The 56,598-nt window shown below is 70.0% G+C and carries 48 protein-coding genes, 1 tRNA gene, 3 rRNA genes and 1 pseudogene (1 of these 53 cut by a window edge); 23 read left to right on the top strand and 30 right to left on the bottom strand.

The window, feature by feature from the left end:
- The 6 genes from JOF43_RS05760 to JOF43_RS05735 form a co-directional block, all read right to left on the bottom strand.
- Positions 1-389, bottom strand: partial view of a nucleotidyltransferase family protein gene (locus JOF43_RS05760; RefSeq protein WP_342592092.1) — the start only. The gene continues 457 nt to the left of window position 1, outside the view; 389 of the gene's 846 nt are visible here — the first part of the coding sequence; the start codon lies at positions 387-389; its stop codon lies beyond the left edge, outside the window.
- A gap of 80 nt (positions 390-469) precedes the next feature.
- Positions 470-1,603 (bottom strand): cysteine desulfurase family protein, encoded by a 1,134-nt coding sequence (locus tag JOF43_RS05755; RefSeq protein WP_209900175.1) that lies wholly within the window; start codon positions 1,601-1,603, stop codon positions 470-472.
- Positions 1,604-1,614: 11 nt separating this feature from the next.
- Complete coding sequence (nadC, locus tag JOF43_RS05750) at positions 1,615-2,475, bottom strand: carboxylating nicotinate-nucleotide diphosphorylase (protein WP_209900173.1); 861 nt, start codon at positions 2,473-2,475, stop codon at positions 1,615-1,617.
- A complete protein-coding gene (gene nadB / locus JOF43_RS05745; RefSeq protein ID WP_209900171.1) occupies positions 2,469-4,082 on the bottom strand; it encodes an L-aspartate oxidase in 1,614 nt (537 codons plus the stop codon). Before nadB ends, nadC begins: the two co-directional genes overlap by 7 nt.
- Positions 4,083-4,084: 2 nt before the next feature.
- Entirely contained in the window at positions 4,085-5,401 is a 1,317-nt protein-coding gene (gene nadA / locus JOF43_RS05740; RefSeq protein ID WP_209900169.1) for a quinolinate synthase NadA, read from the bottom strand.
- Positions 5,402-5,430: 29 nt separating this feature from the next.
- On the bottom strand, positions 5,431-6,117 hold the full coding sequence (locus JOF43_RS05735; RefSeq protein ID WP_209900166.1) for an NUDIX hydrolase: 687 nt from the start codon (positions 6,115-6,117) through the stop codon (positions 5,431-5,433).
- A 310-nt stretch (positions 6,118-6,427) separates the two neighbouring features.
- Here JOF43_RS05735 and JOF43_RS05730 point away from each other — a divergent pair, with 310 nt between their 5' ends.
- Entirely contained in the window at positions 6,428-7,765 is a 1,338-nt protein-coding gene (locus JOF43_RS05730; protein ID WP_245354026.1) for an MFS transporter, read from the top strand.
- Positions 7,766-7,967: 202 nt separating this feature from the next.
- Here the strand turns inward: JOF43_RS05730 and JOF43_RS23265 are convergent.
- Positions 7,968-8,123: pseudogene (locus JOF43_RS23265) on the bottom strand (GntR family transcriptional regulator); the annotation flags it as partial.
- Between the two features lie 402 nt (positions 8,124-8,525).
- On the opposite strand from JOF43_RS23265, the gene JOF43_RS05720 reads away from it, so the two are divergent.
- From JOF43_RS05720 to JOF43_RS05710, 3 genes are all read left to right on the top strand, one after another.
- Positions 8,526-10,049: an OFA family MFS transporter gene (locus tag JOF43_RS05720; RefSeq protein WP_209900164.1), complete on the top strand. Its 1,524-nt coding sequence runs from the start codon at positions 8,526-8,528 to the stop codon at positions 10,047-10,049.
- Positions 10,050-10,162: 113 nt separating this feature from the next.
- A complete protein-coding gene (locus tag JOF43_RS05715; protein ID WP_209900163.1) occupies positions 10,163-11,659 on the top strand; it encodes a glutamate-cysteine ligase family protein in 1,497 nt (498 codons plus the stop codon).
- Positions 11,660-11,755: 96 nt separating this feature from the next.
- Positions 11,756-12,751, top strand: coding sequence for a bile acid:sodium symporter family protein (locus JOF43_RS05710; RefSeq protein WP_209900161.1), 996 nt, complete (start codon positions 11,756-11,758; stop codon positions 12,749-12,751).
- Between the two features lie 99 nt (positions 12,752-12,850).
- Here the strand turns inward: JOF43_RS05710 and JOF43_RS05705 are convergent, their stop codons facing one another.
- Entirely contained in the window at positions 12,851-14,653 is a 1,803-nt protein-coding gene (locus JOF43_RS05705) for a BCCT family transporter (RefSeq protein WP_209900160.1), read from the bottom strand.
- 321 nt (positions 14,654-14,974) lie between these two features.
- Here JOF43_RS05705 and JOF43_RS05700 point away from each other — a divergent pair, with 321 nt between their 5' ends.
- Complete coding sequence (locus JOF43_RS05700; protein WP_209900158.1) at positions 14,975-15,604, top strand: DUF4352 domain-containing protein; 630 nt, start codon at positions 14,975-14,977, stop codon at positions 15,602-15,604.
- Here JOF43_RS05700 and JOF43_RS05695 read toward each other — a convergent pair.
- Complete coding sequence (locus JOF43_RS05695; RefSeq protein WP_245354025.1) at positions 15,585-16,100, bottom strand: DUF2306 domain-containing protein; 516 nt, start codon at positions 16,098-16,100, stop codon at positions 15,585-15,587. The genes JOF43_RS05700 and JOF43_RS05695 overlap by 20 nt on opposite strands.
- A 76-nt stretch (positions 16,101-16,176) precedes the next feature.
- Between JOF43_RS05695 and JOF43_RS05690 the strand changes: the two genes are divergently transcribed.
- The gene (locus JOF43_RS05690; protein ID WP_209900155.1) at positions 16,177-16,839 is read left to right on the top strand and encodes a MerR family transcriptional regulator; all 663 of its coding nucleotides are present in this window, start codon (positions 16,177-16,179) and stop codon (positions 16,837-16,839) included.
- A gap of 213 nt (positions 16,840-17,052) precedes the next feature.
- Here JOF43_RS05690 and JOF43_RS05685 read toward each other — a convergent pair whose 3' ends face one another.
- Entirely contained in the window at positions 17,053-17,958 is a 906-nt protein-coding gene (locus JOF43_RS05685; protein WP_342592091.1) for a type II toxin-antitoxin system HicA family toxin, read from the bottom strand.
- A 24-nt stretch (positions 17,959-17,982) separates the two neighbouring features.
- On the opposite strand from JOF43_RS05685, the gene JOF43_RS05680 reads away from it, so the two are divergent.
- The 5 genes from JOF43_RS05680 to hrpB all read left to right on the top strand — a co-directional run bounded on the left by JOF43_RS05680 (position 17,983) and on the right by hrpB (position 23,781).
- Positions 17,983-18,534: a hypothetical protein gene (locus JOF43_RS05680; RefSeq protein ID WP_209900153.1), complete on the top strand. Its 552-nt coding sequence runs from the start codon at positions 17,983-17,985 to the stop codon at positions 18,532-18,534.
- A 32-nt stretch (positions 18,535-18,566) separates the two neighbouring features.
- Positions 18,567-19,229, top strand: coding sequence for a hypothetical protein (locus JOF43_RS05675; protein ID WP_209900152.1), 663 nt, complete (start codon positions 18,567-18,569; stop codon positions 19,227-19,229).
- Positions 19,230-19,358: 129 nt separating this feature from the next.
- Positions 19,359-20,150: a WXG100 family type VII secretion target gene (locus JOF43_RS05670; RefSeq protein WP_209900150.1), complete on the top strand. Its 792-nt coding sequence runs from the start codon at positions 19,359-19,361 to the stop codon at positions 20,148-20,150.
- Positions 20,151-20,215: 65 nt separating this feature from the next.
- Positions 20,216-21,088, top strand: a complete 873-nt coding sequence (locus JOF43_RS05665; protein ID WP_209900148.1) for a hypothetical protein — start codon at positions 20,216-20,218, stop codon at positions 21,086-21,088.
- Positions 21,089-21,198: 110 nt separating this feature from the next.
- Positions 21,199-23,781 carry an ATP-dependent helicase HrpB gene (gene hrpB, locus JOF43_RS05660; RefSeq protein WP_209900146.1) on the top strand — a complete coding sequence of 861 codons (2,583 nt, stop codon included), beginning with the start codon at positions 21,199-21,201 and terminating at the stop codon, positions 23,779-23,781.
- A gap of 9 nt (positions 23,782-23,790) precedes the next feature.
- Here the strand turns inward: hrpB and JOF43_RS05655 are convergent, their stop codons facing one another.
- Positions 23,791-24,453 carry a GOLPH3/VPS74 family protein gene (locus tag JOF43_RS05655; protein WP_209900144.1) on the bottom strand — a complete coding sequence of 221 codons (663 nt, stop codon included), beginning with the start codon at positions 24,451-24,453 and terminating at the stop codon, positions 23,791-23,793.
- Positions 24,454-24,557: 104 nt separating this feature from the next.
- On the opposite strand from JOF43_RS05655, the gene JOF43_RS05650 reads away from it, so the two are divergent.
- Positions 24,558-25,025, top strand: coding sequence for a DUF3817 domain-containing protein (locus JOF43_RS05650; RefSeq protein ID WP_209900141.1), 468 nt, complete (start codon positions 24,558-24,560; stop codon positions 25,023-25,025).
- A 16-nt stretch (positions 25,026-25,041) separates the two neighbouring features.
- Here the strand turns inward: JOF43_RS05650 and JOF43_RS05645 are convergent, their stop codons facing one another.
- Positions 25,042-26,085 carry a hypothetical protein gene (locus JOF43_RS05645; RefSeq protein ID WP_209900139.1) on the bottom strand — a complete coding sequence of 348 codons (1,044 nt, stop codon included), beginning with the start codon at positions 26,083-26,085 and terminating at the stop codon, positions 25,042-25,044.
- A 216-nt stretch (positions 26,086-26,301) separates the two neighbouring features.
- Between JOF43_RS05645 and rlmC the strand changes: the two genes are divergently transcribed.
- The 3 genes from rlmC to JOF43_RS05630 all read left to right on the top strand — a co-directional run bounded on the left by rlmC (position 26,302) and on the right by JOF43_RS05630 (position 29,239).
- Positions 26,302-27,480 carry a 23S rRNA (uracil(747)-C(5))-methyltransferase RlmC gene (rlmC, locus tag JOF43_RS05640; RefSeq protein WP_209900138.1) on the top strand — a complete coding sequence of 393 codons (1,179 nt, stop codon included), beginning with the start codon at positions 26,302-26,304 and terminating at the stop codon, positions 27,478-27,480.
- Positions 27,481-27,560: 80 nt separating this feature from the next.
- Positions 27,561-28,235 (top strand): SRPBCC domain-containing protein, encoded by a 675-nt coding sequence (locus tag JOF43_RS05635; RefSeq protein WP_209900136.1) that lies wholly within the window; start codon positions 27,561-27,563, stop codon positions 28,233-28,235.
- Positions 28,232-29,239: an asparaginase gene (locus JOF43_RS05630; protein ID WP_342592090.1), complete on the top strand. Its 1,008-nt coding sequence runs from the start codon at positions 28,232-28,234 to the stop codon at positions 29,237-29,239. The genes JOF43_RS05635 and JOF43_RS05630 overlap by 4 nt, the downstream gene beginning before the upstream one ends.
- A 115-nt stretch (positions 29,240-29,354) precedes the next feature.
- On the opposite strand, the gene JOF43_RS05625 is transcribed toward JOF43_RS05630, so the two are convergent.
- Both JOF43_RS05625 and JOF43_RS05620 read right to left on the bottom strand, forming a co-directional pair.
- Complete coding sequence (locus tag JOF43_RS05625; protein ID WP_209900134.1) at positions 29,355-30,689, bottom strand: alkaline phosphatase family protein; 1,335 nt, start codon at positions 30,687-30,689, stop codon at positions 29,355-29,357.
- Between the two features lie 204 nt (positions 30,690-30,893).
- Positions 30,894-31,316: a VOC family protein gene (locus JOF43_RS05620; RefSeq protein ID WP_209900132.1), complete on the bottom strand. Its 423-nt coding sequence runs from the start codon at positions 31,314-31,316 to the stop codon at positions 30,894-30,896.
- A 269-nt stretch (positions 31,317-31,585) separates the two neighbouring features.
- On the opposite strand from JOF43_RS05620, the gene JOF43_RS05615 reads away from it, so the two are divergent.
- The 3 genes from JOF43_RS05615 (at position 31,586) to JOF43_RS05605 (ending at position 33,918) form a co-directional block, all read left to right on the top strand.
- Entirely contained in the window at positions 31,586-32,500 is a 915-nt protein-coding gene (locus tag JOF43_RS05615; protein ID WP_209900130.1) for a sulfurtransferase, read from the top strand.
- Positions 32,497-32,949 carry a SufE family protein gene (locus JOF43_RS05610; protein WP_209900127.1) on the top strand — a complete coding sequence of 151 codons (453 nt, stop codon included), beginning with the start codon at positions 32,497-32,499 and terminating at the stop codon, positions 32,947-32,949. The genes JOF43_RS05615 and JOF43_RS05610 overlap by 4 nt, the downstream gene beginning before the upstream one ends.
- Before the next feature lie 138 nt (positions 32,950-33,087).
- The gene (locus tag JOF43_RS05605; protein WP_209900125.1) at positions 33,088-33,918 is read left to right on the top strand and encodes a PadR family transcriptional regulator; all 831 of its coding nucleotides are present in this window, start codon (positions 33,088-33,090) and stop codon (positions 33,916-33,918) included.
- Between the two features lie 4 nt (positions 33,919-33,922).
- On the opposite strand, the gene JOF43_RS05600 is transcribed toward JOF43_RS05605, so the two are convergent.
- A complete protein-coding gene (locus JOF43_RS05600) occupies positions 33,923-34,765 on the bottom strand; it encodes a hypothetical protein (protein WP_209900123.1) in 843 nt (280 codons plus the stop codon).
- Between the two features lie 168 nt (positions 34,766-34,933).
- Here JOF43_RS05600 and dps point away from each other — a divergent pair, with 168 nt between their 5' ends.
- Entirely contained in the window at positions 34,934-35,425 is a 492-nt protein-coding gene (gene dps, locus JOF43_RS05595) for a DNA starvation/stationary phase protection protein Dps (protein WP_209900122.1), read from the top strand.
- 82 nt (positions 35,426-35,507) lie between these two features.
- Positions 35,508-36,869: a M20/M25/M40 family metallo-hydrolase gene (locus JOF43_RS05590; protein WP_209900120.1), complete on the top strand. Its 1,362-nt coding sequence runs from the start codon at positions 35,508-35,510 to the stop codon at positions 36,867-36,869.
- 55 nt (positions 36,870-36,924) lie between these two features.
- Here the strand turns inward: JOF43_RS05590 and JOF43_RS05585 are convergent, their stop codons facing one another.
- Positions 36,925-37,602 carry a TetR/AcrR family transcriptional regulator gene (locus JOF43_RS05585; protein WP_209900118.1) on the bottom strand — a complete coding sequence of 226 codons (678 nt, stop codon included), beginning with the start codon at positions 37,600-37,602 and terminating at the stop codon, positions 36,925-36,927.
- 49 nt (positions 37,603-37,651) lie between these two features.
- Between JOF43_RS05585 and JOF43_RS05580 the strand changes: the two genes are divergently transcribed.
- Positions 37,652-38,518: a hypothetical protein gene (locus JOF43_RS05580; protein WP_209900116.1), complete on the top strand. Its 867-nt coding sequence runs from the start codon at positions 37,652-37,654 to the stop codon at positions 38,516-38,518.
- Positions 38,519-38,748: 230 nt separating this feature from the next.
- Positions 38,749-39,021, top strand: coding sequence for an HPr family phosphocarrier protein (locus JOF43_RS05575; RefSeq protein WP_209900114.1), 273 nt, complete (start codon positions 38,749-38,751; stop codon positions 39,019-39,021).
- A 28-nt stretch (positions 39,022-39,049) separates the two neighbouring features.
- Here JOF43_RS05575 and JOF43_RS05570 read toward each other — a convergent pair whose 3' ends face one another.
- The 13 genes from JOF43_RS05570 to JOF43_RS05510 all read right to left on the bottom strand — a co-directional run bounded on the left by JOF43_RS05570 (position 39,050) and on the right by JOF43_RS05510 (position 53,808).
- Positions 39,050-40,288, bottom strand: a complete 1,239-nt coding sequence (locus JOF43_RS05570; protein ID WP_209900113.1) for an MFS transporter — start codon at positions 40,286-40,288, stop codon at positions 39,050-39,052.
- Between the two features lie 147 nt (positions 40,289-40,435).
- Positions 40,436-40,552 (bottom strand): 5S ribosomal RNA (gene rrf / locus JOF43_RS05565).
- Positions 40,553-40,663: 111 nt separating this feature from the next.
- Positions 40,664-43,733, bottom strand: a 23S ribosomal RNA gene (locus tag JOF43_RS05560).
- Between the two features lie 351 nt (positions 43,734-44,084).
- A 16S ribosomal RNA gene (locus tag JOF43_RS05555) occupies positions 44,085-45,603 on the bottom strand.
- Together the 16S, 23S and 5S rRNA genes form the textbook arrangement of a ribosomal RNA operon.
- Before the next feature lie 646 nt (positions 45,604-46,249).
- Positions 46,250-46,337 (bottom strand) — tRNA-Ser (locus JOF43_RS05550).
- A gap of 64 nt (positions 46,338-46,401) precedes the next feature.
- A complete protein-coding gene (locus JOF43_RS05545; protein ID WP_209900111.1) occupies positions 46,402-47,259 on the bottom strand; it encodes a universal stress protein in 858 nt (285 codons plus the stop codon).
- An 81-nt stretch (positions 47,260-47,340) separates the two neighbouring features.
- Positions 47,341-48,162 (bottom strand): LacI family DNA-binding transcriptional regulator, encoded by an 822-nt coding sequence (locus JOF43_RS05540; RefSeq protein ID WP_209900110.1) that lies wholly within the window; start codon positions 48,160-48,162, stop codon positions 47,341-47,343.
- 20 nt (positions 48,163-48,182) lie between these two features.
- Positions 48,183-48,344: a hypothetical protein gene (locus JOF43_RS05535; RefSeq protein WP_209900108.1), complete on the bottom strand. Its 162-nt coding sequence runs from the start codon at positions 48,342-48,344 to the stop codon at positions 48,183-48,185.
- Positions 48,341-49,201, bottom strand: a complete 861-nt coding sequence (locus tag JOF43_RS05530) for an ABC transporter ATP-binding protein (protein ID WP_209900107.1) — start codon at positions 49,199-49,201, stop codon at positions 48,341-48,343. The genes JOF43_RS05535 and JOF43_RS05530 overlap by 4 nt, the downstream gene beginning before the upstream one ends.
- Positions 49,198-50,169 (bottom strand): ABC transporter ATP-binding protein, encoded by a 972-nt coding sequence (locus JOF43_RS05525; protein WP_377783162.1) that lies wholly within the window; start codon positions 50,167-50,169, stop codon positions 49,198-49,200. The genes JOF43_RS05530 and JOF43_RS05525 overlap by 4 nt, the downstream gene beginning before the upstream one ends.
- Complete coding sequence (locus JOF43_RS05520; RefSeq protein ID WP_209900105.1) at positions 50,166-51,080, bottom strand: ABC transporter permease; 915 nt, start codon at positions 51,078-51,080, stop codon at positions 50,166-50,168. Before JOF43_RS05520 ends, JOF43_RS05525 begins: the two co-directional genes overlap by 4 nt.
- A 9-nt stretch (positions 51,081-51,089) precedes the next feature.
- Positions 51,090-52,076 (bottom strand): ABC transporter permease, encoded by a 987-nt coding sequence (locus tag JOF43_RS05515; protein WP_209900104.1) that lies wholly within the window; start codon positions 52,074-52,076, stop codon positions 51,090-51,092.
- Between the two features lie 34 nt (positions 52,077-52,110).
- Positions 52,111-53,808: an ABC transporter substrate-binding protein gene (locus JOF43_RS05510; protein WP_209900102.1), complete on the bottom strand. Its 1,698-nt coding sequence runs from the start codon at positions 53,806-53,808 to the stop codon at positions 52,111-52,113.
- A 197-nt stretch (positions 53,809-54,005) separates the two neighbouring features.
- On the opposite strand from JOF43_RS05510, the gene JOF43_RS05505 reads away from it, so the two are divergent.
- Positions 54,006-55,106, top strand: a complete 1,101-nt coding sequence (locus JOF43_RS05505; RefSeq protein WP_209900100.1) for an ROK family transcriptional regulator — start codon at positions 54,006-54,008, stop codon at positions 55,104-55,106.
- Here the strand turns inward: JOF43_RS05505 and JOF43_RS05500 are convergent.
- On the bottom strand, positions 55,064-56,053 hold the full coding sequence (locus JOF43_RS05500) for a helix-turn-helix domain-containing protein (protein WP_245354279.1): 990 nt from the start codon (positions 56,051-56,053) through the stop codon (positions 55,064-55,066). The genes JOF43_RS05505 and JOF43_RS05500 overlap by 43 nt on opposite strands.
- Positions 56,054-56,598 lie beyond the last annotated feature (545 nt).

Genomic DNA, 56,598 nt, shown 5'->3' with positions numbered 1-56,598 from the left:
ACGATCACCCGCTCGGAGCCGACGAAGTCGCGGGCGGCGGCGACGGCGTCACCGGTGCCGCGCGGCTCGACCTGCACGGCGGTGGTGACCGTGACGCGGCTCCCGCTGGTGGCGGCGGCGTAGTCGCGCAGCGCCTCGTGCTCGGGGCCGATGACCAGGCACACCTCGGTGACGCCGACGTCGGCCAGCACGGAGATGACGTAGTCCAGGAAGGGCCGGCCGACGTCGATGAGGGCCTTGACCCCGCTCGCGGCGACGGCGGACTGCTTCTCGTCGAGCGGTGCGTTCTCGTCGGCCGCGCGCATGCGGGTGCCCAGCCCGCGGGCGAGGATCACGGCGCGGGTGACGGCGGTGGAGTCGGCGGGGGGCGTGGCGGTCTGCTCAGTCACGCTGAGAGTGTACGGGGGCCGCGGCCGACGGCCCGTAACGTTTCACGTCCGCGAGCACGGGAGCCGTGCAGGTCGCCCCGTCATGTCCGGGCGAGGACCTCGTCGACCGCGTCCCCGACCGCGTCGATCTGCTCGGGGGCGAGGTCCGCGGGCAGGGTGAAGCGCACTGCGGTCTGGGCGACCTCGCGGGGGATGCCCAGAGCCGTGAGCACGTGGGAAGGTTCGTCGCTGCCGGCGGCGCAGGCCGAGCCGCTGGAGGCGATCACGCCGCGCTCGGCGAGATCCAGCAGGATCGATTCGCCGCTGCGGCCGGGCACGCAGAAGGAGGCGTGGCCGGGCAGTCGTGCCCCTGCGCGGCGGCCGTCCGCACCGGTCAGCAGCACGCCCTCCCGAGCGCGGAGCACGCGATCCACGAACCCGTCGCGCAGAGGGGCCAGGCGGGCCACCTTCTGTTCCCGCTCGGCGTCGGCGAGCTCGAGCGCGACGGCGAGCGCGACGGCGAAGGCGACGTTCTCGGTGCCGGAGCGCCGGGCGTTCTCCTGCCCGCCGCCGTGGATCAGCGGTTCGAGCGGAAGCCGGCCGCGGATCGCGGCGAGACCGATCCCCTTGGGGGCGCCGAGCTTGTGGCCCGAGAGCGTCAGTGCGTCGACGTCGAGTCCGCGCAGATCCACCCATCCGGCGGCCTGGACCGCGTCCGTGTGGATCAGCGCGCCGGCCTCGTGGGCGATGCCGGCCAGCGACCGGAGGTCGGTGATCGTGCCGATCTCGTTGTTGGCCAGGGCGAGGGAGACCAGGGTGGTGTCCTCGCGCAGCGCCCTGCGCAGGGCCGCGGGGGTGACGGTCCCGTCGGGGGCGACATCGACGTAGGAGACCTCGAAACCGTGGACGCGCTCGAGGAAAGCGACGGTCTCCAGCACGGCCTCATGCTCGGTGGCGGCGGTGACCAGGTGTTTCCCGCGCGGCGTCGCGAGCGCCAGGCCCTTGAGCGCGAGGTTCGCGGCCTCGGTGCCGCCGGCGGTGAACACGAGATCGCTGCGGCGCACGCCGAGCACGGCGGCGGCCCGTCGTCGGGCATCGTCGAGGCCCGCAGCGGCGGCTTCCCCCACGGCGTGATGGCTGGAGGGGTTCCCGAAGGTGCCGGTGAGATAGGGCCAGGCGGCTTCGAGGGCCTCCCGGCGCACCGGCGTGGTGGCGGCGGTGTCGAGGTAGAGCATCGCTGGGACCGTCAGACTCCGGCGATGACGGTCATGTCGAGGCCGAGGTCGAGGTGGCGGGCGCTGTGGGTGAGCGCGCCGGAGGAGATGACGTCGACGCCGGTGCGGGCGATGTCGCCGACGGTCTCGAGGGTGACGGTGCCGCTGGCCTCGATGATCGCGCGACCCGCGACGATCTCCACGCCCCGCGCCAGGTCCGCCAGGGAGAAGTTGTCGAGCATGATGATGTCGATGCCGCCGGCGATCACGGGCTCGATCTGGTCGATCCGGTCGACCTCGACCTCGAGCCGGGTGGTGTGGCCGAGCTGGGCACGGGCCCGGTGGATGGCCCCGGTGAGGTCGAGGCCCTGCTGCTGCAGCACCGCGAGGTGGTTGTCCTTGGCCATCACCGCGTCCGAGAGCGAGAAGCGGTGGTTCACCCCGCCGCCGCAGCGGACCGCGTGCCGTTCGAGGGCGCGCAGCCCCGGGGTGGTCTTGCGGGTGTCGGTGATCCGCGCTCCCGTGCCCTGGACGGCGTCCACGAAGCGCCGCGTGAGGGTCGCGACGCCGGACAGGCGCTGGGTGAGGTTCAGGGCTATCCGCTCGGCCTGGACGACGGCGCGGGCCGGACCGGTCACGGTGGCGAGCACGTCCCCGGCGGTGAAGCGATCCCCGTCGGCCGTCCGGGGGTCGACCTCGACGGTCGGATCAGTGAGGCGGAAGGCGGCGGCGAACGCATCGAGGCCCGAGAGCACGCCGTCCTCGCGAGCCGTCAGCTGCACCGTGGCGATCGCCGTGCCGGGCAGGAACACCTGCCCGGTGAGGTCCCCCCAGGGGGCGTCCTCGGCCAGGGCGGCGGAGACGACGGTGTCGATCTGGGCGGTGGTCAGCATGCGAGAACCTCCGGGATGGGGTCGAGGCGGTGGTGGGCGCCGACTGATGCGGGGCGCGCGAGGGCGTGGGTCGCCACCAGTCGGGCGAGGTCGAGGAGATTGCGGTTCTCGAGCTCACCGATCGTGGTGGCGGTGGCAGGGTCAGGGGCGGTCCAGGTGGCCAGCTGCGCGGCCGCGGTGTCGAGCTGCTCGCGCGTTCGCAGCGGCCCGACGCGCGCCCACATCAGCTCCTGCAGCTGAGTACGGGTCCAGGACGCGGGCGACGGGACGGCCGTCGCCCGCGGCGCTCTGCGCACAGCGTCGCCAGGCGAGGCCGCGGCCGTGCGCGGGGCGCCGCTGGAGATGTGACGGCCCGCGGAGGGGTCCCGGCGGCGGGCCTCCTCCACGGCGGCCGCCCCCGCTCGGGCCCCGAAGACGGCGCCCTCCAGCAGCGAGTTCGAAGCCAGGCGGTTCGCACCGTGCACGCCGGTCCGGGCGCACTCCCCCGCCGCGAACAGTCCCGGCAGCGTGGTGCGGCCGTCGAGGTCGGTGCGGATCCCGCCCATCCAATAATGGGCGGCGGGGGTCACCGGCACCGGCTCGTGGCCCCAATCGATCCCTGCGGCGCGCACCGCGGCATCGATCGTCGGGAACCGCTCACGCAGGCGGTCGCCGGCGATGCCGGTCGCGTCCAGACGCACGGGCCGACCATCCTGCGCGGCCATGACCTGCGCGATGGTGCGGGAGACGATGTCTCGCGGAGCGAGATCGGCGCGGGGGTCGATGCCTTGCATGAGACGTGCACCGTGCTCGTCGCGCAGCGTCGCCCCCTCGCCGCGGACCGCCTCGGAGACGAGGAAGGAGGAGTACGCGCCGGGGATCGCGAGTGCGGTGGGATGGAACTGATAGAACTCGAGGTCCTCGACGGCGGCGCCGGCTCTCCATGCGGCGGCGACCCCGTCGCCGGTGGCGACCGCCGGGTTCGTGGTGTGCGAGAAGAGCTGCCCGGCGCCGCCGGTGGCCAGCAGGGTGGCTGCGGCCCGGACGCGGAGCCGGCCGCCGCCCGTGGTCATCAGCTCGGCGCCCACCACGTCGCCGCCCTCAAGGTGCAGGTCCACGAGCGCCGTGTGCTCGCGCACGACGACACCGCTGCCGTGCACCGCGGCGAGCAGCGCCTGCTCGATCGCGACACCGGTCGCGTCCCCGCCGGCGTGGAGGATGCGGGGCCGGTGATGGGCGCCCTCGAGGCACAGCGCGTAGGGGCTGCCCGGGCCGCGGACCCGGTCGAAATCGACGCCGCGGTCGATGAGCTCACGGATCGCGCCGGGCCCCTCCTCGCACAGCACCCGCACCGCGTCCTCGTCGCACAGCCCCGCGCCGGCGACGAGGGTGTCGCGGGCGTGCGCGGCCGGGCTGTCGTCACGGTCGAGCGCACCGGCGATGCCGCCCTGGGCGTACCGGGTCGACCCCTCGCCCGCCTCGGACTTCGTCACCAGCAGGACGTCCATGTTCTGCGAGGCGTGCAGCGCAGCCGTCAGCCCGGCGATCCCGGAGCCGATCACGAGCAGGTCGGTTCGGAGGTCGGGGTGGAGGTCAGTGTGGAGATCGGGGCGGAGGTCGGCGGTCATGCTCAGCGCCCCGGGGTGCTGCTCACCGGGGCCGGCTTGGCGGCGAGCATCCGCTCGAGCGCGAACCGGGCGGGCTCGGCGACGTCCTGGCCGACGCTGATGCGGTTGATGACCTCACCCTCGAGCAGCGACTCGAGCGCCCAGGCGAGGTAGCCGGGGTGGATGCGGTACATCGTCGAGCAGGGGCACACCACCGGGTCGAGACAGAAGATCGTGTGCTGGGGGTGTTGGGCGGCCAGGCGCTGGACCAGGTTGATCTCGGTGCCGATGGCGAAGCTGGTCGGTTCGGTGGCACCCTCGATGGCCTTGCGGATGTAGTCGGTCGAGCCGGACTCGTCGGCCGCGTCGACCACGGGCATCGGGCACTCGGGGTGGACGATCACGCGCACGCCGGGGTGCTCTGCGCGGGCCTTCGCGATCTGATCCGTGGTGAAGCGCTTGTGCACGGAGCAGAATCCGTGCCAGAGCACCACCTGGGCTTCGTGGAGTGCCTGCTCGTCGTTCCCGCCCAGGGGCTTGCGAGGGTTCCACATCGGCATCTGCTCCAGGGGGATGCCCATGGCCTTGGCGGTGTTGCGGCCGAGGTGCTGGTCGGGGAAGAACAGCACCCGTCGGCCGCGCTCGAAGGCCCACTGAAGCACCGTCGAGGCGTTGGAGGAGGTGCACACGATGCCGCCGTGGCGGCCCACGAAGCCCTTGATCGCCGCGGAGGAGTTCATGTAAGTCACCGGGACGATCGGGGCGATCCCGTCGGCGTCCTCCCCCTCGCCGTACACCTCCATCAGCTGCTCCCAGCACTCCTCGACCTGGTCGATGTCGGCCATGTCGGCCATCGAGCAGCCCGCGGCGAGGTTCGGGAGGATCACGGCCTGCTCGGGCGTGGACAGGAGGTCCGCGGTCTCGGCCATGAAATGGACGCCGCAGAAGATGATCGCCTCGGCCTCGGTGCGCGCCGTCGCGGCGGTGGCCAGCTGGAAGGAGTCACCCACGTAGTCGGCGTACTGCACCACCTCGTCGCGCTGGTAGAAGTGCCCGAGCACCATCACCCGGTCGCCCAGCTCGGCCTTCGCGGCGCGGATCCGCCGGTCCAGCTCCTCACTGCTCGCCGCTCGGTACTCCTGCGGGATCTCGCCCTGTCGGGGCGCGGTCGCGGGGGCGGTGTCCGCCATCGAGGCACCCGGTCCGTAGCCGGGATCGCGGGCGTCGACGTCCCAGGGTGCGTCGAGCAGTTCGGTGGTGCAGGTGCCGCCGCCGGTGGTGCCGGCGGAGATGTCGCGGAGGGTCAGGTCGACCGAGGCGGTGGGGGCAGGGATGGTCATGGCGTGCTCTCCGGTGTGGGGGCGAGGGGTCATCGGCCCGTGAGGGGGCCGTTGTCGGCGAGTTGGATGGACCGGTCGTGGCGGAAGAGGCGGGCGGGCCGGTGGCGACCGCCGGTGCGGAAGGCGTCGGTCGCCACGAGGCGGCCCGAGGCCTCCATCTGGCGGCGGAAGTTGGCGGGGTCGAGGGTGCGCTGGAGCACCGCCTCGTGGACCCCACGCAGCTCGGCGAGGGTGAAGCTCTCCCCGAGGAAGGCGGCGGCGATGCGGGAGTACTCGACCTTGTTGCGCAGTCGCCACAGGGCGTACTCGACGATCAGCGAGTGGTCGAAGGCCAGCTCGGGCAGCTCATCGGCGACGAACCACCGCACGTTCACGCCGGCGGCGCCGGCGTCGGCCTCCTCGGGGCGCACCAGCGCCCAGTAGACGACCGAGACGGTGCGCTCCGCGGCCGTGGGTGCACGGTCCAGCCCGCCGAAGGCGTAGAGCTGCTCGAGGTACTGCGGGGCCAGCTGCGTGGTCTCGCGCAGGTTCCGCGCGGCCGACGCCGCCAGCCCTTCCTCCGGGGTCATCGGTCCTCCCGGAAGCGCCCATCGCCCCTGGTGGGGGTCGCGGATGCGGCGCACCAGCGGAACCCAGAGCGCCAGGCGGCGAGTGGTGGGGTGCGGGCGCAGCGCGAAGATGACCGTCGAGACGGCGAGGGAGATCGGAGCGTTCATCGAAGGCGACACCTCCTGTTAAAGTCGCAGAGACCTTTACTGGTGACGAGGAGATTAGGCTCACGGTGACCAGAAGGGCACGCCCTGGCGCGATCGTGTGATCGGGGTCACGGAATCGCTGACTCTAAGTCGGCGGCCCCACCGCCCGGCCGTCCCCGGCGTCGCCCCTCCCGGCGCCCCTCCCGGCGCCCCGCAGCAGAGCAGGTGGCCGCCGGCCTGTGAGGCCCGTCGCCCTGTCGCTCCACGTGCCCCGGCACCTGCCTACAGTGAACGGCGCCGGGCGTCCGGGCGCGGCAGGAAGCGAGAGACCATGACTCCATCGGCTCCCCCGAGGCCCCGCGCCACCCGCTCGCCCTGGCGCATCGCCTGGGCGTCCATGGTCGGCACCTCGCTCGAACAGTTCGACTTCTACCTCTACGCCTACTTCTCCGCGTTCTTCGTCGGGCCGCTGTTCTTCGAGCCCCTGGGCGCCGCCGGTGCCGCACTGGCCTCCTTCAGCACGATCGCGGTCTCCTTCGTGATCCGCCCCGTCGGCGCCCTGCTCTTCGGGCACATGGGCGATCGTCTCGGCCGGCGCACCACGCTGCTGTGGACCGTGACGCTGATGGGCGTGGCCACCGGGCTCATCGGCCTGCTGCCCACCTTTGCCCAGGCCGGCTGGCTGGGCGCGATCGGACTCGTCGTCCTGCGTCTGGTCCAGGGCATCTCCCTGGGCGGCGAATGGGGCGGCTCCGTGCTGCTGGCCACCGAGCACGCCCACCCCCTGAAGCGGGCGTTCTACGCGGCGATCCCGCAGCTCGGCTCGCCGATCGGCTCGATCCTCTCCGCCGCGGTGTTCATCGTGCTCTCGCTGACGCTTCCCGAGCAGGCCATGCAGGAGTGGGGATGGCGAGTGCCCTTCTTCCTCGCCGTACCGCTGCTGCTGGTCTCGCTGTACCTGCGTCGCGCCGTCGAGGAGACGCCTGTGTTCTCGCGCCTGGCCAGCACGGAGGGTCGCGCCCGCCGGCCTGTGCTCGCCCTGTTCCGCACCCGTCCGCTCGCGCTGCTCATCGCCGTCGCGGCCGCCCAGCTGGGCATCGGTTCCTACGCCCTGATGAACACCTACACGATGAACTACGGCGCCGTCGTGCTCGGGTATCCCTTCCTGCAGCTGCTGAGCGCCGCGACGATCGGTTCCCTGCTGCAGCTGGTCACCGTGCCGCTGTTCGGAGCGCTCGCCGCACGCACCAGCTCGTCCCTGGTGGTCGGCATCGGCGCCCTGGGCACCGCCCTGATCGCCTTCCCGATGTACTTCCTGCTGCAGTCCGCCGGATTCGGAGTGCTGGTGGCGATGATGGTGATCGGCGGCATCCTGCCCACCATGTCCTGGGCGGCCCTCGGCGGGCTGATGAGCGACCTCTTCCCCGGCCGTTTCCGCTACACCGCCCTCTCGGTGGCCTACGCGGTGGCCGCGACCGTGGGCGGATTCGTCCCGCTGCTGACCTCGGCGCTGGGCACCTGGACGGCGCAGGCGTGGTGGCACCCCGGCCTCGTGCTGGTGGCGATGTCGGCGGTGACTCTGGCGGCCTCGGTGGCCGCAGCACGGCAGTTGCGGCAGCAGCAGGACACGGAACCAGGGCCCCGGGCCGACGACACCGTGGCGGCCTGACCGGGTCAGCCCCCTCGCGGGCCCCGGTCGTCTCCTCGAGCGCCGCGCGGTGGAGGATGCCCAACCGGATGCGCCGCGCGGTCTCGAAGTGGCGGCGGGCGACGGCACGTGCCGCCTCGGCGTCGCGTCCGTCGATCGCCTCGAGCAGCTCCTGCAGCACCGGGTTGTGCGAGGCGGCCCAGACGGCGCGATGGAACTCGAGGTTGCTGCGACGCAGCACCGCGTCGTCCCTCACCTCCAGCTCCCGGTCCCGCTGGACCAGCGCTTCCAGTCGCAGCATGTCCCGGACGGTGCGGTGCAGCGCGGCGTCCCCGGTCACCTGCTCCTCGAGCAGGATGCGCACGTCATAGACCTGCATGACGGTCTGCCGGTCGACGCTCTGCGGCAGTTCGGGATGCCGATGGCGCCGCTGCTGATCGGCGTGATCCTCGGCCCGCTCGCGGAGACGGAGCTGCGCCGTGCGCTCGCCGTCTCCGAGGGCGATCCGTCTATCCTGGTCAGCAGCCCGATCACGCTCATCGTGTATGTCCTGCTGGCCGGAATCGTGGTCGTGTCCGTCATCCAGCACCTACGCCACCGCCGGGCTGCCCGCCAGGCCGCCGCCGCAGGCTGAGCCCTGCTCCCGAGGCGGTACCGACCAGGCAGTGCGCACGACCAGAGAGGGCGCCACGCCGGAAGGTTCCCGCGCAGGAGCCGGAAAACCCTATCCTCCCCGGAGGGCGTCTGCGTGGCCGCCCTCATCTCTTTCCCCGGAGGCCCCATGTCCGTCCTCGACCGCACCGCGATCATCGCCCCGGTGGCGTTCAATCGCTGGTTCATCCCCCCGGCCGCACTGGCCATCCACCTGTGCATCGGCCAGGTGTACGCCTTCAGCGTCTTCAAGACCCCGTTCGAGAACCGCTTCGACGTCGGCGAGGTCGCCGTCGGCTGGATCTTCTCCCTCGCCATCGCCATGCTCGGCATCTCCTCGGCGGTCGCCGGCACCTGGGTCGAGCGGGTCGGACCGCGGATGGCGATGGTCGCCGCCGGCGGGTTCTGGGTGCTCGGCTTCCTGGTCTCCGCGCTCGGCATCGCGAGCGGCCAGCTGTGGCTGGTCTACCTCGGCTACGGGGTGATCGGCGGCATCGGCCTAGGCATCGGTTACATCGCTCCGGTCTCCACGTTGATGAAGTGGTTCCCGGACCGGCCCGGCCTAGCGACGGGGCTGGCCATCATGGGCTTCGGTGGCGGCGCCCTCATCGCCAGCCCCGCCTCGAACAAGCTGATGGCGCTCTTCGGCGGTGGCCAGGAGCCCGCCCATCTGGTCGCAGGCCTCACCCCCACCTTCCTCACGCTCGGTGCCTGCTACCTGCTCGCGATCGCCCTGGGCGCCTACGTGATCCGCCTACCGCACCCGGACTGGACACCGACCGGGTACGACCCCGCCACGTCGACCACCGGCGCTGCCCGGGCTGCCGGCTCCGTCTCCGCGAAACAGTCGATCCGCACCCCGCAGTTCTGGCTGCTGTGGATCGTCCTGTTCACGAACGTCACGGCCGGCATCGGGATCCTCGAGAACGCCTCCCCGATGATCACGGACGGCTTCGGTGTCGCGGCCGCCGCGGCCGCGGGCTTCGTCGGCCTGCTGTCGCTGGCCAACATGGCCGGTCGCTTCGTGTGGTCCACGACCTCGGACTACCTCGGCCGCAAGCTCAACTACGCGCTCTACCTGGCCGTCGGCGCGATCCTGTACGTCGTGATCGCCAGCCTCGGCTCCTCCTCGCTGGCGGTCTTCGTGCTCTCCGCGCTGGTGATCATCTCGTTCTACGGCGGCGGCTTCTCGACCGTTCCGGCCTATCTGCGGGATCTGTTCGGCGTCTACCAGGTGGGGGCCATCCACGGCCGTCTGCTCACCGCGTGGTCCGCCGCGGGCATCGCTGGCCCCCTGCTGGTCAACAGCATCGTCGAGTCGCAGAGCGCCGCCGGGAACTCCGGGATGGACCTGTACCGGCTCTCCATGTGGCTGATGGCGGGCATCCTCGCGGTCGGCTTCGTGGCGAACCTGCTGATCCGGAAGGTCGACGAGTCCCACTTCGAGGACGACGCCGTCGTCGAGCGCAAGAGCGAGGCCGACCGTGCCGGCGCCCATGAGGCGATCACCGGCAACGGCGGGGCGGCCGCGCACGAGGCGGCAGGGGCCGGCCACAAGGTCGCGGCGTCGATCCTGGCTGTGCTCGTCGTGGCCGCCCTCGCCTACGGACTGGTCGAGACGGCCGTGCGCGCGGTGGCCCTGTTCACGGCCTGACGCGCGCCGGGACGGAAGGGATCGTCGACGCCGCATCGCGGCGCCGACTTCGTCCCCGCGGCCGGGCGTGCTTGGATGAACGGCACCTGCCCCGTCACGGCCCGGAGGTTCCCATGGGACGCGAGATCGGCACCACCGAGTACACCCGTTCCCAGCGCACCCGTTATCGCCACGAGCTGCGCCGCAACCTCGATCTGTTCGAGTCGTTCCTGGACACCGCCGAGTTCATCGATGAAGGCACCGTCGGTGTCGAGCTGGAGATGAACCTCGCCGAGGTCGCGGACATGGCCCCGGCGCTGCTGGTCGACACGCTCCTGCAGGATCTGGACGACGAGGAGTACGTCCACGAGATCGGCCGCTTCAACCTCGAGGTCAACCTCCCGGTCACCCGGCCCACCGGCGCGGGGTTGCGCGACCTCGAGCGGGAGCTGGAGGAGAAGATCGAGCACGCCGATCTCGCCGCCCGCCGCCGCGGCGCCCGGGTGATCCCCATCGGCCACCTCCCCACCATCACCGAGGAGCTGTTCACGGGCGATGCCTGGCGGGCGCCCGGGCCCCGCTACGAGGCGCTCGAGAACAGCGTGATGGAGGCTCGCGGCGAGGAGATCACCCTGCGTATCGAGGGGGAGGGCAAGGGTCTGGATGCCACCTTCGATTCGATCGCGCCGGAGTCGGCCTGCACCTCGATGCAGCTCCACCTCCAGGTCCCACCGGAGCAGTTCGCCCCGGCATGGAATGCCGCCCAGGCCATCGCCGGCCCTCAGATCGCGCTCGCCGCGAATTCGCCGTTCCTGCTGGGCAAGCGGCTGTGGCACGAGAGCCGCATCCCCACCTTCGTGCAGGCCCTGGACACCCGGCCGCCCGAGTACGCGACCCAGGGCGTGCGCCCTCGGGTGTGGTTCGGCGAACGGTGGATCACCTCGATGTTCGACCTGTTCGAGGAGAACGTGCGACTGTTCCCGGCGCTGATCCCCGAGTCGCGGGACATGGCGGAGGAGCCGCTGCTGACCGAGGGATCGGCGCCGCGCCTGCACGAGCTGATGCTGCACAACGGCACGGTGTGGCGCTGGAACCGCCCGATCTACGACCCCGGCACCGATGTGCCGCACCTGCGGCTCGAGAACCGTCTGCTGCCGGCGGGGCCGACGCCCGCGGACATGGCGGCCAATGCCGCCTTCTTCTACGGGCTCGTCCATGCGCTCGTGCACGAGCGGCGGCCGCTGTGGTCACGCATGAGCTTCGAACAGGCCGACGAGACGTTCCAGCAGTGCGCCCGCTGGGGTCTCGAGGCGCGGGTGAGCTGGCCCCGGGTGGGACGGGTCCGGGTGGCGGACCTGCTGCTCGAGCAGCTGATCCCGCTGGCCGTGGACGGGCTGCGGGATCTGGGGGCCGACGCCGGCGTGGCCGAGCACTACGGCGAGATCCTCACCGGCCGTGCCCGCACCGGCCGCAACGGCGCCCGCTGGCAGATCGATACCGTCACCTCCCTCGAGGTGCACGGGGCGAGCCGCTCCGAGGCGCTGGCGGAGATGACGCGGCTGTACCGCGCTGCCGTGGACTCCGGGGATCCGGTGCACGCCTGGCCGGTTCCGGCGCGACAGCGGACCTGAGCCCGGCACGGCAGGAGGGGTAGGTCCTCGGCGATCTGCACCCCCAAATCCTGAGACACCGTTCTCGCATGACGGACGCGGTCGTAGCCTTCCGGCATGACCTCCTCAGCCCCAGCTCCCACCACCGGGAAGAACGCCCCGGCGCTCTCGTCGGAGGACCGGTCCGCGCGGATCGCGGTGACCGTGTTCCCGGCCTTGATCCTCGCCTCGGCCACCTTCGCGTTCTTCGTTCCCGCCGCAGGCCAGGCGATCGCGCCGTTCACGTCCGTCTTCCTCGGCGTCATCATGTTCGCGATGGGGCTGACGCTGACGATCCCCGACTTCGCGCTGGTCGTCCGGCGGCCGCTGCCCGTGCTGATCGGCGTCGTCGCCCAGTATGTGATCATGCCGCTGGTGGGCCTGGGCGTCTCCGTCCTGCTGCAGCTTCCGCCGGAGCTCGCCGTCGGCGTGATCCTCGTCGGCTGCGCCCCTGGCGGGACCAGCTCGAACGTCATCTCCTACCTCTCGAAGGCAGACACCGCCCTGTCAGTGACGATGACCTCGATCTCCACCCTGCTCGCCCCGATCTTCACCCCCCTGCTGACCCTGTGGCTGGCCGGCTCGTACCTGCCCATCGCCGCCGGCGACATGGCGATGTCCATCGTGCAGATGGTGTTGATCCCCGTCATCGGCGGCATCGTGGTCCGCTTGCTGCTCAGCCGCCTCGTCGACCGCGTCCTGCCGGCGCTGCCGTGGGTCAGCGTCGTCGGCATCTCCCTCGTGGTGATCGCCGTCGTCAGCGGCTCCACCGAGGCGATCGTCTCCGCCGGCGCGCTGGTGCTGCTGGCCGTCGTGCTCCACAACGGCATCGGTTACCTCTGCGGCTATTGGCTCGCGCGCCTGCTGAAGCAGGGCGAGCGGGCGGCCCGCACCACCTCGATCGAGGTCGGAATGCAGAACTCGGGCCTGGCTGCGACACTCGCCGCGACCGCCTTCAGCCCGGCTGCCGCCCTGCCAGGCGCAATCTTCTCCATCTGGCACAACCTCTCCGGTGCCGTGCTCGCCATGTACTACCGCCGCAGCGCCGACAAACACCGGAGCGAGGCTCGCTGAGCACGCTCACCTGCTCGAGGCCCGAGGGCCAGGCGCTGCTCGCGCTCGCAATGCCACCACAGACCTTCCCCATTCACGGAGCGTCGACTCTCGTCATCGTCAGCGCGACTCGGAGCGCCCGTCCTCTGGCAGATCGGCTCGTGCGCTGCCCGTTCGGGCCGGCAGGGTGGCGTGGTCGGAGGTGCCCTCGGTCTCGTCGACCTCCTCGACGTCTTCATAGGGGTCGCGCATCACGGGGATCTCGGTGGTGTAGGTCGGCTCGACGACATAGTCCTCGGTGTCGAACTCTTCGTCCTCCTCGCGACGCTCGTACTCCTCCGGCGGCAGCACCTGCGCCCATTCCCGAGTGCGCATTTGCGGAAGCTCGCCGGCATCCTCCCGTAGCGCCCGGTAGAGGGCGTACATCTGGAAGAAGCCCATGACGAAGAACGGCAGACCGACGAGGATGATCGTCGACTGGAGCGCCTCGAGACCGTTCGACCCGGAGAACACCAGCAGCGTCGCGGTGATCAGACCGATCGCGAGGCCCCAGAAGATGCGCTGACCCAGCGGATTGAAGTCCTCATGGCCGTTCGCCATCGAGTCGGTGACCAGGGCGGCGGAGTCGACCGAGGTCACGAAGAAGATGATGACCAGAATGATGGCGATGACGGAGACGAAGAACGCTGCCGGGTAATGATCGAGGAAGGCGAACAGAGCTCCGGGGATGTCCCCTTCACCGACGACCGTGTCCACCAGGCCACCCTCACCGTTGAGCTCGATGTCGAAGGAGGAGTATCCGAAGATACCGAACCAGATGACAGAGAAGGCGGACGGCACCGCGAGCACGCCGGAGACGAACTGGCGGATGGTCCGACCCTTGGAGATGCGGGCAATGAAGATGCCCACGAACGGCGACCAGGTGATCGTCCAGGCCCAGTAAAAGACCGTCCACGTGTTCTGCCAGCCAGTGTTGGCGAAGGTGTCATTCCACAGGGCGAGCTCGGGCAGGCTCACCAGGTAGCTGCCGAAGGACTCGATGGTGCCCTTGAGGACGAACAACGTCGATCCCCCCGCGACCAGCACGAAGATCAGCAGCAGGATGGCCGTGACGATGTTGATGTTCGAGAGCACCTTGATGCCCTTGTCGAGGCCCAGCGAGACCGAGATGAGGGCGAGCCCACAGACCACGCCGATAATGATCAACTGCCAGCCGGCGTTCTCCGGCATCCCGAACAGCTGGTTCATGCCGCCATTGATCTGCAGGGTGCCGAGGCCGATCGAGACGGCGATTCCGAAGACCGTGCCGACGATCGCGACGACGTCGATGAGCTTGCCGATCGGCCCGTGGATGCCCTCACCGAGGATCGGCTGGAAGATCGAACTCACGCGCGGCGGCAGATTGCGCTTGTGGATGAAGTAGGCGAAGCACAGTGCCGGCAGCGTGAAGATCGTCCACGTGTGCAGGGTGAAGTGGTAATAGGTGAAGTTCATGGCGTCCTTGGCGGCGCCCCAGGTGCCCGCCTCGATGCCCATCGAGGGACCGCGCGGCGGATCGCCGAAGTGGCTGATCGGCTCGGCCACTCCCCAGAACATGAGGATCGAGCCGATCCCCGCGGCGAACAGCATCGCGAACCAGGCCCCTCCGGAATGCTCCGGCGGCTCCTCGTCAGGGCCGAGCTTGACGCGTCCGAAGCGCCCCACCGCGATGACGATGAGGAACCCGAGGAACACTGTCACGCCCAGGATGTAGAACCATCCCAGGTTTGTCAGCAGCCAGTCCGACGCCGCGGAGACCACTGTGTTGAGCGGGTCGGTGAAGACGATCGTCCCGATCACGAAGGCGATGATGATCGCCGCCGAGCTGAAGAAGATCGCCGGCGAAGTGCGCAGGCGCAAGGCATCGTGCAATCGGGTCAGCATGGTCGCGACTCCTCGTCGTCGTGCCCTCGCCGTCGGCCCGCGGATCGATCCCGGCGACGAGTCTCGTCTCGTTTCCTCGTTCGTCCAGGGAGTATCGCACGTCACATCTCCGTAGTGGACACCCGACGCCCTGGGCGCGGCGGGACCGGACGGCGGCAGTCCAACACGACGGGGCTCCCGTCGCCGCGTCTTGCGGACGGAGGGGGGAGTTCTCCCCATCGCCGTCCGTGCCGGGCGTCGATACCCTGGACCGGTCACCGGCACCGCGGCGCCCTGCACCGACGACTGATCCGCCCGTGCCCCCGAACCAGGAGGCCAGGCATGACCAATCCCTACGGCATCTCCGGGCCGCCCCAAAAGCGCAGCCGCTCCCCGCTGTACATCATTCTGGGCTGCGGGTGCGCCCTGCTCGCCGTGATCGTCCTGGTCGGCGGCGGCATCGGAGGGTACCTGCTGCTGCGGGAGCCGGCCGAGGAGCCGACGGACGATCCGAGAACGACCGCCACCTCGGACCCCTCGGAGGAGGAGACCGACGAGCCGACCGATGAGCCGACTGATGAGCCGACCGCCGAACCGACGGAGGAGTCCACCGCGGACGCCACGGTCTCTTTGAGCGCCTCGGAACCGCAGTCGGGCACCACGCTCGACACCGACGACGAACAGCTGACCACGGAGAACGGCACGTTCGTCGGCATCGCGGTCACCATCGACAATGTGGGCGCCGAGTCCGTCACCCTCAGCAGCGAGAACTTCCGGTTCTACGACGAGGCGGGGATGAGCTACACGCTGGTCTACGCGAGCTTCTCGACCAGCGGCCCGGAGCTCCCCGGCGGGGAATCCGCCACCGCCACCCTCTACGTCGACGTCGCCGAGGACACCGTCATCGAGTCGATCAGCTATTCGGACCCGGTCGGCACCGGTGGCCAGGAGGTCATGATCCCGGCCGGCTGACCGCTGCCCGCGCCCGGAACACGGACGGGCAGATCGCGAGCACGGCGAAGACGGCGGCCGTCGCCGCCACGGCGAGGACGGTCACCAGAGCCACCAGCGGCTCGCTGCGCAGCAGCTGCGGGATCAGCCGTGTGGGGACCAGCGCCGCGAAGGTGAAGGCGGCGAGCGTGCCGAGGTAGGAACCGACCATGAACCCGCGGTGCATGGCCACCTCTCCGCGACGGATCGAGGCGATCGCGATCACCAGGCACACGAGGGTCCAGATCGACAGTCCGTGCAGCCACGAGAAGCCGTCGGGCATGATCGCGAAGCTCGAGGTGCACACCAGCAGCATCGCCGCGACCCAGCTCGCTCCGAGCAGGCGGTGGGCGCGGTCTCGCCGCCGTCGCAGGATCTGCAGCGGGCCCAGCAGCAGCACGTACAGCGCGGCGACGGCGTGCACGGCGATGATCGGGGTGAAGGTGTCCACGATCACCACGATAGTGTGACTATCCATGGCAACGCCATCAAGATAGTCACAGGTCGTCGCACTATCCACGCGCTTCGAGCATCGAGCGCAGGAGAGGACCGGGATGCTGCTGCACGAACTAGCGACCGCGAGCGGATGCAGCGCGGCGTCGATCAAGTACTACCGACGCGAGGGCCTGCTGCCCGCCGGCGAGCGGATCACCACCACCCGACAGGACTACGGGCCCCGCCATCTCGAGCGGTTGCAGTTGATCCAGGTGCTGCGCGAGATCGCCGATGCCCCGATCGATCGCATCCGTCGGCTGGCCGAACTGCTCGATGACCCGGAGGTCCCGCGGATCCGTGCCCTCGAGGAGGCACAGGCGATCGCCCTGGGCGCGGCGACGGTGAGCGGGCCCGCCCCGACGGAGGGGGCCGGGCGAGCCGAGCACCCGTCCGTCGCCGCACTGCTGTCACGGATGGACTGGCCCGACATCGACTCGGTCCCCCGCCGGGCGCTCGACGAGGTGCTGCACACGCTCGCGGGCTGGGAGATGCCCGCCGGCCTCGAGACGGTGATGCGCTATGCGGTGCCGATGGCCGAGATCGCCCGCGGAGACGTCGAGTTCATGCAGGGCGAACCGGGCAACGACGGCGAGATCTCCGACGACCTGGTGGTCCTGCGCGCGGTGGCCGGCACGATCGCCTTCGACCGACTGGTCCAGGTGCTGCGAGCGCTCGGACACGTCTCGCTGAGTGTGCAGGCCAGCGAGTCTCACAGGGAATGAACAGCGCCGTCGCAGACCTTTTTGGGGGACGGGGTGTGTACTCGTTCTCAACGCGTCACCGGAGGAACCGCTGACTGAGGAGGAGGCGGATTCCGCTCATCCGGGACGCGGGGGAAAGGGATGGCCCCGGCCCGTGGGGACGGGTCGGGGCACTTTCTCGTTCGGGGTCGTGGGGTGAACCGCACAGAGGCGCCATGCACCGCCCGGAGGGCCTCAGCGCCGCAGATCGATCCCGAACACGCGCCGGATCTGGGCGACGGCATGACGGGTGAAGCGCCGGTCAGAGGGGGTCGAAGCGAACGGCACCGTCAGCCCGGGATGGTCCGGATGGGTGACACGCCCATGCGTCGAACCCGGTGAGACCACGAACCCCGCAGCCTCCATGCGTGCCAGCAGCTCCCGACGACTGGTGGGATGGCGGGTGCCCCTCCCGCCGCGTGCGCTCGGCCCGGCGGCGTCCTCGGCGATGTCCAGCGCGCTCTCGTACTCCTCGGGCCGAACCGACAGCGCGTACCGCGTCGAGAACGCGCCGATCACGACGTTGTCCGCTCGGCGCACCTGGACCACGAGGTCCCCGCGCAGGAAATGATCGCTGGCACCGGCGTCGGCCGTCCAGGCCTCCTGCGGATCCGCGACCGCCTTTACGATCATCGCCGTCGTCAGCTCGCTGACTCCGACGGTCCGGATCTCGGCCTCGGCGACCCGCAGGGGCCGCGGCAGCGGGCGGGGGTCCTCGGGAGCGAGGGTGTGCACGGCGCCGGTGGGCGGCGCCGACAGCGACTGCGGTGACTTCAGGGAGCGGGGCCGGCGGCGCGGCAGCCGATCGGTGGGCTGCCCGACGGGCGTCGTGGGCTCCGGTGCCGGGTCCGGGGCCGACGGGGGACGGCCGGTCGCGGACCAGTCCACGGGACGCACTCGCCGTGAGGGATCGGTGCGTCCGCTCAGGGCTCTCGGGGTGGGCCGCGGCGGGGTGCGTCCGTCCGTCGCCATGGTCTCCATCTCCTCGATGCTCTGTGCCGGATGCTCGGTTCCGGTCCGGGTGATCGGCTGCGATGCTCCGATGATCTGCCGTCCGATGGTGGCATGCCCCGCGGCCTCCAGTAGCGTGGGCCCGTCCACGTCATCCGACCTGTGAGGTTCCGCGTGTCCGCCAGCGTCCCGTCCCACCGCCCCGGCAGCGCCGGCTCCCACCGCCCCTCCCTTGCGAGACTCGCCGGCGGACTCTTCGCGCTCGCACTGCTCGGGGCCGGATGCACCGGCGGGGACGAGCCCGCCCCCGAGGTAGCTCCCGCGGTCTCCGACGGCGGCGGGGCATCCGACGGCGGTACGGTCTCCGGGGCCTCCGACGGGGGCGGACAGTCCGAGGTCGCCCTCCCCCAGGACCCGTACCCCGCGACCCCGGCGCCGGAGGACTTCGAACCACCCGAGGCATGCTCCGGGGAGGGCGCCTACTACGCCCAGGTGGGAGATTCCGCCGACCCGGACCTCCCCGAGCGCGCCGGGGAGGAGCTGACCATCGAGGCGACCGGCATCGAGGGCGAGGACGCCCAGCTCACCGCCACCCTGGGCGGCGGGGAGCCCCGCGAGATCGAGGACATCACCCTCGGCGAGACCGTCACCATCGACCTGTGGACCCTCTCGGTGACCAGCGTCTGCGCGGACACCGACCAGGTCGAGTTCGACCTCATCAACTGAAGCGGCCCACCGCGACATGGCAGGATCACGGCGTGCAACCCCATCCCCTGTTCGGCCCCCCGGTCGCCGCCTACCGGACATCCGTCTCGGTGCTGCACGGGTTGCTGATGCTGTCGCTCGGACCGCTGGTGATCGTCGCAGGTACCGCGGCCGGGCTGCTCCGCGATCTGCCGTGGCTACTCCTGCTCAGCGTGCCCGCCGGCCTCCTGCTGGCCGCGGCTGTTCTGACCTGGCTCGTCTGGAGTCATTCGGCCACCCTACGGATCTACCACCACGGGGTGAGCGTGGGTCGCCTGGCCGGAAATCGCCGCGATATCTGGTTCCGTGAGATCCACCCCGCAACGATCCGAGTGTTCGAGGACATCGATTCCCTGCGCAGCCTGCCGTACCGTGCGATCTCGACCCACTGGTACTTCAGCGGCGGTGCGGACCTCGCCGTCACGTTCCTGGGCCCTGATCGGGCCTCCGGCGCGGGAGGAGGGACCCGCCCACCGGCCCCCGGCCGCGGGATCGTGATCTTCGCATCGCGACGGGCGCCCGAGATCGCCCACCAGCTGCGGGAAGGACTCGAACGTTCCGGCTGTCCTGCCCACCTGGCCCGATGGTCCGAGCAGTTCGGTCACAGCGAATTGGAGGGGATCGGCGCGATGGCTCAGCGGTCGGTGCCCGGGATGCGCCCGGACTGGAGGCTGTGACGGAGCGCGGGAGGGGAGTTCTCCCCATCGCGTCTCGTGCCGTCATCTGGATACCGTCCACCTGACAGGTCGAGACTCCACCGCGAGCCGGAGCGCGACTGGATCCACTCACCAGGGGAAAGCACATAAATGACTGGGTTCTACGGTGGCGACACCGAGCAGATGATCGACCTCTATCGAGAGTTCCATCGAAAGTCGAACGCGATCCAATCGGTGATCAACGGAATCCAGTGGGACCTGCAGATGCTCCAGGACCAGTGGAAGGGCGAGGATTTCGAGTCGTTCAACGCCACCTTCTGGGACGGGATCCGGCCACAGGCGAAGGAGACCTTCGACGCGATCGAAACCATGGGTCGCGAGCTTCGCGAGCACACCGAGGAGCAGGACGACGCCTCGTCAGCAGACGACGGCCTGTTGAAGACCCTGAAGGACATCTACAGCAACGGCAAGGCCGCGCTGTCGATCATCGCCAAGACCGCCGAGAAGCTGTGGGAGGGAATCAAGAGCGGGAAGATCGACTGGAAAGCGCTCCGTGACGGTGCGGATCAGCTCACCGACTGGTGGCAGAAGTCCGGAATCGCCGATGACCTCGGCAGACTCGTGAAGAGCAAGGGCTTCAAGCGGATCGCCAAACTGATCCCGATCGTGGACATCCCGCTGGGATTACACGACATGGTCACCGCCAAGGACCCGATCGAGTTCGTCACCGCGCTCGGTGGGCTGGTCGGATCGGTCCCGCACCCTTCTGCGGCGATCTTCGGCGCCATGTGCGATGTCGCCGGCATCGCCGACTGGGTCGGGGAAGAGTTCTTCGACTACGACCTCTCCCGCGAGGTCTGGGACGGGCTCTCCGACGCCGCCGACGACTGGGCCGATGGAAAGACCTGGGGCCCCGGGCTCTACCCCTGGGCCGGAGTCTGAGCTCCCCGCCGGCCCGTCACTCCGCCTGAGACGGCACACCAACACAACGCCCTGGAGGGGCCACCATGACCGCAACTTCCACACCCATCCCCCGACGGGACCTGCTCAGCGCCGCCTCGCTCCTGCGCGAGGGCGAATCCACACGCACCGAACTGCTCCACCTGACTGATGAGGAGCTGGCCGTCCTCACCGCCGAGACGGGTGGCGGGCCAACGGTCTGGACCCCCTGGGCCGAGGAGCATGCCGACCGCGTCGACAGTGCGCTCCCCTCTGTGCGTCGCATCCTCATCGCCCGGAACAATCTCGTGCCCGAGGGGTACGCGGCACCGCTCGAGGACCGTGAGGTCGAAGGCGATCCCGCACGACTGGTGCCCGAGCCGCGTCTTGCTGGAATCCTGCTGCTGCGGCGCTCCGCCGTACAGGTCACCGCGATCGAACGGTCGGTGAGCATCGAGGGGACCTTCCATCGCAGCCGTCGGTACTACTACCACCAGTCGATCGGCATCGCACTCGAGGAGTACGTGAACCCCGAAGGCGTGCATGCTTTCGCCGTTCTACCGGTTGCGAGCATCGGCCCGCTCCTCGCCGGGCTGGTCGACCCGCACGGCGTCGCTCACCAGGATGGCGAGGAGGAACGACTCGCCCTTGCCGCCGACGGATCCTTCCCCGTCGGCGAGCACATCCTCGAGGACACGCGCGTCTTCACCCGAGCCACCTCCAGCGGGCCCGGTGGGCGCTTGCTGGCCACCGTGAACCTCCATGCGACCGGCGACTCGTTCCACATGAGCGAGCCGGTTCTAGACGACGACGGTCAGCCCGAGACGCTGCGGACCGCGCAGCTCTCCTCCCAGGGCCTTGTCGAGACCCTGATGCTCCTCGTCTCCGGTGAGGACGACTCCACCACGAACCCGGACCCGGCCCGACCTGAGAGAAGCTGACTGATCGCAGATGATTGCCCCTGGCAAGAGCCCAGCCGGGTGCGCCGACCGTCGCCGGACCAGCCGCCCCGTACCGGGCGCGCCCCGACGCGACCCGGCATGATGGGGCGATGACCTCCTCCCCGCGCTTCGACCTCGACACCATCGGCGCGGGTCTGCCGGTCACCGGTGCCCGGGATGAGCTCGAGGCGGCCGTCGCCACCGGATCGATGGTGGTCACGGCACCGCCCGGAACCGGCAAGACGACGCTGGTGCCTCCCCTGGTCGCGAACCACGTCGGCGGACTCACCCTGGTCACACAGCCGCGACGGGTGGCCGTGCGGGCCGCCGCCCGCCGCCTGGCGACCCTCGACGGCACCGCTCCGGGCGGCCCGGTCGGCTTCACCGTGCGGGGACAGCGGGAGGTGGGGCGCTCGACGCGGCTGGAGATCCTCACCCCCGGGGTGCTGCTGCGCCGCCTGCTCGCCGATCCCGAGCTGCCGGGCGTGGCCGCCGTCGTGCTCGATGAGGTCCACGAACGCTCGCTGGAGACCGACCTGCTGCTGGGGATGCTCGCCGAGGTCCGCCAGCTGCGCGAGGACCTGATGGTCGGGGCGATGTCCGCGACGCTCGACGCCGCCGCGGTCTCCACGCTGCTCGACGCGGCGCCCGTGGTGGACGTGCCCAGCGCACTGCACCCGCTGACCGTCTCCTACGCCCCCTCCCCCTCCCCTCGGCTCGATGCCCGCGGCGTCACTCGGGACTACCTCGATCACCTGGCCCGCACCGCCGCTCGCGCGCAGCGGGAGACCGCGACCGACGCCCTGGTGTTCGTGCCCGGGGCGCGCGAGGTCGACGAGGTGGTCTCCCGCCTGCGGGGGCTCGTCGGCCCCGGCGTCGAGGTGCTCGCGCTGCACGGCCGGCTGCCCGCGGCTCAGCAGGACCGGGCGACCGGGGGCCGCCGCCCCGGGGAACCTTCGCGGATCGTGGTCTCCACCGCGGTCGCCGAGAGCTCTCTGACCGTGCCGGGCGTGCGCCTGGTGGTCGACGCGGGACTGTCGCGACAGGTGCGCCGGGACCGGGGCCGCGACATGTCCGGGCTGGTCACGGTCAGTGCCTCCCGCGCCGCCGCCGAACAGCGGGCGGGTCGCGCGGCCCGTCAGGGTCCCGGCGCCGCGGTACGCGTCTTCGCGGAATCGGACCTGGCAGGGATGCCCGCCCAGTCTCCCCCGGAGATCTCCGGGGCAGACCTCACCGATGCGGCGCTCTGGCTGGCCTGTTGGGGCACGCCTCGCGCCGACGATCTGCCCCTGCTGACTCCCCCGCCGCGGGCCGAGATCACCTCCGCCGAGGCGACGCTGCACTCCCTCGGTCTGGTGGACGACGCGGGCAGGCCGACGGCTTCCGGGGCCCGCGTGGCGCGGATGCCGATCGGGGTGCGCGAGGCGCGTGCGCTGGTCGACGGGGCGCGGCGGCTCCCCGGTCTCGACGCCGCACGAGGCGCGGCCGAGGTGGTCGCCGCGGTCTCGGACGACCATCGCCCCGTCGGCGCGGACCTGCCCCGCCTGCTGCAGGACCTGCGCACGGGCCGCGCCCCCGGGGCCGACCGCTGGCGGCGTGAGCGCGATCGCCTGACCCGCATCGCGCAGGAGCCGGCGCCCCCGACCGGCGCGACCCTCGCGACACGGCCGTCGGCCCCTCCGCTCACGGCCTCCGGCGCCGCCGAGCAGGCCGGCGCGGTCCTCGCCCTCGCCCGCCCCGAGCGGATCGCCCGCCGCACCTCCGCCGGCGCCCGCACGTACCTGCTCGCCTCCGGCACCCGGGCCGCCCTGCCCGAGGACAGCGGCCTGCGGGGCAACGAGTGGCTCGCGGTCTGGGAGGTGCAGCGGGCCCAGGGGCGGGCGGCCGACGGCACCGGTGCGGTGCTCCGCGCCGCCGCACCGCTCACGGAGGAGGACGCCTTCCTGGCCGGGGCGGACCTGCTGGTCTCCGAGCGCACCGCGCAGCTGGGGAACGGGACGGTGCGGGCCCGGGAGCGTCGAGCGCTGGGCGCCATCGAGCTCGCCTCGACACCGGTGGCCGCGACGGCGCAGGACACCGTGCCCGCTGTGCTCGCGCAGGTGCGGGCGCGCGGACTCGCAGGGCTGGAGATGAACGACGCGGCACGCGCGCTGCTGGCCCGGCTCGCCCTGATCCACCGGGAGCTCGGTGCGCCGTGGCCCGCGATGGACGAGGCCACCCTGCTGGCAGAGCTGGAGACCTGGCTGGCGCCGCAGCTGTCGGCCCGCACCACCCGGGTCGCCTCGCTCGACGTCGCCGGGGCGCTGCGGACGCTGCTGCCCTGGCCGGAGGCCTCCGAGCTGTCGGCACTGGCACCGGAGCGGCTGGCGATCCCCTCCGGCTCGACCGCACGGATCGACTATCCCGAGCCCGATGCCGAGGACGGCCGCCCCGTCGTCGCGGTGAAGCTGCAGGAGGTGTTCGGGCTCGCCGAGACCCCGCGCCTGGTGCGGGATCGGGTGCCGGTGCTGTTCCACCTGCTCTCCCCGGCCCGTCGACCACTCGCCGTCACCGACGACCTGCGGTCGTTCTGGGACGGGCCGTATCGGGAGGTGCGCAAGGAGATGCGCGGACGCTACCCCCGACATCCCTGGCCGGAGGATCCCTGGACGGCCCCGGCGACGGCTCGCACGAAGCGCGCCCAGGGCCGCTGAGGTCCGTGCTCAGGTCGCTCCGCCACCTGCGGCGGCGGTGGTCGCGATCATCGCGGCGTTCATGTCGTCCATGACTCGCTTGACGGCCTTCGCGGCCGGGGCGTCGATCTCGAGCCCCGCGATGACGGCGTCGAGCTCCCGGCGGGAGAGTCCGTCGAGATCCTCGCGGAGGATCCGGTGGGCGATCCGCAGCGACCGCAGCATCTCCAACAGGATCCCGTCCTGGAGACTCGCCCGGCGCGAGTCGCGGACGGCCTCGGTGAGGCGGCTGCGCAGCGCGGACTCGAGGGAGACGTCGTGCGCCGGCCAGGAGGTGAGGAACCAGCCGTCCTTGCGGGTCACCGCCCCGGCGGCGACCATGCACTCGCCGATCACCTCGGTCAGGTCCATGCTGCGGTGGGCGATCACCGACCGCAGGCGGCGTCCCTCCAGCTCGGTGAGAGCGCCGAGGGCCTGGTCCAGGACGGGGATCCCCAGGGAGGAGGGGTCGCTCACGTGCACACGGGGGTTGCGCTCCTCGGACAGCTCCACCTTCTCACGCAGCACCAGCTCGGCGACGGCGGCCCCGGCCAGCGCCTGCCGGCGGTACTGGGTGGCGTCCTGGCGGCCGGCGTCGTTGGTCAGCAGGAGGAACAGCTCTGCGGGGATCGTGGTCGTGGTGGTGGTCGTCATGCGCCCCAGTGTGGCCCGGGGCACCGCCCCGCGCGCATCCTCCGATGGTCGCGGGGCGGGGCGGTCCTCGGTCGGGGTTCAGGTGCCCCTGGCAGGATGTCCGCATGCCTCTGATCTCGACGCCGCCGCGCCTGTACCGGGCTCTCGCCCTCGCCGAGATGGTCACCTGGACCCTGCTTCTGGTGGGGATGCTGCTGAAGTACGTGCTGCAGGTGACCGACGTGATGGTGCGCATCGGCGGCGGTGTGCACGGCTTCGTCTTCCTCGCTTACCTCGTGGTGACGGTGCTGGTCGCGGTTGACCAGCGCTGGAAGCTGCGGGACCTCGCCCTCGGCATCGGCTCCGCGTTCATCCCCTACCTGACGGTGCCCTTCGAGCGGGCGGCGCGACGCCGCGGCCTGCTCGAGGAGAGCTGGCGGCTGCGGACGGAACCGGGCGCGAATGCGCTCGAGAAGGTCGTCGCCCTCGCCCTGCGCCGGCCGCTCCCGGCCGCCCTGATCGCGCTCGTGGTGGTGGCCGTGGTGTTCACGGTGCTGCTGAACGCGGGCCCGCCCACGCAGTGGTTCTCCTGAGCGGTTCCGCGCTCGTTCACCGCGGCGGGGCGATCGGGTCGATCCGCACCACCTCCCCGCCGCGCAGGTGCAGTCGGCTGATCTCCATCACCGACGCCCGGTGGCTCAGCCGCGGCACCTGGGGCTGATCCGCTTCCGGGGGCAGCGCCTCCCCGAAGCACACCCCGCAGGGCTGGACGGCGAGCGCCAGCGCCCGTCGGGCCTCCCAGTCCACCTGCGCCTCCTGGGCGGCCCGGATCCACGGCCCGCCGAGAGGACGGCACGGCCCGCAGCCGTCCTGTCCCTGCAGGGGGCACTGCGACGGTCGCGCGGTGACCAGCAGTTCTCGTCCCGACAGGAGGGGTACGCGCGGGTCCGCGCCGGTGGGGACCACGTCGAGCCCGCCGGGGCCGATCCGGAGCACCGCGACCTGCCCGTGGTCGACGGCGACCCGCAGCGCCCGCTCGAGCGCCTGGTTGGGATGCGCGGCCAGCAGGTCCTCCCGTGCTGCGACGGCGGGCTCGAACCAGTCGCGCTGCGCGCCCACCAGCGCCCCGGAGGCGATCATCCCTCCGCGCCGACGCAGGGCGGCGGCGATCGCCGGCCGCCGGAACCACCTGAGCTCGGGAGGGCGCACAGGGCGAGGAGGGCCATCGAGCGGGGCGCCGGCCCGGGCCCCCTCGGTACTGGGCCGCCCCGGTGCGTCTCCGGCCACCGGACGCACCTCGAGCGGGGGCTCCCGCCCGCTGAGGTCGGCCACCACCGGCCCCTTCGGGCTCATCGTGGGAAGCACGGGCCCGAGGGCGGGCACCACCAGCCAGGTGTGCTCGAGCGCGAGCGGCGGCCGGGCCCGCAGCGTCGCCCGCACGGTTTCGCGCGCAAATGGCGTGGTGGGGCCGCGACGGTGGAACTCGACCTCGCCCCCGTCCCCGCGATCCCCGGCGCATTCGTCCACTCCGGGACCGGGCTCGACGAACAGGGCGGGGTCCCCGCTCGCGGTGATCGGGCCGACGCCAGGCAGGTCCAGCTCGAGCAGCTGCTCGTGCCAGGTGGCGGTGTGGGAGTCGTTCTCGTGCTCCATGACGGTGGCCTTCCGACGTGGGCCCTTCCGGGCCGCCTGACCGGACGGGCGGGCGCCCTCCGGCCGGGTCTTCCTCGACGGGCACCGGGTTCGGTTCCGGTTGCCGCGCGGCCTCTGTCGAAGGAGTGCAGCCGCGTCTCGTGACCCGTCGGCGACGGTACCGGGGGGCTCCGACAGGCGACGCCATGCCCGCGTCCGTCCTCGTAGACTGCTGAGGTGCGGTGCCACCATTTCGAGTCCGGGGAGTGCAGATCGTGCACCCTGCTGGATCTCCCCCGGCCGCGACAGATCGCCGAGGGACGCGGCCGCGTCGAGGAGCTGCTCGCCCCGTACCTCGCCGTCGCCGAGGCATGGGGGGAGCCGATCACCGGGCCCGACGCCGGGTTCCGCGCCCGCGGCAAGATGGCCGTCGGCGGCACCGCGCAGGAGCCGATCCTGGGACTGCCCGGTCAGGCGCTCGGTGCGGACCTGTGCGACTGCCCGCTGTACCCCGACGGCGTCGAGGAGGTCCTCGAGGGGGCCAAGGTACTGATCCGTCGGGCGCAGGTGCCGCCGTACGACGTGGCGCGCCGCCGCGGCGAGCTGAAGAACGTGCTGGTCACCGCTTCCCCAGACGGGGAGCACCTGCTGCGTCTCGTGCTGCGCAGCGATCGCGCGCTGGCCAGGATCCGCGAGCATCTGCCGGCGCTGCTGGCCGAGCACCCCTCCGTCATCGCGGTCAGCGCGAACATCCACCCCGCGCACACCACCCGGGTCGAGGGCGAGGAGGAGATCTCCCTCGCGGGGGCCTCCTCGATCGCCGTGCGCACCGGGGACGTGACGCTGTTCGCCCGCCCGCAGTCCTTCCTGCAGACCAACACCGAGGTCGCCGCCTCCCTCTATCGCCAGGCCGCGGACTGGATCGCCGAGATCGCCGCCGAGCGTGCCGTCACCGGTTCCGCCGCCCCGCGCCTGTGGGACCTCTACTGCGGTCTGGGCGGTTTCGCCCTGCACGCGGCCCGCGCCGTCCCCGCGGCGCGGGTCACCGGTGTCGAGGTCTCCCCGCAGGCCATCGAGGGCGCGCGCGAGGCCGCCGTGGCCCAGGGCGTCACCGCCGACTTCCTGGCCGAGGACGCGACCGCCTGGGCGATCCGCGAGGCCTCCGGTGTCGAGGGCCCGCCGGACGTCGTGGTCGTGAACCCTCCTCGCCGCGGGATCGGCGCCGAGCTCGCCGCCTGGCTCGAGAGCTCGGGCGTACGGGACGTCGTCTACTCCAGCTGCAATCCGGCGACCCTGGCCACGGACCTGGCCCTCATGCCCTCGCTGCGGATCGTCGCCGGGCGCTTCGTGGACATGTTCCCGCACACGGAGCACGCGGAGGTCATCGTGCGTCTGCGCCGCACCGCCGCGGCCTGACACAGTGGGACCTGCACCCCGCCGTACCGCCGCATCCCGACTCCCCGCACCCCGCCGGACCCCGCCGATCAAGGAGCCCCATGACCGCGCCCACCGTGACCCCCGAGTCCCAGCTGACCGACGTCACCCGCACCGTCTCCCCCGCGAAGAACGGCAACACCGTCTCGCTCGCCCAGAGCTTCGCCGTCGCCCCCGAGGAACTGTGGTCCGCCCTGACCATCGGTGACCATCTCGGCGCGTGGTTCGGCCGCGCGAGCGGCGAAGTGGTCGAGGGCGGCCGCTACGAGCTGCCCGACATGGAGACCAGCGGCCGCGTGGTCGCCGTCGACGCACCACACCGCCTCCTTCTGACCTGGGAGTTCGGCAACAGCGTGAGCGAGATGGAGCTGCTGGTGACCCCTGAGGAGGCTGACGAGGGGACCGGTGGGGAGGACACCGGGCCGCGCACCCGCTTCACACTGCGGCACACCGTCCCGGCCGACGCGCACTGGGCGACCTTCGGTCCGGCCGCGACCGGCTGCGGCTGGGACGGCGCGCTGTACGGGCTGGCTCTGCACCTCGAGGACCCTTCGGCCCCGCTGCTGGCTGAGCTGGGGGCCTTCGCCGCCTCCCCCGAGGGGGCCGCGTTCACCCGCGCGACGGCCGACGCCTGGTTCACGGCCCACGTCGCCTCGGGGGCGGACAAGAAGCCCGCCCGCAAGGCCTCGGTCCGCACCGCCGCCTTCTACCTGGGCGAGGAGCCCGAACTCTCGTGACCACCGCGACCGACCCGTCGGCCGCCGTCACCCTGGTGACCCTGGGCGGCACCATCACCATGACCCAGAGCGCGCCGGGCCGGCATGCGGCTCCGGACGACACCGCCGGCGCCCGCCTCGCGAGCGCACTGATCGACGGGGTGGCGCTCACGACTCACGAGATCGCGAACGTCTCCTCCTCCGACGTGCGCCCTCATCATCTCCGTGCGGCGCTCGAGCAGGCGCGGCGCGCGGTCGACGAGGGGGCCGACGGCGTGGTCCTCACGCACGGCACGGATACCCTCGAGGAGTCGGCGTTCCTGCTGGAGCGGTTCTGGGATCGGGAGGCACCGCTGGTGGTGACCGGGGCGATGCGGCCTGCGAGCGCTCCGGGGGCCGACGGGCCGTCGAACCTGCGCGACGCGGTGCGCACGGCGGCCTCCCCTGCGGCCCGCGGTCTGGGCGTGCTCGTGGTGTTCGATGCCGAGGTGCATCTCGCGGACCAGGTCACGAAGGCCTCCTCCCGCTCGGTCTCGGCCTTCGCCTCGGCGCCGTCGGGGCCGGTGGGGATGATCGACGGGGATGAGGTGCGTCTGCTGCACCCGGGCCCGGGCCGCGCGGCGCGTCTGCCGGGTGCACCGGCGGACCGGTTCCCGCGGGTGCCGTCGCTGATGGCCGGGCTCGACGACGACCTGGACCTGCTCGATGACCTGCCGCCCGGCACGCTCGCGGGACTGGTGATCGCCGGGGTCGGGATGGGGCACGTCTCCCCTGCCGCGATGCCGCGGCTGCGGCGCCTGCTGGAGGCCGGGGTTCCGGTGGTGGTCGCGACCCGCATCGCCACCGGCGGCACCTCCACCCATCACTACGCCTACCCCGGCAGCGAGGTGGATCTGCTGGAGGCAGGGGCGGTCATGGCCGGTTTCCTCCCGCCCCCCAAGGCGCGCCTGCTGCTCCAGGTACTGCTCACCGCCGACGCCTCACCGGAGCAGATCAGGAGGTCTTTCGAGGCCTACGCCTCCTGAGCTGCAGACGCGGGGGCCGCCGTCCTGCCGCAGAGCATCGACGGCGTCGAAAGGAGTACCGCTCAGGTGGCTCCTTTCTCGGCGCAGGCGGCTGCATCCCGGAGCAGTGAGCAGCTCAGGCCCGCACTCGCGTGACCGGTTCGCCGTCGGCCTCGGGGAACTCGAGCCCGAGCAGGTGGGCGAAGGTCGCGGCCTCGTCGGGGACGGTGCAGCGCGCGAACCGCACGCCGTCGGCGATGTCCGGGCCGACCATCGCGAACACGGCCTGGATGTCCTGCTCGGGCAGGTGGCCGTGCTGGCTGAGCAGGAACGTGTAGTCCGGATCGAAGCGGCCGTACAGCGAACGTCCCTCCCAGAGGTTCTGGAAGTTGGTGCCGCTGGTGCCCTCCAGGACGCCGACGAACGGGCCGTCGTACCCGTACTCCTCGCGCATGACCTCCCGCCCAAGGAGGGCGGCGACAGGGATCTCCGGATCCTCCACCCAGGTCTCGACCAGCGCGAGCACCCGCTCTCGGGTCGACTGACCGGCCTCGGGGTGCAGGTGGAGCTGGCCGGTCAGCCCGCAGCCGTGCACCCAGGCATCCCAGGAGGCGACCTCGCCCTGCTCGTCGAGTCGGATCAGACCCTCCTGGACCAGCAGGTGGTTGGCACGGAAGCAGCGACCCACCTCGACGTGGCCGTGGTCGGAGACGACCGCGACGTTGGTGTCCTCGGCGAGCCCGGCCGCGCCGAGGGCGTCGAGGATCTCCCCGATCCAGCCGTCGACACGCTCGAAGGCCTCACGCACCTCAGGGGTGAAACGCCCGGTGGTGTGCCGGGCGGAGTCCACGTCGACGAGGTGCACGAACAGCACGTCGGGCCGGTCGGAGCCGATCATGTCGACGGCGACAGCGGTGTTGAACCGGCCGAAGCGGTGCTTGGTGTCCCAGCCGATCTCGCCGGCGTGACGGTCCACGTAGGCGCGGCCGCGCTCGGAGGCGGCGTCGCGGAGCACGGCGCGGGTCTGGTCGAGACCGGCGGGGTCCCAGATCTCGGGGACGGCGATGTCGATCGACGGGGACCACCCGGTCACCGGCCAGCCGACGCTCGCTGTGGTCAGGCCCTTCGCGGCCGCGAGGTCGAAGAGCGTGGGCGAGGTGATCGCCCGGGCGTCCCAGAACCAGTCGGGCCTGCGCACTCCGGGCTGCACGATCTCGTTGGCGTAGATGCCGTGCCCGGCAGCGGTGCGGGCGGTGGTCTGCGAGGTGTGATTGGGGTAGGTCACGGTCGGGTAGATCGCCTCGGCGCTGCCCCAGCCGCCCGCGAGCACGCGGGAGAGGTTGGGCAGGGTGCGCGCGAAGGGGACGTCGACCACGCTCATCGCATCGACGGAGATCACCACGAGTCGTCGGTTCTCCCCCGGGTCCGACGGGGCACGGGTGGCGGGTGCGGCCTGGAGGGTCTGGGACACGGCGCGTCTCCTCGGGATCGGGACGTGGGGGCGGACGGGACGGCGCACGACCCTCGGCGGTGCGCGGAGCCGGTGCCTGGCGCCGGCGCCTGGAAGCGCTCCCACGCTAGGCCGACCCGGCCACGACCCGGCGGCCCCGCGGTGAACCCCGTGGGAACTCGTGCCACCCAACCGTTCACGATCGCCCGGGCGGGCCCGGAGCCCTCAGGCGCCGCGGATCAGGCAGAAGGGGTGCCCCGCCGGGTCCGTGTAGACCCGGAAGCTGCCGGAGGTCGAGGGCTGGTGCTCGTGGACCGTCGCCCCGAGCGCGAGCACCTGCGGCTCGGCCGCGTCGATGTCGGGCACGGAGAGGTCCAGGTGGATCTGCTGGGGGTGGGAGCCACCCGGCCAGGTGGGCCGCTGGTAGTCGTCGATCCGCTGGAAGGCGAGGGCGGCCTCGCCGTCGGGGTTCTCCGGGGTGATGCCCCCGCGCGGCGGGGCGAGCGTCGCCCAGTCACCGTCCGAGCCGTCCTCGAGCGGCCACCTCATCAGGCCCGAGTAGAAGGTCGCCAGCTCCATCGCATCGGGGCAGTCGAGGATGATCAGGTCGAGTCGGGGGGTGATGGGTTCCTGCTCAAGGTTCTCCATGGGGCCACCGTAGGAGCCGGAGGCGGCCGGGGGAAGAGCCGAACCTCCGAAACCCCCTCCCCGCCCGGCCGCGGAATGCCAGAGATGTCCCGCCACGACCGGTCTCGCCGACAGCACCGGTGCCCACGCCAGCAGAACGTCGTCCATCCGGCCGCGCCGGCCGGGCAGCGGAGGCCGTCGTCCGCTGCCGGCGCAGTTCACGATCCCCCACTGCCCGGGCTGTGGTGACAGACTGGACCCAGTCCATCCAGCGTTCGAGAGGTGCTTCCATGACCGTTCCCGCCGACCCGACTCCCGCCCTGCAGGAGTACGCCCACCCCGAGAAGCTCGTGACCACCCAGTGGCTGGCGGATAGGCTCGGCGCCGGGGACCGCGCTGATCTCGTCGTCGTCGAATCCGACGAGGACGTGCTGCTGTACGAGACCGGTCACATCCCCGGCGCAGTGAAGATCGACTGGCATCTGGACCTCAACGACCCCGTCACCCGCGACTACGTCGACGGCGCCGGCTTCGCGAAGCTCATGGACGCCTCCGGCATCACCCGCGGGACCACCGTGGTGATCTACGGGGACAAGTCCAACTGGTGGGCGGCCTACGCCCTGTGGGTGTTCGAGCTGTTCGGCCATGCCGACGTGCGTCTGCTCGACGGCGGCCGCGCCGCCTGGGAGGCCGAGGGTCGCGAGCTGACGACCTCGACCGACGCCTCCCCCGTAGCCACCACGGGCTATCCGGTCCTCCCGCGCGAGGACGCCCCGATCCGCGCTTTCCGCGAGGACGTGGTGGACTTCCTCGGCGGTCAGCTGGTCGACGTGCGCTCGCCGCAGGAGTACTCCGGCGAGCGCACTCACATGCCGGACTACCCGCAGGAGGGCACCGTGCGCGGCGGCCACATCCCCTCGGCCCGCTCGGTGCCGTGGGCCCGCGCCGCCGCCGAGGACGGCCGCTTCAAGTCCCGGGCCGACCTCGAGGCGATCTATCAGGGCGAGCTCGGCTTCGACCCCTCCGCCCCGGTGATCGCGTACTGCCGCATCGGAGAGCGCTCCTCGCACACCTGGTTCGTGCTGCGCTACCTCCTCGGCTTCGACAGCGTGCGCAACTACGACGGCTCCTGGACCGAGTGGGGCAACGCCGTGCGCCTGCCCATCGCCGTCGGCACCGAGGCGGGCGAGGTCCCCACCCGATGAACGACGGCACCGCCCTGCCCGAACCGTTCGCCGAGATCGCGGACGACTTCCACGCCCTGGGCGGGAAGGACCGCCTGCAGCTGCTGCTGGAGTTCTCCCAGTCCCTGCCCGAGCTCCCGGAGCGCTACGCGGATCATCCCGAGCTGCTCGAGCCGGTGCCGGAGTGCCAGTCGCCGATCTTCCTGGTCACCGAGGTGGAGGGCGCCGGCAGCGAGGCGACCGCGCGACTGTTCTTCTCCGCCCCGCGGGAAGCACCGACCACCCGCGGCTTCGCGGCGATCCTCGCGGAGGCGCTCGACGGCCGCAGCGTCGGCGAGGTGCTCGCGACCCCCGACGCGGTGACCGGTCAGCTCGGCCTCGCAGAGGTCGTCAGCCCGCTGCGGCTGAACGGCATGGCCGGGATGCTCGCCCGCATCAAGCGCCAGATCCGCGCCAAGGCCACCCTCTGACCTGCTGATCCGCTGATCATCGCGGCGCCGGGACCCGATCGGGACCCGGCGCCGCTCACTCTCGTGACGCAGCCCCCCTTGTCCTGCGATACATAACGATATATCGTGATAGCACATCGACAGGAAGGGGGTCGCCCCATGCGACACCAACACCCATTTCACCAGCCCCGCTTCGGGGACGACATCGACCGCGCCGGCCGCCGCCATCACGACGGGCCCCACGACCCGACGGGAACCGACGGCGGGGACTCTCGCCGCGGTGACGGCCGCGGACCTCGCGGAGGCGGTCGCGGACGCCGCGGCCCGGACGGCTTCGACGGCCCCGGGCGATGGGGCGGCGCGCCCGGTCGACGCGGAGGGCCCGACGGAGTCGCCTTCGTCGGCGGCCCGGACGGCGAGTTCGGCGCCCGCGGACCGCGTGGAGGAGGTCGCGGTCCTCGCGGCGGCGGCCCCCGCGGCGGCGGCGGCCCCCGCGGCGGCGGCGAGCGTCGCGGACCGCACCGGGCGCCCCGCGGGGACGTGCGCACCGCCGTGCTGCTGCTGCTCGCCGAGGAGCCGATGCACGGCTATCAGCTGATGCAGACCATCACCGAACGCACCGGCAGCCGCTGGCGTCCGAGCCCCGGGGCCATCTACCCCACGCTCAGCCAGCTCGAGGACGAAGGCCTGGTCATCACCGAGAAGGTCGGCGGGCGCAAGCTCGCGAGCCTCACGGAGTCCGGACGCGCCCATGTCGAGGAGCACTCCTCCACCTGGCCCGACCCGTTCCCCCCGGCCGCGCATTCCGCGGACGACGAGCTCCTCGACCTGCGCGAGCTCGGGCAGGGGCTGCTCGGCGCAGTGCGGGAGGTCGCTCGTTCGGGCAGCGACGAGCAGGTACGTCAGGTCGCGACGCTGCTCGAGGAGACCCGCCACGGCATCTACACGATCCTCGCCGGCCCGGCCCCGACGTCGGCCGGACAGGACTGAGCGCTCAGCGCTTCGCGCCGGAGCCGGTCCCGCCCGCCCTTCCCTCGCCCTTGCCGTACTTCTCGTAGGCCTTCTCGGCCCCGGTGCGCAGGGCGCCGAAGGTGGCCCGGCCGGCCTCCGACTGCGCGAAGTCGTAGGCGGCCTGCGCCCGCTGCCCGAAGCCCTGCCGCTCCTCGTCGGTCGCGTCAGCGTCCCCCGGGCCGCCGACGGGAGAGGCGAAGTTCTCCGCGTCCGGCTCCCCGGTCTCGATCCGCCGATGCCGATCGCGCGCGACCTTCAGCTCGAGCGGCACCTTCACCTGCCGCACCAGTGCCGCGCGCACGTCCTCCCGGATCCTCTGCGCCTGGGCGTCGAAGAACTCCCCGACGTCGGAGCACTCCTCGTCGAGCTCGAAGGCCCGGCTCAGCAGGTAGGAGGCGAGGTCCGCGGCCACCTCCGGGGACAGCCCGTACCCGTCGGCAGAGGTCGGCGCCGCGGCCAGTTCCACCGCATCGTCGCGCTCGAGCACGGTGGGGGCGATGTCGAGCGCGGAGAGCACGTCCTCGACGAAGGCCTGGAAGCTCGCCTCCCCGGGAACGTCCGCTCGCCGCAGTTCGGCGCGGCCCATCTCCTCGGGCAGGCGCACCTGGGTGACACCCTCGCGCGCGAACTCGTCCTGCGCTGCACGGCGCACGAGCCGGCGGGCGGCGCGGATCAGATGGCCCGCGTCGGCGGCGCGCGGGATGTCCGGAGAGAGAGCCCGGGCGTCGGCGAGGATCCGAGAGCGCGAGGCGGCATCCCGGGAACGACGGCGCACGGCGGCCGGGACGGCGACGAGTCGTCCTCTCAGCGCATCGAGCGGCTTCACGGAGGCACCTCCTGCGGATCTGCGGACGGATGGACCTCCATCGTACGGACGGCCTCGTACCGATCGGTCCGAGGGAATCGTGCACGCGGGAACACCAGCCCTTCCCCGGAGCGTTGACCCGTACGAGGATCGACCCACGATCACTCGCACCCTCTCGGAGGAGACGACATGGCTGACCTCTCGTACACCGTTCCCGGACTCGGCACGGACGACTCCGTGCGCCTGGTCGAGACGCTGCAGGACCGCCTGCATGCGATGAACGACCTGCAGCTGACCCTCAAGCACGCGCATTGGAACGTCACAGGGCCCCACTTCATCGCGGTCCACGAGATGCTCGACCCGCAGGTCGAGGAGGTGCGCGGCGATGCCGACGACCTCGCCGAGCGCATCGCGCAGCTGGGCGGCTCCCCCGTCGGCACCCCCGGGCGCCTGGTCGCCGAGCGCAGCTGGTCCGACTACACGCTCGGCAAGGCCGACACGCAGGAGCACCTGCATGCCCTCGACGAGGTCTACGACGGCATCATCGCCTCGAACCGCAAGGCCATCACCCTGGCCGGCGAGCTCGATCCGCTCACCGAGGACATCCTCATCGAGCAGACCCGCGGGCTGGAGAAGTTCCAGTGGTTCGTGCGCGCCCACCTCGAGCGCTCCTCCTCCTGAGACCCCGGTCCTCCTGAGACCGCGGGCGGGTCCTCCGCCCCGCCGAGTACGGTGAGGGTCCCGACCCCGAGGAGGACCCCGCATGCCGATCGCCGACCCGACCGCCGAGGAGCTCGTCCAGCTGCAGGACGAGGCGGTGGAGTTCACCCGCGAGCTGATCCGGATCGACACCACCAACTTCGGCGGCAACGATCCCGCGACCTGGGGTCGGGGCGAGACGGAGGCGGCCGAGTTCGTGGTCGCGAAGCTGCGCGAAGTGGGCCTTCGACCCGAGGTGCACGAGTCCGCGCCGGGCAGGCCCAGCGTGTTCGCGCGGATGCCGGGCCGGGACAGCTCGCGCGGTGGCCTGATCCTGCACGGACATCTCGACGTGGTGCCCGCCCGCGCCGAGGACTGGTCGGTCGACCCCTTCGGCGCCGAGATCAGCGACGGCATGATCTACGGCCGCGGCGCCGTGGACATGAAGGACATGGTCGCGATGGTCCTGGCGCTGGCCCGGCATCTGGCCCGTACCGGGCAGACGCCGCCGCGGGACCTGTTGTTCGCCTTCTTCGCCGACGAGGAGAACCGCGGGATCTGGGGCTCGGAGTGGATCGTCGAGCATCGCCCCGAGCTCTTCGACGGCATGTCGGAGGCCATCAGCGAGGTCGGCGGCTACTCGATCACCCTGCCGGAGAAGGACACCGGCCAGGACGTGCGCGCCTATCTCCTGCAGACCGCCGAAAAGGGCCTGGTGTGGGGTCACCTGCGGGCGACGGGCCGGGCCGGGCACGGCTCGGTCCCCAACCACGAGAACGCCATCGTGCGCCTGTCCCGCGCGATCGCCGCGATCGACGACCACGTCTTCCCCACCGAGTACATCGCGAGCGTGCGCTCCCTCTTCGACGGGGTCACCGAGATCACCGGCATCGGCTGGGACGAGGACGACATCGCCTCCTTCCTGCCGCTGCTGGGCGGGGCGCGCCAGTTCGTCTCGGGCACGCTCAGCGACTCGACGAACCTGACCATGCTGGACGCCGGCTACAAGGGCAACGTGATCCCGCAGACGGCCGAGGCCACCTTCGACGCCCGCTTTTTGCCCGGGCACCAGGACGAGCTGCTCGCCCTGCTGGACCGGCTGACCGGTGAGCACGTCGAGGTGATCGTCGACGACATCGGCAACTCCGTGGACTCACCGCGCGAGGGGGCGCTCGTGGACGTGATGACCCGCTCGATCCAGGCGGAGGACCCCGGGTCCCGGGTGCTGCCCTACTGCCTCAGCGGCGGCACCGACAACAAGGCGCTCTCCCGCGAGCTGGGCATCACCGGCTACGGCTTCGCCCCCCTGCAGCTGCCCGCGGACCTGGATTTCGCCCCACTGTTCCACGGGGTCGACGAGCGGGTGCCGGTGGAGGCGGTGCGGTTCGGGGCGCGGGTGCTGCTGCGCCTGGCCCGCGACTGCTGATCAGGCTCTGCCGGAGGGCTCGAGCTCCTCCCGCCCGTCCCTCACCGCGGGTCGTTCAGGAGGTGCCCGCCTCCGGGTCGGCGACCAGCCACTCCAGCGCCAGATCCTCGGGGATCGGGTCCTCGGGCCCGAGACCCGTGTACCAGCTCGGCAGCATCCGCAGCACGGCGGCCAGCAGCGGCTCCCGCGCGAGCTCACGGCCCTCCCGGGCGTCCTCCTCGGTGTCGACGAGCCACTGGATCAGCAGGTCGAGCGAGCCGCCCGCGAAGTAGCGGGCCATCTGCGAGATCGGCGGGGACAGCGGCACCTGGTCACGAAGCCGGTGCAGCGCCACGACATGGAGATTGGAAAGGGTGCCGACGAGGATCAGGTACGTGCGGTGGGAGAACTTCCAATCCAGCGCGCCGCGGAGGAACGCCTGGTGGTGGGCGACGTAGGCGACCATCGTCGCCGCCGCGACCCGCACCATCTCCTGAATGCTGCGCCCCTGCGCCGCGAGCTCGCCGCCGCGCTCCTGCTGGCGGTCGAACATCGTCCCGAGCATCGCCCCCATCAGGTCGTCGAGACCCGAGAAGTGGCTGTAGAACGCGGCCCGGCTGACGCCGGCCCGCTGGGCGAGCGCATTGACGGTCACTTCACCGTCATGAGCGCTGAGGTCGCGAGCTGCGGCGAAGATCGCCGCCTTCGTCCGCGCCGGCCTGGGATCCGGCGCACGGCCTTCAGTACTGGGCATTGCTCCATGCTATCCCGCAGGAAGGGCCCGCTTGGGGCAGGATGGTCACATGGCCAGCTTCCTGTCCGGCTTGTCCGGCCGGCACCAGATGCACAGCCACCCCCTGCTCGAAGAGCTGGTCGGGCAGTCGATCGTCCACACCCGGGTGGCCTCCCGCGGGACCTGGACCGTCACCGCCCGCGGTTGGGTGCTCCACTCCCGCGTCCAGCAGGTCGCCGGCCCGTCGCAGGGTCCCGACGAAGGGACGACGGAGAGCTCCGTCGTCGGCCTGCGCGACCCGCGTCTGCTCGGCGCCGCGATCGCGGGGGCAGAGATGCTCGGCGACGGCTTCCTCGCCCTCGCCCTCAGCACTCCCGCCGGACCGCTGCGATTGACGACCCCGCCGCGTTGGCGACTGGAGGGGCCACGCGGCGCGCGGCTGCGTGCCGAGGAGAAGGGGCGGCTCGACGCGCGGCCCGGCGGCGCCCCCGTCCACGCGGCCCCGGAGACGCTGGCCACCTACACAGCGTCCCGCCCCAGCGACCTCGAGGAGCAGCTGCGGGAGACGGGCCGGCACACCTGGATCCATCCGGGGCACGTGGTGGACCTGCTCTCGCGCTCCGGAGCGCTGGAGGACGCCGAGTTCGAACGGCGGGGCCCGGATCTGCTCGGGCGGCTGCTGGGACGCGGTGAGATCCGCGCGGGATTCGTGACCGACGGGCGGTTCACGCCGTGGAACCTTCCGCTCGCCGAGGTCGTCGAGCACATCGGCACGACGTGGGAGGCGATCGGCGGTCGCACGCCCGGACCGGACATGATCGCCTGGTTCGAGCTCTCCGAGAAGGGCAGGGACGCCCTGGGGCCGACGAGTGCGCAGGCCATGCCCCCGGGAATGTCCGGATACGACAGCCCGGGCGTCGTCGGCGGCTTCCGCTGACCGCTCCCCCGCGCGCATCCCGCCACCCCTGACGGTTCACCCCGGACCGTACGCGCCGGGGCCGCCTGCACAGGCGACCTTCTGCGCAGGTGTACGGTTTCTCTCCGGTCGCCCGACCGGGGAGTGGACTGTCGGTGAACACCAGACGAGGCCCGTGCCACGGAGCGGGTCCCGGAGCACCTCGCTCCCCCGTTACGCTGGGGATCGACTCGTCGAGAAAGGCCGTGCAGATGCCAGAACGTACCGTGAAGATCGCCAGCACCAGTGGGCTCCATGCACGCCCCGCGGCGATCTTCTCCCAGGCGGCCAGCGAACAGTCGGCCGAGGTCAGCATCGAGAAGGCCGGTGCGGCTGCGGTGAAGGCCTCGAGCATCCTGATGCTGCTGACGCTGAACGCGGATCACGGCGACGAGGTGACACTCCGCGCCGAGGGCGAGGGGGCCGAGGAATCGCTCGACGCCCTCGCCGCACTGCTGACGAAGAACCTCGACGAGAATCTCTGAGACGACGTCAGGAGCATCTGCGCGGGCCTCAGGCGGCCCTGGGCCGCACCGCGATCGAGGCGAACCCGACCGCCGCGAGAGCTCCGACACACGCCCCGAGCAGCATCGCCGCCGCCGGGCCCTGATGATCCACCAGGAGGCCACCGACGACGGCGCCGCTCATGATCGCCACCTGGAACGCGGTCACCTGAAGCGCGACCGCTGACTCGACCCGCGAGGGCTCGATCGCGGAGACCCACAGCTGCGTCGTCACCGGCACCATGTTGAAACCGATCCCCCACAGCACCACCGCGAGCGCGAGCACCGTCGTCTGCTCCGTGCTGGCCATGAACGCGAGCGACACGGCCAGCACCGCGGGCCCCACGGCGGCGGCCCAGCGCAACCAGCGCGACAGTGCACCGCCTGCGAGGTTGCCCACCAGACCGCCCAGCCCCCAGGCGAGCAGCAGCACGGAGACCACCGAAGCGTCGATCGCCTCGATCGCGACCCGGATGTAGGGGTATGCGGTGAAGTTCGCGAAGGCGGCCGCGAAGATCACCACGACCCCGATGACGAGACGACGGTTGCCCAGGACGCGCCGCATCATCGCGAGCCCCGCGCCGGGCTGCGCCGGGACCGGGGGCAGCAGGCGCCACAGCACCCCTCCGGCGACGAGCGTGAGCGCCGAGATGAGCAGGAAGACGGCGCGCCAGCCGATGATGTCGCCGAGCACGGAGGAGACCGGCACCCCGATGATGGTCGCCGTGCTCGTGCCGAGGGCGACCGTGGTGGAGACCAAGGCCGCTCTGCCCGTGACGTGAACCCCGACGGACAGGGCGAAGGACCAGAACCCGGCGATCGCGATCCCCAGCAGCACACGGGCCGCCAGGACGATTCCCAGGCTCGGGGCGCTCGCGACGACGAGATTGGACAGTATCGCGAGCACGAGCAGGGACAGCAGCACGCTGCGCCGGTCCGCACGCGGGAGGAGCGAAGCGATCGTCGGAGCGGTGAGGGCGCCCGCCAGGGCCGTCGCGGCCACGGTGAGACCCGCTCGGCCTTCGGTGACCCCGAGGTCTGCCGCCATACCGGGCAGCACGCCGGCTGGGATGAACTCGGCTCCGACGAGCGCAGCAGTGCCGGCCGACAGCGCCAGCGCCGTGACGACGGGATGGCGGTCACGGGCGGGCGCGGACTCCGACCGCGCCTCGTGGTCGACGGCCTGGGCGATCCCGGCAGCTTCCGGGGTCTCAGCGGTCTCTGCGGTCTCAGGTGCACAGCTCGACATGGCTCCAGCATCTCTCGCGAGGACGACGGACGACAGTTCTGCCCACGTCGAGGACCGCCACCTCACGTGGGCATGAAAAAGGGGAGTGGGAGGCGCGAAACCCCGGGGATCCAGGGTCTCCAGCTGCCTCCCACTCCCGTGGAAGATGTCCGGCGGCGTCCTACTCTCCCACACCCTCCCGAGTGCAGTACCATCGGCGCAATCGAGCTTAGCTTCCGGGTTCGGAATGGAACCGGGCGTTTCCTCGACGCTATGACCGCCGTAACACGACGAGACACAACCAGCCCACCAACACCACCCCCAAACGAGATGGCGTCCCGGGGTTGTTTCTCCAGAACCACACAGTGGACGCGAACACAGCACACAATACAAGTGTTGTTAAGTCATCGGCCATTAGTACCAGTCAGCTCCACACATTGCTGTGCTTCCACATCTGGCCTATCAACCCAGTCATCTACTGGGGGCCTCTCACACCACAAGGGTGCATGGATATCTCATCTTGAAGCAGGCTTCCCGCTTAGATGCTTTCAGCGGTTATCCCTTCCCGACGTAGCCAACCAGCCATGCTCTTGGCAGAACAACTGGCACACCAGAGGTCAGTCCATCCCGGTCCTCTCGTACTAGGGACAGGACTTCTCAAATATCCAACGCGCGCAGCGGATAGGGACCGAACTGTCTCACGACGTTCTAAACCCAGCTCGCGTACCGCTTTAATAGGCGAACAGCCTAACCCTTGGGACCAACTCCAGCCCCAGGATGCGACGAGCCGACATCGAGGTGCCAAACCATGCCGTCGATATGAGCTCTTGGGCAAGATCAGCCTGTTATCCCCGGGGTACCTTTTATCCGTTGAGCGACACCCATTCCACAATGGAGTGCCGGATCACTAGTTCCTGCTTTCGCACCTGCCCGACATGTCTGTCTCGCAGTCAAGCTCCCTTGTGCACTTACACTCAACACCTGATTGCCAACCAGGCTGAGGGAACCTTTGAGCGCCTCCGTTACTCTTTAGGAGGCAACCGCCCCAGTTAAACTACCCATCAGACACTGTCCCTGATCCGGATCACGGACCGAGGTTAGGAATCCAGAACGACCAGAGTGGTATTTCAACAATGACTCCACACTCACTGGCGTGAATGCTTCCCAGTCTCCCACCTATCCTACACAAGCCGTCCCGAACACCAATATCAAACTATAGTAAAGGTCCCGGGGTCTTTCCGTCCTGCTGCGCGTAACGAGCATCTTTACTCGTAATGCAATTTCGCCGAGTTCGCGGTTGAGACAGTGGAGAAGTCGTTACGCCATTCGTGCAGGTCGGAACTTACCCGACAAGGAATTTCGCTACCTTAGGATGGTTATAGTTACCACCGCCGTTTACTGGGGCTTAAATTCTCAGCGTCGACCCCCGAAAGGGTCTAACCGGTCCTCTTAACCTTCCAGCACCGGGCAGGCGTCAGTCCGTATACAGCGTCTTACGACTTCGCACGGACCTGTGTTTTTAGTAAACAGTCGCTTCTCCCTGGTCTCTGCGGCCCTCAGAGCTCTCACTCCTCGGGCCCCCCTTCTCCCGAAGTTACGGGGGCATTTTGCCGAGTTCCTTAACCACGATTCTCTCGAACGCCTCGGTATTCTCTACCTGATCACCTGAGTCGGTTTAGGGTACGGGCGACCGTATTCGTCACGCCGGAACTTTTCTAGGCAGTACAGGATCACTCACCTTCGCCCCTACGGGATCCCCATCACGTCTGACCCTCATGGCCCCAGCATTACCCGGGGCCGGGCTGCACGCTTAGACGGACTATTCCATTAAGTCCGCGGAAGCTACCTCACTGCGTCATCCCTCGCGCTGACCTACTACAACCTTGGTTCCCAGCCTCACCACCGACCCATCCCCGAAGGGACAGGAGGCGACTCGGGTGGTTAGCATCAGCTGCCTCGGTATGGGTCCTCCTACGATCGGTTCGGGAATATCAACCCGATGTCCATCGACTACGCCTGTCGGCCTCGCCTTAGGTCCCGACTAACCCAGGGCGGATTAACCTGGCCCTGGAACCCTTGATCAATCGGCGGACGGGTTTCTCACCCGTCTATCGCTACTCATGCCTGCATTCTCACTCGTACAGCCTCCACCACTGGGTTCCCCCGCGGCTTCACCGGCTGCACGACGCTCCCCTACCCACCCCGGCACATACGTCCGGAGTGACACAGCTTCGGCGGTGTGCTTGAGCCCCGCTAAATTGTCGGCGCAGAATCACTTGACCAGTGAGCTATTACGCACTCTTTCAAGGGTGGCTGCTTCTAAGCCAACCTCCTGGTTGTCTCAGCAACTCCACATCCTTTTCCACTTAGCACACGCTTAGGGGCCTTAGCTGATGTTCTGGGCTGTTTCCCTCTCGACCATGAAGCTTATCCCCCACAGTCTCACTGCTGCGCTCTCACGTATCGGCATTCGGAGTTTGGCTAAGGTCAGTAACCCGGTGGGGCCCATCGCCTATCCAGTGCTCTACCTCCGACACGAAACACGCAACGCTGCACCTAAATGCATTTCGGGGAGAACCAGCTATCACGAAGTTTGATTGGCCTTTCACCCCTATCCACAGGTCATCCCCTCCATTTTCAACTGAAGTGGGTTCGCGCCTCCACGCGGTCTTACCCGCGCTTCACACTGCCCATGGATAGATCACTTCGCTTCGGGTCTAGAGCCGGCGACTGAACGCCCCGTTCAGACTCGCTTTCGCTACGGCTACCCCACACGGGTTAACCTCGCCACCGACCACTAACTCGCAGGCTCATTCTTCAAAAGGCACGCCGTCACCCCTCAAGGCTCCGACGGATTGTAAGCACACGGTTTCAGGTACTATTTCACTCCCCTCCCGGGGTGCTTTTCACCTTTCCCTCACGGTACTTGTCCGCTATCGGTCAAGAAGTAGTATTCAGGCTTACCAGGTGGTCCTGGCAGATTCACACCGGATTTCACGGGCCCGGTGCTACTCGGGAACAGCATCACGCCGTACAGCAGTTTCGTCTACGGGGGTCACACCCTCTACGCCATCGCACTCACCACGACTTCGACTACCACTGCACGTCCACGCCGATCCGCCGGCAGACGGACCAGACACGTCCCACAACCCCCAACCTGCAACCCCTGCCGGGTATCACACAGACCAGGTTTAGCCACCTCCGCTTTCGCTCGCCACTACTCACGGAATCACTCTTTGTTTTCTCTTCCTGCGGGTACTGAGATGTTTCACTTCCCCGCGTTCCCTCCACACCACCTATACATTCAGTGGCGGGTACCGCGACATGACTCGCGGTGGGTTTCCCCATTCGGACATCCTCGGATCACAGTTCGGTTGTCAACTCCCCGAGGCTTTTCGCAGACTCCCACGTCCTTCGTCGGCTCTTCTTGCCAAGGCATCCACCGTGCGCCCTTTAAAACTTAGACAACACAAAGACACAAAATCTAAAAATTGCTTACAAGATGCTCGCGTCCACTATGTAGTTCTCAAGAAACAACCCCACACCCACCACCACCGCCAACCAGCGATCCATGGTAAGGGAGGACCAGCCACACACCCCCAGACCCGAAAGCCCAGGAGACGCGTGCAGCCTCACAACCCAATAGCGTGTCTCCACCTCGAACCCGCCACCCCAGCCCGTTCCAGACCCCGAAGGAGTCGTACTAGAGCCGGCCATGACCGGTGAAGTGCCCATCCGTTGATGTTCCACCCGTGAGCAACCACCCCCACCACACTCGGGCAGGAAGATGGCCACCAATACTGGTGATGCTCCTTAGAAAGGAGGTGATCCAGCCGCACCTTCCGGTACGGCTACCTTGTTACGACTTAGTCCCAATCACCGATCCCACCTTCGACAGCTCCCTCACGAGGATGGGCCACTGGCTTCGGGTGTTACCGACTTTCGTGACTTGACGGGCGGTGTGTACAAGGCCCGGGAACGTATTCACCGCAGCGTTGCTGATCTGCGATTACTAGCGACTCCGACTTCATGGGGTCGAGTTGCAGACCCCAATCCGAACTGAGGCCGGCTTTTTGGGATTCGCTCCACCTCACAGCTTCGCAACCCATTGTACCGACCATTGTAGCATGCTTGAAGCCCAAGACATAAGGGGCATGATGATTTGACGTCGTCCCCACCTTCCTCCGAGTTGACCCCGGCAGTCTCCCATGAGTCCCCGCCATAACGCGCTGGCAACATGGAACGAGGGTTGCGCTCGTTGCGGGACTTAACCCAACATCTCACGACACGAGCTGACGACAACCATGCACCACCTGTGCACCAGTCCAAAGAAAGCCACATCTCTGCAGCCGTCCAGTGCATGTCAAGCCTTGGTAAGGTTCTTCGCGTTGCATCGAATTAATCAGCATGCTCCGCCGCTTGTGCGGGCCCCCGTCAATTCCTTTGAGTTTTAGCCTTGCGGCCGTACTCCCCAGGCGGGGCACTTAATGCGTTAGCTACGGCGCGGAGAACGTGGAATGTCCCCCACACCTAGTGCCCAACGTTTACGGCATGGACTACCAGGGTATCTAATCCTGTTCGCTACCCATGCTTTCGCTTCTCAGTGTCAGTAATGGCCCAGAGACCTGCCTTCGCCATCGGTGTTCTTCCTGATATCTGCGCATTTCACCGCTACACCAGGAGTTCCAGTCTCCCCTACCACACTCTAGCCTGCCCGTACCCACCGCACGCCCGAGGTTGAGCCTCGGGTTTTCACGGCAGACGCGACAAGCCACCTACAAGCTCTTTACGCCCAATAATTCCGGACAACGCTTGCGCCCTACGTATTACCGCGGCTGCTGGCACGTAGTTAGCCGGCGCTTCTTCTGCAGGTACCGTCACTTTCGCTTCTTCCCTACTGAAAGAGGTTTACAACCCGAAGGCCGTCATCCCTCACGCGGCGTCGCTGCATCAGGCTTTCGCCCATTGTGCAATATTCCCCACTGCTGCCTCCCGTAGGAGTCTGGGCCGTGTCTCAGTCCCAGTGTGGCCGGTCACCCTCTCAGGCCGGCTACCCGTCATCGCCTTGGTGAGCCATTACCTCACCAACAAACTGATAGGCCGCGAGTCCATCCCTCACCGAAAAACTTTCCAGAAACCACCATGCGGCGGAAACTCGTATCCGGTATTAGCCTCGATTTCCCGAGGTTATCCCGAAGTGAGGGGCAGGTTACTCACGTGTTACTCACCCGTTCGCCACTAATCAGACCAGGCAAGCCCGGTCGTCATCGTTCGACTTGCATGTGTTAAGCACGCCGCCAGCGTTCGTCCTGAGCCAGGATCAAACTCTCCATGAAAACATAGAAAAAATCCCGGCAAACAACAAACAACCAGCATAAACTGCTGTATCATCCGTTAAAATTTGCCATTCAAAATAATGGCATCAACAAACAGACACGCTATTGAGATATCAAGCAACACGCGCACTCGGCCGTCCAAGCCTTTCGGCTCTTCCGCTCCGGGGCAACCCTTATAACTTAGGGCGTCCGGTCCTCCATGTCAACTCGGTGGGATGTGATCCGCGCCGTATTGAATTGTGGAGTTCCGATGTGCCTCGTCAGTCCGAGTTTCCCGGTCGAGCCTTCCGGCATTCCCGCTGTCCCGTTCTGCTGGGCACGAGGAAGAACATTACGCAGGTCGGCGGGGAGCGTCAAGCCGGAACGGGCTGTTCCGAGGGTGACCGTTCCGACACCGAGCTGATGACGGCGTTCAGCGCTTCTTGTGCTAGCGACGCCAGCGGGCATCATCGCCGGTCCGCAGGGCTCCGGGCGGGGGTGTTCAGCCGCAGGCTCGTCGCCCGGGAGCAGAGGTCCGGCGGCGAGGTGCGCTGCAGGCCGCCTCCCGGCAGCCTCCGCGAGCACGACACCGACCTCGAGTACGACGAAGGCCCCCGCCGGTATTCGGAGGGGGCCTTCGTCGACCAGGGAAATCCCTGATCAGGAGCGGTAGCGGCGGGATTTGAACCCGCGGTACGGGGTTACCGTACACTTCATTTCGAGTGAAGCACCTTCGGCCGCTCGGACACGCTACCGTCGGACAGCCTAGCGGTGGCGCCTCCCGCCGTTCAAACCCTGAGGGCGTCGACGCGAGTCAGGTCACTCTGCCGCGGGCCGGCGGACCACCAGGATGTTCCCCGTCGCATGCAGGACGGTGGCGTGGGCGGTCGATCCGAACGGGCCTTTGCTCAGTCCGCGATGTCCCAGCACCAGGATGCGCGCGCCCGCCGCGGCGGACAGCAGCCCTTCCGCTGCGGACCGCCCCTCGAGCATCCTCGTCTCGACCGTGAGCTCCTCGTGCCGGTCCCTGGCACGCCCCTCCGCCTGGTCCAGCAGGGCCCTCGACCGGCTCCCCCCGCTCCAGGCCTCGAGGTTGCTGGCGTACGGGGCGTGCCCGTCGTCCTGCACGTGCACGATCCGCAGCACGCTCGCCCAGGTGGCGGATAGGTCCGCGGCCACCTCGACGGCCTCTCCTGCGGCATCGGACCCGTCGTAGGCGACCAGCACAGGACCCGCGCGGTGGTGCTCGGAGCGGATCACGGCGACCGGGCAGCCCGCATCGTGCAGGAGGCCCCGGCTCACCGAGCCCAGCAGGATGCCCAGCACCGCCCCGAGGCCCCGGGTGCCGACGACCACGAGGTCGGCGCTCTGCGAGAGGTCGTCGAGGACGTCCCGGGCACTGCCCGGGATCAGGTCGGTGCGCACGGTCACCTCGGGGACGTTCGCGGCGATGTGCTCGGCGGCGTCGTCCAGCAGGCGCAGCGCCTGGTTGCGGGGGCCGGCGGAGTCGACCACGGGCACTTCGGCCATGCCGCTGCCGAGCAGGGGCCAGGTCCACGCGTGCACGATCCGCAGGTCGGTATCCCTGCTGCGGGCGAGATCCGCGGCCCAGTGGACGGCGGCGGTCGAGGCCGTGGTGTCGTCGTAGCCCACCACGATGTTGCGCGTGACGTCCATGGTCCACACCTCCCCGTGCGGCGTCGTCCCAGGATACGCCGCCGTCGAGCGCCTGACGAGGGGTCCCGGGCCCTGCCCTGCTCAGGGGACGACGCCGGCGAGGGAGCCCCGGCGGGTGAGGACCGGGAGCTCCTGGACCAGGCGCATCCCGTCGGCCGCCCCCGCGAGCACGGCCGAGGCCGCCCGACCCAGGTCCATGCCGAGCTGATGCGCGCGATGGCCGAGCACGGCCAGCGGCGGCTCGCTGACCTGACAGGCCAGCGAGTCGTCCCAGGAGACCACGGAGATGTCGCGGGGAACGGCGAGGCCCAGCTGCCGCACCCGCTCGATCCCGCCGATGGCCATGGCGTCGTTGTCGAAGACCAGCACCGTCGGCGGCTCGTCCCGCTCCAGGAGCGCGCCGGTGGCGCGGGCGCCGCTCGCCGCGCCGTAGTCACCCTCGACGCGCAGGGACGGCAGTCGGTGCTCGACGACGAAGGCGTCGTAGGCCTCTCTGCGCCAGTAGGAGTGCAGCAGGCCGGCGGGGCCCTCGATGTGCCCGATGCGGCGATGACCCAGTGCGAGCAGATCGCCCAGCAGCTTCCACATCGCTCCGGAGTTGTCGTGGAGCACAGCGGCGTCTGCCCCGCTCTGGCGGACGTCCCCGGCCAGCACGAAGGGCACACCCGCCGTCCGCAGCACCGCCGGCCGCGGGTCGTCGCGGCGCAGGTCCTTGAGGACCACCACGTCGACCCGGCGCTCGGCCGCCCAGGCGCGGACGACCGCGAGCTCGGCGCCCGGACCGTCGACCACCTCGGTGAGCACCGAGTGACCGGCCGCGATCGCGGCCTCCTCGAGCCCGCGCAGCACCAGCGTGTGGAACTGCTCGGAGCCGACGGACCACATCGTTCGCGGTGCCGGCATCCCGATCAGCCCCGTCCTCATCAGACGGCCCGCCCCGCAGCCCGCTCCCGGGCCCGAACCACCAGGTCGTGCGCGCTCAGCAGCACAGCGGGTGCCAGGTGGCCCTGCGGGGAGGCGGTCCCGGGGAGGTCCCGGCCCTGGTGCAGATCACGACGGGAGATCGGGTGGGTCGGGGCGGTCACGGGGTCTCCTCCAGGGCGGCGAGGTGATCGGGCATCGGCACCCCGCGGCGCTTCGCCTCCGCCAGGAACCGCGGGTTGGCGCCGGGTTCGGGGGCGGCCACCAGCAGCTGCTTGGTGAACTCCGCCTGAGGGTTCAGGATCACCTCGTCGGCCGCCCCCTGTTCGACCACGTCGCCGTGGTACATCACCAGGATCTCGTCGGAGAAGTGGCGGGCCGTGGCGAGGTCGTGGGTGATGTACAGCAGTGCCAGGTTCTCCTCGCGCTGCAGTCGGGCCAGGAGGTTCAGCACGCCGAGCCGGATCGACACGTCCAGCATCGAGACGGGTTCGTCGGCCACCAGAATGCTGGGCTCCGGGGCGAGGGCCCGGGCGATCGCGACCCGCTGGCGCTGGCCGCCGGAGAGCTCGTGCGGCTTGCGGTCGACGAACGACTCGGCCGGGGACAGGTTCACCCGCTCGAGCAGGGCGAGGGCCTTCTCGCGGGCGGTCTGCTTGGTGGCCTTGCCGTGCAGCAGCAGAGGCCGCTCGAGGTGGTGGCCGATGCTGTGGAAGGGGTTCAGCGAGGCGAAAGGATCCTGGAAGACCATCTGCACCTCGTCGCGATACGCGGACAGCGCCCGCCCCCGCCGGCCCACCGGCTTGCCGTCCAGCGCGAGGGTGCCAGAGCTGGGCGTCTCCAGCTGGGCGATCAGCTTGGCGATGGTCGACTTCCCCGAGCCGGACTGCCCCACCAGGGCGACCGTCCGCCCGGGCACCAGCTCGAAGGTCACGCTCTTGACCGCCTCGAGCCGGCTGAAGCGCAGCCCGTCGCGCAGCAGATAGGTCTTGGACAGGTCCGTCACGGTCAGCGTGCTCATCGTGTCTCCTCCCCGTCGAAGCCGGCCCGCACGAAATCGCCCGCGTCCCCCGTGAGCGAGGGGAACGAGCCCAGCAGCCGGCGGGTGTAGGGGTCGCGGGGCTCGAAGTAGAGGTTCTCGGCGGTGTCCAGCTCGACGATCCGCCCGCCGCGCATCACCGCGATCCGGTCGGAGATCTCCAGCAGCATCGGCAGATCGTGGGTGATGAAGACGACCGCGAAGCCCAGCTCCTGACGCAGCCGCAGGATCTCCTGAAGGATCTCCCGCTGGACCACCACGTCGAGCGCCGTCGTCGGCTCGTCCATGATCATCAGCTGCGGGTCCAGCGCGAGCGCCATCGCGATCATCACGCGCTGGCGCATCCCGCCCGAGAGCTCGTGCGGGAAGGCGCCGAGGCGCGCAGGGTCCACCCCCACCAGCTCGAGCAGCTCGTGCGAGCGGCTCTGGCGCTCGGCGGCCTCCAGGTGGGGGCGGTGCGTGGCGAACACGTCCGCGAGCTGGGCGCGGATGCTCAGCACCGGGTTCAGGGAGTTCATCGCCCCCTGGAACACCATCGCGATCTTCGACCAGCGGAAGGCGCGCAGCTCCTCCCCTGCCAGCGAGAGCACGTCCACGTCGGCGCCGTCCCGGTCGTGGAAGGTGACCGTCCCTGAGGCCACCCGCGCCGGGGGGCGGTGCAGCTGGTTCAGGCCGTAGGCCAGCGTGGTCTTGCCGCAGCCGGACTCCCCGGCCAGGCCCAGGATCTCTCCGCGCCGCAGCGAGAACGAGGCCTCCTGGACGGCGTGCACGGGAGGATCCACCTCGTAGAGGACCGACAGGCCTTCGACGCTCAGCACGGCCTCCTCGAGCACGGGCGAGCCGACGCCGGAGCGGGAGTCCTCGAGACTCGTCGACGATTCGGCCATGGCCGCGGTGCCGGGGGTGGTGGCCCGGGCCGCGGGCTGGGTGGTGGTGTCCGGGGTGCTCATGCCATCGCCTCCGCCTTCTGCGCCTTGGTGGCGCGCTTGGCCTGCTTGACCTGCTTCGGCGCACTCCGCAGGCGGGGATTGATGATGCCGTCGATCGAGAAGTTGATCAGCGACAGCCCGCAGCCCAGCAGCGCGATCATCAGGCCGGGCGGCACGAACCACCACCAGGCGCCGAGCGTGAGCGCCTGCCCGTTCTGGGCGTAGAAGAGCATCGAGCCCCAGGTCTGCGTGCCGACCACGCCGAGGCCGATGAAGCTCAGCCCGGCCTCGCCGAGGATCGCGGTGATCAGTGCGAACACGAAGCCGCTGGACATGACCGGCAGCAGGTTCGGCAGGATCTCCACGGCGATGATCCGGTGCGGTTTCTCGCCGGCGATCTTCGCGGCCTGGACGTAGTCGCGGCTGCGGATCGACAGGGTCTGCGAGCGCAGCACCCGCGCCGCAGCGGCCCAGGAGGTGATCGCCAGGATGACGGCGATCAGCAACAGACCGCGCTGCTGCACGTAGGAGCCGATCACGATCATCAGCGGCAGCCCAGGCAGGATCAGCACCACGTTGGTGAACAGGGAGAACACCTCGTCGAGCCAGCCACCCAGATACCCCCCGAGGATCCCGAAGAAGGCGGAGAGGAACAGGGCCAGCACGGCGACGATCACCCCCACCAGGAGGGAGCCGCGCGTGGCCCAGGCCAGCTGCGCCAGGACGTCCTGGCCGGTCTGGGTGGTGCCCAGCAGATGCTCGGCCGACGGGCCCTGCATGCCGTAGTTGTGCACGACCAGCGGGTCGTCCACCACGAAGGGGGCGAGGAGCCCGAACAGGACGATCACCACGACCAGACCGACGCCGATGACGAGGGACGGGGTGGAGGTGCGACGCACGGCGGCACCGAATCGCGAGAGGGTCGAAGTCATGTCAGCTCCTCAGCCCCGCGCCCGGGTGCGGGGGTCGATGATGCCGTACAGCAGGTCCACCACGAGGTTCGCGGCCAGCACCGAGACGGTGATGATCAGGAACAGGCCCTGCATGAGCGAGTAGTCGTTGTTGTTGACCGCCTGGAGCATCGTGAAACCGATGCCGGGATACGAGAACACCGTCTCGACGACGATGGAGCCGGAGACCACGAACCCGAGGGAGATCGCGAACCCGGAGACGCTGGGGAGCATCGCGTTGCGCGCCGCGTACATGACCATGATCCGGCGCGGGCTCAGCCCTTTCGCCTCGGCGGTGACGATGTAGTCCTCGCTGAGGGTGGAGACCATCATGTTGCGCATGCCCAGCAGCCAGCCGCCGAGCGAGGACAGCACGATCGTCAGCGCCGGCAGGAAGCCGTAGTAGACGGCGTTGGACAGGAACGGGTAGTCCAACGCGGGGCGCACCAGGGAGGCGTCGTAGCCACCTGCGATCGGGAAGAGGTCGAGGTTCACCGACAGCACGTAGATGAACAGCAGCGCGAGCCAGAAGTAGGGCACGGCCTGCAGGATCGTGGTGGCGGGGATGAGTGAGTCAAGCCATGTCCCGCGCTTCCACCCGGCGAAGGTGCCCAGCGCCATGCCGAGGACGAAGGTGATCGTGGTGGCCAGGCCCACCAGCACCAGCGTCCACGGCAGGGCATTGGCGATGATCTCGGTGACCGGGGTCGGGAAGTAGGTGACGGAGACACCGAGGTCACCCGAGAACAACCCGCCGAGGTAGGCGAAGTACTCCTGGAGCAGCGGCTTCTCGTCGTCGGCTCCCAGCATGATCTCGATCGATCGCCGGGTGCCCGGATCGACCGGGCCGCGCAGCGCGAGCTTGGCCAGCACGGCGTCCACCGGGCTGCCCGGCAGCAGCCGAGGGATGAAGAAGTTCAGGGTCACGGCGGCCCACAGGGCCACCAGGTAGAACCCGAGTTTGCGCAGGATGTGCACGGTCAGCGGCTCCTCTCGTCGTCCTCCCTCGAGCTCACTGGACGGGTGTGACGGTCTTGAGGACGATGGAGTTGTCCGGCGCGGACCAGGACATCGGGTAGGCGTACATGTCCTCCTCCGTCGGCCAGCCGGTGGCCCGGGAGGTGTTGTACTCCGTCAGGCTCGACCCGATCAGCACCGGGATCGCCGGCATCACCTCCACCAGCTTCTGCTGGATCAGGAGGTACTGCTCCTTCTTCGCCTCCGGGTCGTCGGTCGCGGAGGCGGCGTCCAGCGCGGCGTCGACCTCGGGATCCGAGAAGCGGGTGACGTTCTCATACGGGTTGCCGTTCTCCCCGACGGGCACGGTGTTCTTGGTGGAGAAGTGGGTGTCGTAGGCGTAGTACGGATCGGGGGCGGGGCCCTGTCCCACCGAGTCGATGACCAGCTGGTACGTGCCCTTGGCCTTGGAGTCGTTCCACTCGTTGACGCTGACCTGCTGGGGGATCAGCTCGATGCCGATCTCCGTGTACTGCTGGGCGAGGGTGTCCAGCGCTGTCACGAAGTCGGACCAGCCCGTGGGGCAGGAGACGGTCATCGAGAGCCGCTCGCCGTCCTTGGCGTACACGCCGTCCTCTCCGAGCTCGTAGCCCGCGCCCTCGAGGATCTTCGTCGCCTCGTCGGGTCGGGCGTTCCAGGGCGCGACGTCGATCGCCGGATCGATGAACTCGGCGTCGCGCTCGGGCAGGGCGAAGGACGGGGAGATGTCGCTGCCCAGCTCGAAGAACGCCAGCTTGGACAGCTGCTCGCGGTCCATCCCGTAGTAGAGGGCCTTGCGCACGGCGACATCGGTCTGCGGGCCCTCGCATCCCAGGTCGGGGTTCGACGCGGCCATCAGCGCCATCTGCGAGATCCCGGTGTTGGTGTACGCGAGGTCCGGGTTGGCCGTGACGTGCTCCTCGAGACTCGGGATCGCCGCGGACATGTAGTCGATGTTCCCGGCCAGCCATTGGTCGGTCGCGGACTGGTTGCCGGAGGTGGTGATCGCCCGGAGGCCGCCGATCGAGGGCTTGCCCTCGTCCCAGTAGGTCTCGTTCGCCACCAGCAGGTAGGACTCCGGGCTGAAGTCCTTCAGCTGGAAGGCCCCGGTGCCGACGGGATCCTCGTTGGGGTGGGTGGCCAGGTCGTCCACGTCGGTGAACAGGTGCTCGGGGATGATCCAGGTGCGGGCCAGGGCGTTCGGGCCCTCGGTGAACGAGGGCTCGGCGTACGTGATGACGACGGTGGTGTCGTCGGTCGCCTCGGCTGTCGGAGCGGTGCCGCCGGCGTTCAGCGCCTCGGTCTCGCTGATCCGGGTGAAAGTGAAGGCGACGTCGCCCGCGGTGAAGGGCTCACCGTCGGTCCAGGTGACGCCCTGGCGCACGGTGACGGTGAGGGCGGTGCCGTCCTCGTTCCACTCGTAGCTCTCCCCCAGCTGCGGGAGCGGCTCCTGGTCGATGGGCTGGAGCGGGTTGAAGTAGAAGAGCGACTCGTAGATCGACCCCTGCACGAACGGGATCACGGACGGAGAGTGCGGGTTGAGGTTCCGGGTGAGCGTCGCCTCGGTCGCGTTGACGGTGAGGATCGGCTTCTCCTCGCCGCTGTCGCTGCCGCCGCTTTCGAGGTTGGACGCCTGCCCGCAGGAGGCCAGGGCCAGCGGCGCCGCCCCCACGGCGGTGAGTTTGTACAGGTCACGGCGCTTCAGGTGCATCATTGCTCTCCTAGTCCACGCGTCATCGCGTGCCGGTGGCTCGTCCTGAGGGATCAGTCACCCGCGGAAGCCGCCCTCTCTTTCTTCACTGGGTTAATGAAGTAACCTCAGTCTGCAAACGGCGTCAGCCTCCGTCAAGAGGGATCCCCCGGCCGGGCAGGTCCCGGAATGGTCACGATCCACCGCAGGGAGGGTGAGGGATGAGCAGCAACGGCCGCGGCCGGCCCCCGACCATGGACACCGCCGTCCTCGAGCTCGTGAGGCGCCGCACCGAGAGCACCCGGGTCGAGATCGCGCGCGAGCTGGACGTCACCGCCGCCACCGTCACCAACTCCGTCAAGCGCCTGCTGGCGGCCGGGCTGCTGTGGGAGAGCGGGCACGCCCGCTCCACCGGTGGCAAGCCGGCCACGCTGCTGCGCGTGAACGACGCGGCCCGACGGGCGCTGGGGTGCACGATCGACCACGACCGGCTCTCGATGGTCGCCGTGGACACGACCGGCGCGCTGCAGTCACGAGTGGTGCTGCCCCTGGCCGATGTCGCAGATCCGTTCGAGGTCTCCGAGGGCGTCCGTGAGGGGTTGGCCGCGCTGATCCCGGAGGACGAGCTGGGCGCCATGACCGGCATCGGCTTCGCCCAGCCGGCGAACCTGCCCGAGGACGTCGACCAGGCGCTCCACGCGCTCACCGCCGAGCTCGACGTGCGCGCGACCCGCGGCCGGGAGGGGACCTGCGCCGCGCTGGGCAGCTTCTGGAGCGGCGAGCAGACCGGGTCGGGACTGTCGGGGACCCTGCATCTGGGGTCGACGACGACCTTCGCCCTGCTGCTGGACGGCGTCCCCTTCCGCCCCGACAACGGCCAGGCGCTGGATCACCTCCGAGTCGATCCCGACGGGCCGCGCTGCACCTGCGGACGGCGCGGCTGCCTGCACCTCTACACCGCCCCCTGCGGGGTGGACGAGCTGTCCCGCACCGCCCTGGCCGCGACCCAGGGCTCCGAGACCGCCCAGGCCGACGTCCTGGCCGCCGCCCTGCCGCTCACCCGCGTCGCCGCGAACCTCGCGATCGCCGTGGGACTGGACACCATGGTGCTGGCCGGCACCCCGGTCCAGGCCGCCCCGGCGATCTACCTGGCCGCCGCCCACGAGCACTTCGGGGACGACGGCGCCACCCGTGTGGTCGTCTCCCAGGTCCAGCCCCATCCCTGCGCGATCGGCGCCGCGGTCCTGGCGCTGCAGGCCTTCCTGGACACCGGTGGGCCTCACGCGTCGTCGGTCTCGAAGGTCCCCCCGTCGGCCCCGTAGACCGCATCGGCCCCGTCGCGCTCCTCTGCTCCGTCACCGTCGACCCCGTCGTCGTCCTCGTGCCAGACCCAGCGCAGCCCGACGGATCCCGGTCCGAACCGGGACTCGGCCAGCTGGATCCGGTCCCGGTGATCCAGCCGCACCGGCGTGACCGACTCGGCCGCATCGGTGCGCCGGTACCGCTCGCAGCGCAGCGGTCGCAGCGGCCCACGGAATTCGGCCTCGAGCAGCACGTCGTGCGCGCGCCGTGCCAGCGAGTAGAAGGTGCCGTCCATGTCGGTCGCCGCCGCCTGCATCTCCACGCGATAGGCGAAGGTCGCCACCTGCCCGGCGTCCAGCCGGCCATCGATCAGCAGCTCGACGCCGTACGCGCGACGCTCGGGCCAGGAGACCTGCCGGCCCACCGTGCACCCCTCGAGGGGGATGTAGCGCGGAGCGACATTGGGTTCCGAGGGCTCCAGCACATGGACCGCGGGCAGCCGGCAGGTCCCCGATTCGAGCGCCCGCACGGTGACCCGCGAGATGAACTGCTGGACCTCCGTGCCGGAGTCGATGATCGCGAGCTGCTGGAAGACCCGTTCATGGGCGTACCGCTCGGGGGACTCGAACCCCAGCTCGAGCAGCGCGTCACGGAACACCTCCTTGCTCGAGCGGTGCCCGATGAACCGCGTGCGCGGCACGCCCCGCCCCTGCAGGCGGGGCGCACCGACGAGATCCACGAGGGAGTCCGGGGTCTTCCCCAGCAGATCCTCCAGTGCCGCGACCACCCCCAGGGAGGGCCCGCTGCCGGGCAGGCTGCGGCCGGACTGCCAGTTGCTGAGAGTCGCGACGCTCACCGGGCGGCTGCGGGCCCGCAGCCGCTGGGAGATCTGTGTGAGCGAGAGGCCGCTGCGCTCGATCGAGCCCCGCAGGGAGCGCGCGAAGGGCTCGTCGCCGTCCACCTGCATCACCTTCCACCCGCCGGCATCGAAACCCGCCGGCTCCCGGGGGTGCACCGGTGGTGTCGCCTCACGTCACGCCGTCCAGCGTTCACTATTTTCGACATACCTGTAAAAAGCCCAGGGTACTGTCCTCGACATTCACCGGGCATCTGCGACTCCCCCGGATCGGGGAGTCGCCGCAGCCCCCTCGATATCGGGGACGTCGCACGGAACAGGGAGGTCCGATCCGCATGGCGATGCAGCGAAGCACCGCGGAGGGTTCCGGCCACCCCGCTCACGACACCCTCCCCTCGTCTGCGCGGACGATCCCGCGCCACCGGGCACGGGGCGCTGAGGGATCGCCCTCCGACTGTTCGCACGATATCGGGGACGTCAAACGATCGAGTCGGCGCACGGAGGTGGGGGCGATGAGCAGGACCGCACGTACGCACCGCAGGGACCGGGCCCACGCTCCGCCGGGGACCGGCTGAGCGCCGCCGCCGGCGAGGGGCGCATGACCGATCACCACTGACGGCCCGCCTCGCACGAGACGCCACCCCGTACCTGCAGCA

The sequence above is a fragment of the Brachybacterium sacelli genome (assembly GCF_017876545.1).
Classification (GTDB): domain Bacteria; phylum Actinomycetota; class Actinomycetes; order Actinomycetales; family Dermabacteraceae; genus Brachybacterium; species Brachybacterium sacelli.
The sequence above is the reverse complement of the archived record's forward strand: the minus strand, read 5'-3'. Positions and strand labels throughout refer to the sequence as shown.

Bases quoted from the DNA above. Each gene is read 5' to 3' on its own strand.
- JOF43_RS05570 (WP_209900113.1), bottom strand. From the start codon at position 40,288: ATGTCGAGCTGTGCACCTGAGACCGCAGAGACCGCTGAGACCCCGGAA.
- nadB (WP_209900171.1), bottom strand. From the start codon at position 4,082: ATGACCGCCGACCTCCGCCCCGATCTCCACACTGACCTCCACCCCGAC.
- JOF43_RS05540 (WP_209900110.1), bottom strand. From the start codon at position 48,162: ATGCCGGCACCGCGAACGATGTGGTCCGTCGGCTCCGAGCAGTTCCAC.
- JOF43_RS05690 (WP_209900155.1), top strand. From the start codon at position 16,177: ATGCTGCTGCACGAACTAGCGACCGCGAGCGGATGCAGCGCGGCGTCG.
- JOF43_RS05525 (WP_377783162.1), bottom strand. From the start codon at position 50,169: ATGAGCACCCCGGACACCACCACCCAGCCCGCGGCCCGGGCCACCACC.
- JOF43_RS05590 (WP_209900120.1), top strand. From the start codon at position 35,508: ATGCCGATCGCCGACCCGACCGCCGAGGAGCTCGTCCAGCTGCAGGAC.
- JOF43_RS05735 (WP_209900166.1), bottom strand. From the start codon at position 6,117: ATGAACGCTCCGATCTCCCTCGCCGTCTCGACGGTCATCTTCGCGCTG.
- JOF43_RS05615 (WP_209900130.1), top strand. From the start codon at position 31,586: ATGACCGTTCCCGCCGACCCGACTCCCGCCCTGCAGGAGTACGCCCAC.
- JOF43_RS05710 (WP_209900161.1), top strand. From the start codon at position 11,756: ATGACCTCCTCAGCCCCAGCTCCCACCACCGGGAAGAACGCCCCGGCG.
- nadA (WP_209900169.1), bottom strand. From the start codon at position 5,401: ATGACCATCCCTGCCCCCACCGCCTCGGTCGACCTGACCCTCCGCGAC.
- JOF43_RS05635 (WP_209900136.1), top strand. From the start codon at position 27,561: ATGACCGCGCCCACCGTGACCCCCGAGTCCCAGCTGACCGACGTCACC.
- JOF43_RS05705 (WP_209900160.1), bottom strand. From the start codon at position 14,653: ATGCTGACCCGATTGCACGATGCCTTGCGCCTGCGCACTTCGCCGGCG.
- JOF43_RS05520 (WP_209900105.1), bottom strand. From the start codon at position 51,080: ATGACTTCGACCCTCTCGCGATTCGGTGCCGCCGTGCGTCGCACCTCC.
- JOF43_RS05620 (WP_209900132.1), bottom strand. From the start codon at position 31,316: ATGGAGAACCTTGAGCAGGAACCCATCACCCCCCGACTCGACCTGATC.
- JOF43_RS05605 (WP_209900125.1), top strand. From the start codon at position 33,088: ATGCGACACCAACACCCATTTCACCAGCCCCGCTTCGGGGACGACATC.
- JOF43_RS05510 (WP_209900102.1), bottom strand. From the start codon at position 53,808: ATGATGCACCTGAAGCGCCGTGACCTGTACAAACTCACCGCCGTGGGG.
- JOF43_RS05575 (WP_209900114.1), top strand. From the start codon at position 38,749: ATGCCAGAACGTACCGTGAAGATCGCCAGCACCAGTGGGCTCCATGCA.
- JOF43_RS05655 (WP_209900144.1), bottom strand. From the start codon at position 24,453: ATGACGACCACCACCACGACCACGATCCCCGCAGAGCTGTTCCTCCTG.
- JOF43_RS05545 (WP_209900111.1), bottom strand. From the start codon at position 47,259: ATGGACGTCACGCGCAACATCGTGGTGGGCTACGACGACACCACGGCC.
- JOF43_RS05715 (WP_209900163.1), top strand. From the start codon at position 10,163: ATGGGACGCGAGATCGGCACCACCGAGTACACCCGTTCCCAGCGCACC.
- hrpB (WP_209900146.1), top strand. From the start codon at position 21,199: ATGACCTCCTCCCCGCGCTTCGACCTCGACACCATCGGCGCGGGTCTG.
- JOF43_RS05670 (WP_209900150.1), top strand. From the start codon at position 19,359: ATGACTGGGTTCTACGGTGGCGACACCGAGCAGATGATCGACCTCTAT.
- nadC (WP_209900173.1), bottom strand. From the start codon at position 2,475: ATGCTGACCACCGCCCAGATCGACACCGTCGTCTCCGCCGCCCTGGCC.
- JOF43_RS05610 (WP_209900127.1), top strand. From the start codon at position 32,497: ATGAACGACGGCACCGCCCTGCCCGAACCGTTCGCCGAGATCGCGGAC.
- JOF43_RS05645 (WP_209900139.1), bottom strand. From the start codon at position 26,085: ATGGAGCACGAGAACGACTCCCACACCGCCACCTGGCACGAGCAGCTG.
- JOF43_RS05505 (WP_209900100.1), top strand. From the start codon at position 54,006: ATGAGCAGCAACGGCCGCGGCCGGCCCCCGACCATGGACACCGCCGTC.
- dps (WP_209900122.1), top strand. From the start codon at position 34,934: ATGGCTGACCTCTCGTACACCGTTCCCGGACTCGGCACGGACGACTCC.
- JOF43_RS05585 (WP_209900118.1), bottom strand. From the start codon at position 37,602: ATGCCCAGTACTGAAGGCCGTGCGCCGGATCCCAGGCCGGCGCGGACG.
- JOF43_RS05530 (WP_209900107.1), bottom strand. From the start codon at position 49,201: ATGAGCACGCTGACCGTGACGGACCTGTCCAAGACCTATCTGCTGCGC.
- JOF43_RS05650 (WP_209900141.1), top strand. From the start codon at position 24,558: ATGCCTCTGATCTCGACGCCGCCGCGCCTGTACCGGGCTCTCGCCCTC.
- JOF43_RS05500 (WP_245354279.1), bottom strand. From the start codon at position 56,053: ATGCAGGTGGACGGCGACGAGCCCTTCGCGCGCTCCCTGCGGGGCTCG.
- JOF43_RS05695 (WP_245354025.1), bottom strand. From the start codon at position 16,100: ATGGATAGTCACACTATCGTGGTGATCGTGGACACCTTCACCCCGATC.
- JOF43_RS05720 (WP_209900164.1), top strand. From the start codon at position 8,526: ATGTCCGTCCTCGACCGCACCGCGATCATCGCCCCGGTGGCGTTCAAT.
- JOF43_RS05580 (WP_209900116.1), top strand. From the start codon at position 37,652: ATGGCCAGCTTCCTGTCCGGCTTGTCCGGCCGGCACCAGATGCACAGC.
- JOF43_RS05665 (WP_209900148.1), top strand. From the start codon at position 20,216: ATGACCGCAACTTCCACACCCATCCCCCGACGGGACCTGCTCAGCGCC.
- JOF43_RS05700 (WP_209900158.1), top strand. From the start codon at position 14,975: ATGACCAATCCCTACGGCATCTCCGGGCCGCCCCAAAAGCGCAGCCGC.
- JOF43_RS05730 (WP_245354026.1), top strand. From the start codon at position 6,428: ATGACTCCATCGGCTCCCCCGAGGCCCCGCGCCACCCGCTCGCCCTGG.
- JOF43_RS05755 (WP_209900175.1), bottom strand. From the start codon at position 1,603: ATGCTCTACCTCGACACCGCCGCCACCACGCCGGTGCGCCGGGAGGCC.